At 34.2% G+C, this 48,284-nt stretch carries 39 protein-coding genes and 3 pseudogenes; 25 read left to right on the top strand and 17 right to left on the bottom strand.

Annotation, left to right across the window (positions count from 1 at the left end; genetic code table 11):
* A pseudogene (locus EAH81_RS26295) lies at positions 1-282 on the top strand (IS982 family transposase); the annotation flags it as partial.
* A 947-nt stretch (positions 283-1,229) separates the two neighbouring features.
* Here EAH81_RS26295 and EAH81_RS26290 read toward each other — a convergent pair.
* The 6 genes from EAH81_RS26290 to EAH81_RS26265 all read right to left on the bottom strand — a co-directional run bounded on the left by EAH81_RS26290 (position 1,230) and on the right by EAH81_RS26265 (position 9,443).
* The gene (locus EAH81_RS26290; protein ID WP_140511957.1) at positions 1,230-2,297 is read right to left on the bottom strand and encodes a glycosyltransferase family 9 protein; all 1,068 of its coding nucleotides are present in this window, start codon (positions 2,295-2,297) and stop codon (positions 1,230-1,232) included.
* 87 nt (positions 2,298-2,384) lie between these two features.
* Positions 2,385-3,140 (bottom strand): phosphatase PAP2 family protein, encoded by a 756-nt coding sequence (locus tag EAH81_RS26285; protein ID WP_140511956.1) that lies wholly within the window; start codon positions 3,138-3,140, stop codon positions 2,385-2,387.
* Positions 3,141-3,175: 35 nt separating this feature from the next.
* Positions 3,176-6,244 (bottom strand): efflux RND transporter permease subunit, encoded by a 3,069-nt coding sequence (locus tag EAH81_RS26280; RefSeq protein ID WP_140511955.1) that lies wholly within the window; start codon positions 6,242-6,244, stop codon positions 3,176-3,178.
* A gap of 6 nt (positions 6,245-6,250) precedes the next feature.
* Positions 6,251-7,201, bottom strand: a complete 951-nt coding sequence (locus EAH81_RS26275) for an efflux RND transporter periplasmic adaptor subunit (RefSeq protein WP_161595861.1) — start codon at positions 7,199-7,201, stop codon at positions 6,251-6,253.
* Entirely contained in the window at positions 7,170-8,405 is a 1,236-nt protein-coding gene (locus EAH81_RS26270; RefSeq protein ID WP_161595860.1) for a TolC family protein, read from the bottom strand. Before EAH81_RS26270 ends, EAH81_RS26275 begins: the two co-directional genes overlap by 32 nt.
* Positions 8,406-8,435: 30 nt before the next feature.
* A complete protein-coding gene (locus EAH81_RS26265) occupies positions 8,436-9,443 on the bottom strand; it encodes a YncE family protein (protein WP_140511952.1) in 1,008 nt (335 codons plus the stop codon).
* Positions 9,444-9,715: 272 nt separating this feature from the next.
* Between EAH81_RS26265 and EAH81_RS26260 the strand changes: the two genes are divergently transcribed.
* Complete coding sequence (locus tag EAH81_RS26260) at positions 9,716-10,132, top strand: EamA family transporter (protein ID WP_140511951.1); 417 nt, start codon at positions 9,716-9,718, stop codon at positions 10,130-10,132.
* A 261-nt stretch (positions 10,133-10,393) separates the two neighbouring features.
* Here EAH81_RS26260 and EAH81_RS26255 read toward each other — a convergent pair whose 3' ends face one another.
* Positions 10,394-11,464, bottom strand: coding sequence for an AI-2E family transporter (locus EAH81_RS26255; protein WP_140511950.1), 1,071 nt, complete (start codon positions 11,462-11,464; stop codon positions 10,394-10,396).
* Positions 11,465-11,982: 518 nt separating this feature from the next.
* Between EAH81_RS26255 and EAH81_RS26250 the strand changes: the two genes are divergently transcribed.
* The 20 genes and pseudogenes from EAH81_RS26250 to EAH81_RS26155 all read left to right on the top strand — a co-directional run bounded on the left by EAH81_RS26250 (position 11,983) and on the right by EAH81_RS26155 (position 27,712).
* Positions 11,983-12,255, top strand: a complete 273-nt coding sequence (locus tag EAH81_RS26250; protein ID WP_140511949.1) for a hypothetical protein — start codon at positions 11,983-11,985, stop codon at positions 12,253-12,255.
* Between the two features lie 308 nt (positions 12,256-12,563).
* On the top strand, positions 12,564-12,947 hold the full coding sequence (locus EAH81_RS26245; RefSeq protein WP_140511948.1) for a GreA/GreB family elongation factor: 384 nt from the start codon (positions 12,564-12,566) through the stop codon (positions 12,945-12,947).
* Positions 12,948-13,003: 56 nt separating this feature from the next.
* Positions 13,004-13,426 carry a hypothetical protein gene (locus EAH81_RS26240; protein WP_140511947.1) on the top strand — a complete coding sequence of 141 codons (423 nt, stop codon included), beginning with the start codon at positions 13,004-13,006 and terminating at the stop codon, positions 13,424-13,426.
* 12 nt (positions 13,427-13,438) lie between these two features.
* A complete protein-coding gene (locus tag EAH81_RS26235) occupies positions 13,439-13,984 on the top strand; it encodes a helix-turn-helix domain-containing protein (RefSeq protein WP_140511946.1) in 546 nt (181 codons plus the stop codon).
* A gap of 411 nt (positions 13,985-14,395) precedes the next feature.
* A pseudogene (locus EAH81_RS27720) lies at positions 14,396-15,517 on the top strand (NAD(P)/FAD-dependent oxidoreductase); the annotation flags it as partial.
* A 6-nt stretch (positions 15,518-15,523) separates the two neighbouring features.
* A complete protein-coding gene (locus EAH81_RS27715; protein ID WP_140511959.1) occupies positions 15,524-16,237 on the top strand; it encodes a methyltransferase domain-containing protein in 714 nt (237 codons plus the stop codon).
* Positions 16,234-17,286, top strand: coding sequence for a type III polyketide synthase (locus tag EAH81_RS26220; RefSeq protein WP_140511945.1), 1,053 nt, complete (start codon positions 16,234-16,236; stop codon positions 17,284-17,286). The genes EAH81_RS27715 and EAH81_RS26220 overlap by 4 nt, the downstream gene beginning before the upstream one ends.
* A 282-nt stretch (positions 17,287-17,568) precedes the next feature.
* The gene (locus EAH81_RS26215) at positions 17,569-18,006 is read left to right on the top strand and encodes a 3-hydroxyacyl-ACP dehydratase FabZ family protein (protein WP_140511944.1); all 438 of its coding nucleotides are present in this window, start codon (positions 17,569-17,571) and stop codon (positions 18,004-18,006) included.
* Entirely contained in the window at positions 18,003-19,277 is a 1,275-nt protein-coding gene (locus tag EAH81_RS26210; RefSeq protein ID WP_140511943.1) for a beta-ketoacyl-[acyl-carrier-protein] synthase family protein, read from the top strand. Before EAH81_RS26215 ends, EAH81_RS26210 begins: the two co-directional genes overlap by 4 nt.
* Before the next feature lie 4 nt (positions 19,278-19,281).
* On the top strand, positions 19,282-19,536 hold the full coding sequence (locus EAH81_RS26205; protein WP_140511942.1) for an acyl carrier protein: 255 nt from the start codon (positions 19,282-19,284) through the stop codon (positions 19,534-19,536).
* Complete coding sequence (locus EAH81_RS26200) at positions 19,533-20,039, top strand: 4'-phosphopantetheinyl transferase superfamily protein (RefSeq protein WP_140511941.1); 507 nt, start codon at positions 19,533-19,535, stop codon at positions 20,037-20,039. The genes EAH81_RS26205 and EAH81_RS26200 overlap by 4 nt, the downstream gene beginning before the upstream one ends.
* Positions 20,040-20,545: 506 nt before the next feature.
* On the top strand, positions 20,546-21,364 hold the full coding sequence (locus EAH81_RS26195) for an alpha/beta fold hydrolase (protein WP_140511940.1): 819 nt from the start codon (positions 20,546-20,548) through the stop codon (positions 21,362-21,364).
* 67 nt (positions 21,365-21,431) lie between these two features.
* Positions 21,432-21,749, top strand: coding sequence for a phosphoribosylpyrophosphate synthetase (locus EAH81_RS26190; RefSeq protein WP_140511939.1), 318 nt, complete (start codon positions 21,432-21,434; stop codon positions 21,747-21,749).
* Positions 21,750-21,759: 10 nt separating this feature from the next.
* Entirely contained in the window at positions 21,760-23,646 is a 1,887-nt protein-coding gene (locus EAH81_RS26185) for an amidohydrolase (RefSeq protein ID WP_140511938.1), read from the top strand.
* Positions 23,647-23,856: 210 nt separating this feature from the next.
* Complete coding sequence (locus tag EAH81_RS26180; RefSeq protein WP_140511937.1) at positions 23,857-24,285, top strand: DoxX family protein; 429 nt, start codon at positions 23,857-23,859, stop codon at positions 24,283-24,285.
* Positions 24,286-24,315: 30 nt separating this feature from the next.
* Positions 24,316-24,981 (top strand): YoaK family protein, encoded by a 666-nt coding sequence (locus tag EAH81_RS26175; RefSeq protein ID WP_140511936.1) that lies wholly within the window; start codon positions 24,316-24,318, stop codon positions 24,979-24,981.
* A gap of 99 nt (positions 24,982-25,080) precedes the next feature.
* Positions 25,081-25,371: a GNAT family N-acetyltransferase gene (locus EAH81_RS26170; protein WP_140511935.1), complete on the top strand. Its 291-nt coding sequence runs from the start codon at positions 25,081-25,083 to the stop codon at positions 25,369-25,371.
* A 320-nt stretch (positions 25,372-25,691) separates the two neighbouring features.
* A complete protein-coding gene (locus EAH81_RS26165) occupies positions 25,692-26,312 on the top strand; it encodes an alpha/beta hydrolase (protein WP_140511934.1) in 621 nt (206 codons plus the stop codon).
* On the top strand, positions 26,312-26,662 hold the full coding sequence (locus EAH81_RS26160) for a hypothetical protein (protein WP_140511933.1): 351 nt from the start codon (positions 26,312-26,314) through the stop codon (positions 26,660-26,662). Before EAH81_RS26165 ends, EAH81_RS26160 begins: the two co-directional genes overlap by 1 nt.
* Before the next feature lie 111 nt (positions 26,663-26,773).
* Positions 26,774-27,712, top strand: coding sequence for a ring-cleaving dioxygenase (locus EAH81_RS26155; RefSeq protein ID WP_140511932.1), 939 nt, complete (start codon positions 26,774-26,776; stop codon positions 27,710-27,712).
* Between the two features lie 110 nt (positions 27,713-27,822).
* On the opposite strand, the gene EAH81_RS26150 is transcribed toward EAH81_RS26155, so the two are convergent.
* From EAH81_RS26150 to EAH81_RS26105, 10 genes are all read right to left on the bottom strand, one after another.
* Positions 27,823-28,938 (bottom strand): FAD-dependent monooxygenase, encoded by a 1,116-nt coding sequence (locus EAH81_RS26150; RefSeq protein ID WP_140511931.1) that lies wholly within the window; start codon positions 28,936-28,938, stop codon positions 27,823-27,825.
* Positions 28,939-29,018: 80 nt separating this feature from the next.
* Positions 29,019-29,891 carry a helix-turn-helix domain-containing protein gene (locus EAH81_RS26145; RefSeq protein WP_206669116.1) on the bottom strand — a complete coding sequence of 291 codons (873 nt, stop codon included), beginning with the start codon at positions 29,889-29,891 and terminating at the stop codon, positions 29,019-29,021.
* Positions 29,892-30,003: 112 nt separating this feature from the next.
* Positions 30,004-30,987 (bottom strand): glycoside hydrolase family 43 protein, encoded by a 984-nt coding sequence (locus EAH81_RS26140; RefSeq protein WP_140511930.1) that lies wholly within the window; start codon positions 30,985-30,987, stop codon positions 30,004-30,006.
* 300 nt (positions 30,988-31,287) lie between these two features.
* Entirely contained in the window at positions 31,288-32,463 is a 1,176-nt protein-coding gene (locus EAH81_RS26135; RefSeq protein WP_140511929.1) for an aldose epimerase family protein, read from the bottom strand.
* A 76-nt stretch (positions 32,464-32,539) separates the two neighbouring features.
* A complete protein-coding gene (locus EAH81_RS26130) occupies positions 32,540-33,568 on the bottom strand; it encodes a family 43 glycosylhydrolase (protein WP_140511928.1) in 1,029 nt (342 codons plus the stop codon).
* A 240-nt stretch (positions 33,569-33,808) separates the two neighbouring features.
* Complete coding sequence (locus EAH81_RS26125; protein WP_140511927.1) at positions 33,809-35,629, bottom strand: glycoside hydrolase family 2 protein; 1,821 nt, start codon at positions 35,627-35,629, stop codon at positions 33,809-33,811.
* A gap of 187 nt (positions 35,630-35,816) precedes the next feature.
* A complete protein-coding gene (locus EAH81_RS26120; RefSeq protein ID WP_140511926.1) occupies positions 35,817-36,851 on the bottom strand; it encodes a glycoside hydrolase family 43 protein in 1,035 nt (344 codons plus the stop codon).
* Positions 36,852-36,997: 146 nt separating this feature from the next.
* A complete protein-coding gene (locus EAH81_RS26115; RefSeq protein WP_140511925.1) occupies positions 36,998-38,173 on the bottom strand; it encodes a cellulase family glycosylhydrolase in 1,176 nt (391 codons plus the stop codon).
* Between the two features lie 81 nt (positions 38,174-38,254).
* Positions 38,255-39,781, bottom strand: coding sequence for a RagB/SusD family nutrient uptake outer membrane protein (locus EAH81_RS26110; protein ID WP_140511924.1), 1,527 nt, complete (start codon positions 39,779-39,781; stop codon positions 38,255-38,257).
* Positions 39,782-39,799: 18 nt separating this feature from the next.
* Positions 39,800-42,808 carry a SusC/RagA family TonB-linked outer membrane protein gene (locus tag EAH81_RS26105; protein ID WP_140511923.1) on the bottom strand — a complete coding sequence of 1,003 codons (3,009 nt, stop codon included), beginning with the start codon at positions 42,806-42,808 and terminating at the stop codon, positions 39,800-39,802.
* A 388-nt stretch (positions 42,809-43,196) separates the two neighbouring features.
* Here EAH81_RS26105 and EAH81_RS26100 point away from each other — a divergent pair, with 388 nt between their 5' ends.
* From EAH81_RS26100 to EAH81_RS27780, 3 genes and pseudogenes are all read left to right on the top strand, one after another.
* Positions 43,197-47,147, top strand: a complete 3,951-nt coding sequence (locus EAH81_RS26100) for a two-component regulator propeller domain-containing protein (protein WP_140511922.1) — start codon at positions 43,197-43,199, stop codon at positions 47,145-47,147.
* Positions 47,148-47,238: 91 nt separating this feature from the next.
* Positions 47,239-48,081 (top strand): serine hydrolase domain-containing protein, encoded by an 843-nt coding sequence (locus EAH81_RS26095; protein WP_241676662.1) that lies wholly within the window; start codon positions 47,239-47,241, stop codon positions 48,079-48,081.
* Positions 48,053-48,284, top strand: a pseudogene (locus EAH81_RS27780) (DDE transposase); the annotation flags it as partial. The gene EAH81_RS26095 and the pseudogene EAH81_RS27780, both read left to right, overlap by 29 nt.

The following is a 48,284-nucleotide window of genomic DNA, read 5'->3' as shown; positions in this document are numbered from 1 at the left end:
TCGATTTATGGAGATAGTGCTTATACTGATTACGGTTTAGAAGATTTTGCCCTAATGAAAAAATGTGTTTTATTAAAAATTCAAAGAAAGTCAAATGCTAAACGAACAGATACAATAGAGCAAAAAAATGAAAAGTTAAAAATGAGAAAAAGAGTAGAAACAACAATAAGCGACATAAAAAAAATGTTTCCAAGAACTATACATGCAGTAACATTAGAAGGTTTTTTGATAAAACTGACATTGTTTGTATTTGGACTCCAGTTAAATAAAGCAATCAACTAGCAACTTGAATTAATTACTTTCTTTGTGTCCCGTCTCGAAGTTTCGAGATCGGGATTGTATTTCTATGCGTAAAGTTAAATCTTAGCGCGCTCCTTTGCGGTTAAAATTTTTATGCCATGGATTATAGAGATAGAAATGATTTTTTTTTGCCACAAATTTTTAAAAATTAATTCGTAGTGATTCGTGAATTGGTGGCTGATAAACTTTACGAACTCTTTGCGGTTAAAATTTTTATGCCATGGATTATAGAGATAGAAATGATTTTTTTTTGCCACAAATTTCACAAATTTTCACAAATTAATTCATAGTGATTCGTGAACTCGTGGCTGATAAACTTTGCGAATCTTTGCGGTTAAAATTTTTATGCCACAGATTAGAGAGATAAAAATGATTTTTTTTGCCACAAATTTCACAAATTTTCACAAATTAATTCCTAGTGATTCGTGAATTCCTGGCTGATAAACTTTGCGAATCTTTGCGGTTAAAAATTTTATGCCATAGATTATAGAGATAGAAATGATTTTTTTTGCCACAAATTTCACAAATTTTCACAAATTAATTCGTAGTGAGTCGTGAATTCCTGGCTGATAAACTTTGCGAATCTTTGCGGTTAAAAATTTTATGTCACGGATTATAGAGATAAAAATGATTTTTTTTCACCACAAATTTTCACAAATTAATTCGTAGTGATTCGTGAATTCGTGGCTGATAAACTTTGCGAACTCTCCTATGTTTGCCCACAGATTTAAACGGGTTAAACGGATCTATACAGATTTGAAATTAAGTATCAGTGTAAACCCGTTTAATCTGTGTCATCAGTGTTCCATTTTTTACAAAGCTTTGCAAGTGTTGCGAACTCTTTGCTGTAAAATTCATCCCTGATTTATAGCTCCACAGGTTTTGGCATTGATCCGTTATAAAATCTATCCTTCAAAACATATCCTATTTTAGAGATTTTTTTTATCTAATAAAATAGGGTCTATTTTTAATACATACTGATTTTTGTTAACAATACTGTTGGTATCAATACCTATACTATTATATCCGTAAGGCTCATATTTTTGAAGATTGGAAACAGAGAATAGACCAACCACAGGAGTATGTGCTGCGTTAGCCAGATGCATAATACCGCTATCAGCTCCAATAAACAGTGCTGTATTGGCTAATACTGCCCCAATTTCGCGTATATCTTTGCTATAAAAACTCGTTGCCCTAAAATGTATTTGAGAAACATTTTCAATTGGTAAAATTTCAAGAATGTTATAGTCTCGTTCGTATTTTACTTTTAAAAGCTCATAAAAATCCGTCCACCAAAATTCAGATAAACATTTGTCACCAGTAGCGTATGTGAAAATTGCAATTGTTTTCTTTTCATTGTCAAACTTATTGGAAAGGATATCTCTGCCGTGAACTAATTCTGCAGTACTTAATTTCAGGTCGGTTTCTAAGACAGGCCCATCGGCAGTATTTAATGAAATACTTTTCAAAAAATTTCTAAAATTATATACCGGATATTTGGCGATATGCAGATAATCATTTGCTTTGGCACCATTTTCATTTAAATCGTCACCATAAAATTTAAAAGCAGCATTAGAGAATTCAACTGCCAGTCTGCCCGAAGACGACTCTTTGTCGACGTTTATAGCCATATCATACTTTTTACCTTTTATTTTTAGCCAGACTTTTAAATAAGCCACAAGGCTGTTAAAAGGTTTTTTAGGAAGCACAATAATCTCTCCTGTCTGAGGATAATTTTTTAGAATAATGGGCATTAAACCACCTTTAACAAACAGATCGATTTGCGCGTTAGGAAAAGCTTTGCTTACTTCCTGAATTAAAGGCGTAATCAAAAGTAAATTGCCCAGCCTGGCATTTGGTCTGCAGATTAATACTTTTTTTATTTGCGATGGGTCTTCAATTACTTTTTTGGACGTATTTTTAGAAACACCAATATTTTTGGTAAAAAAGCGCATTGTGCTTCTTCGTGCATTGTTTATTTTTTTTGAAATTTTCATTTTTGTACTTTATAAGATATTAAAAGCTATGGCAATAGCTTTTGTGGTATTTAATACTTATTTAAAATCAGGTTAACTTATATAAGGCTAAAACTGCACTACCATGCCGCCGCCAAACTGTTTTCCATTATAAAAAGGCATAATCATGGAGGTTACTTTATTTTCTTTTGAAGGGAAAATTTTGTTTTTCACATAAGGGAAAAGCCAATAGGCAGCTTTGGTGCTCAGTATTCCTATTCCGGCTCCGGCAGCAACATCAGTAAGCCAGTGTCTGTTGTTGACCATCCTGAAAACACCAGTTCCTGTTGCCACAATATATCCGCTGATTCCGTACCAAATAGACTGATCTTTGTATTCCTGATACAGAAATTCGGCTCCGGCAAAAGCATTTGCAGTATGTCCGGAAGGAAATGAATTAAATGACGAACCATCAGGTCTTTCTACATGTGTAATATCTTTTAGGGCAAAAACCGTAACATTCATAATAAGAAAAGATGTAGCCAAAATAATTGATCGGTCTTTAAGATTGTTTTTTCCCTTAATACCAACAGCATTAAGCGCATAAACAGAAGCTGCAGGTGCAAATTGTGAAAAATCGTCAATAGTAATTTTACTATCAATATGTTCATTGACTTCTTCTTTTATCTCGGAATTAAATCCTTTGAGCCAATCACTTTCAAGACCAACAAGTCCATAACCAATCAAGACGCCGGGAATAATTAATTGTTTATAATTAAACTTTAAATTTTGAACGGTATCTTTTACAACAATACTATCTGATACTTTGCTTTGTGCATAAACAGTAGAAATTCCCAAAAGGAATAATAAAATAGCTTTTCGCATTTTAAAAAAATTAGGGATTAATGTTACCATGAGAATCAAACCTGAGTTGTTTTTTCTCCCAGTAAATAAGTATGATGATTTGAATTTTTATAAACAATTGCCAAAAGGCTGGGCAGCACAATTAACAATAAAGGCATAGCCACAATAAATCCTCCAATTACGGCTATAGCCAAAGGCTGATGCAACTCAGATCCTGTTCCGATCCCAATTGCTAAAGGCATTAATGCAATAATGGCTCCGATAGCAGTCATTAATTTGGGCCTTAAACGTGTTGAAATCGAATAAATTAAAGACTGATTGATATCTGAAGTAATTTTGAACGTTTCACGAAATTGCAGAAAAGTAAAAATGGCGTTTTCACTGATAATTCCAACAATCATAATAATTCCTGTATAACTGCCCACATTCAGTGGAATATTGGTTATAAAAAGCAATAAATAACTTCCTGAAATTCCTAACACCGAAATAAAAAGAATTACCAAAGCCGCTCTAAAATCCCTGAATAAAAACAAAATAACTCCAAAAACTAAAAGTGATGAAGCAATTAAAATCAGTAATAATTCTTTAAACGCTTGTTGTTGATCTTTATAAGCTCCTCCATATTCGATATAATAACCCTGAGGCAATTTGATGTTCTGGTCTATTTTTTGTTGAATTTCGCTCATCACACTTCCCAAACCGCTGTTGTCAAGTCTTGCTGTTACAACACTCATCATTTGCAGATTCTCCCTTTGTACCTCAGCACTTCCTATTTCCGGCGTAATCTTAACTAAATTTGAAAGTGGAATGGATTGTCCGCCTGGAAGAAATACTTGCAATTGCTTGATTTCATCCAGACTTCTTTTTTCTGAATTTTTATAGATCAGCCGAATCGCCGTAGCTTGCTCCTGTTCTAATAAAGTACCAATAACGTTTCCTTCAAGCTGCGTCTGCATCTGAAATTGCAAATCAGCGGGCGTGATACCATATTGGGCAAGCAAGGTATAATTAGGTTCAATGTGTATACTGGGACCGGCGAGAACAATACCATCAAAAACATCAGCTGTTCCTTTGGCTTTTTCAACCACTGCGCTCACACTTTGAGCTATTTTATTCAGTTTTTTTTGGTCATTTCCATAAATTTTTACTTCAATTGGAGAAACCGAACTCATCAGATCTCCCAGCATATCCCCTATCACTTGTCCAAAATCAATACGCAAAGCAGGCTGACTATTTTCTACCTTTGCTCTTATATCATCAATCACATCATTGGTAGTTCCGGATCGGTCCTTTTTTAATTGAATCAGATAATCTCCCGTATTGGGTTCTGTAATAAAAAATCCCATTTGAGTTCCGGTTCTTCGGCTATAAGCTTCTACATCTGGATTTTTAATGATTATTTTCTCTACTTCGCGCAACATTCGGTCCGTTTCTTCAAGAGAAGTTCCCGGTGGAGATTCATAGTCCAAAACAATACTTCCTTCATCCATTTCCGGTAAAAAACCCGTTTCAAGATTGGGAAGAATTAAGAAAATGGACACTATCAACAACAGGCAAAAACCAATACTCAAGACTGGTCTTTTAATAAAAAAAGAAACCCATTCCTGTTCTTTTACTTCGTGAATTTGGTGTTGTTTTTTCTCAGAAGGTTTTCTTTTTTTGGAAAGCATTAAATAAATAACAGGAAGCAATAACCACGTAACCAGAAAAGAACATATCAATGTAATAATCATAGTATCCGTGAGAACTTTAAAATACGATCCCGCTACTCCACTCATCAGCACAAACGGAATAAAAATTACAATGGTACTAATAGACGAACCTAACATCGCGGGAAATAGATAATTTATCGCTTTTTGCAATAAGGTTGCTACAGGTTCATCAGGATGTTCTTCGTGCGTGCGATGAATTTGCTCTACGACCACAATCGCATCATCTATTATTAACCCTAAAGCCGCTGCTATAGCTCCAAGAGTCATGATATTAAAAGTTTGTCCTGTAAAATACAATACGGTCAATGTTAATCCCAGAGTTACCGGAATAGTAATTAAAATAGTAGCACTTGCTTTTACTGATTTTAGAAAAAGAACCGCAATAATAATGGCCAAAAACAGTCCGATAAGGAGACTATCCGTAACACTTTTTACAGCATCATTTACAAAGTTTGCCTGTTCATAAAAGGGTTTTATGCTAATATCTTTTGGTAATATTGCCTTAAGATCCTGCATTTTTTTATTCATGGCATCAGACATCTCAATAAGGTTAGCATCAGGCTGTTTTATAACAGCGATCAGAATACTCTCTTTACCGTTTGCATTGACTTTAATGTATTCTTTTGCTTCTCTTATTTCGACCAGACAAATATCACTTAGCTTTACAATACCTCGACTGTTGTTTCGGATAACCAGATTCTCAAGCTCATCCTTTTTATCTAATTGTGCGTCGGTAACGGTTAAATACAAATGATGATAATCTGCCAGATAACCATTGGATTTTATAAAATTAGTTTCGTTCATTACCTGAGTTACCATTGCTGGCGTAATGCCGTATGCACTCATTTTTTGATAATCCAGCGAAAGCCAATATTCTTTTTCCTTTCCTCCTACAATTCTAATTTCGCTTGTTCCCTGAATCTGAGAAAGAAATGGTTTTATAGTATAAGTTGCAATCTTTTTCAAATCAACCGGAGATCGGTCTTTGCTTTCAATAGCATAGCCAATAACGGGAAGTATCGACGGATTCATTTTCTCAACCGTAACCTGAAGATCCGGTGGAAGATCATTTTTAATTTGATTGATTTGCGCTTCAATTCTGGTTTTACTCAAATCTATATCCGATTTCCAGTTCATGAAGGCCGAAATCTCACAGCTGCCTCTGCTTGTTGTGCTTCTGACTGTTTCTAATCCTTGTACTTTTTTAATGGCACTTTCCAGAGGTTTGGTCACCGTAATCATCATTTTGTCTACGGGTTGCTGACCTGCATCTGCAATGATTTTTATTTTAGGAAATGTAATCTCAGGAAACAATCCAGTCTGCATATTGGAATACGAAAAGATCCCTCCTAAAATAATCAGGAAGATAATGGTACTTAATCCGTTTTTATGTCGGGCAAAAAAAGGCAGCATAATAGCTTATTTATTTGTGATTTTTATTTTGATAGTATCTCCAACTCCGTAATTTCCGGTTAAGAGAATTTGATCTGATGGTTTCAGTTTTGGTGATAAAATTTCTACTTTATTCAAAGATTCGATTCCTTTTTTGATCGGAACTTTAACTGCTAAATCTTTTCCAACCACTTTCATAATCCAGAAATCCGTTTGTGTTTCATCACTCAAAACAGCTCCTTTAGGAAGACTAATGGTTCTAGTTGCAGCAGTTTTGTCGATTCTTACTTTCACAATTAAATTCTCAGGAATATTTGAATTTTGCAATGCTTTTAAAATAACATTCTGTGTTTGCGATGCCGGATCAACAGTTGGCATGTATTTTTGAACTTTTGTTTTGATAGTCGTTCCGTCAGGCAAATACACGTTTAATACGTCATTGACTTTTACATATCTTTTCAATTCATAAGGAAGGCTCAATACAATCGAAAAACTTGCTGCATCATTGATAACTGCCAATGCATCGCCTTCCTGAACATAATCTCCTTTTTGAACATTAACAGCCGTTACATAGCCATCGCAGGTTGCTCTTAAATTTATCGCACCGCCAAAACGAAGATTAGGATCGAGTTTATTAATAGTATTGCCCAGAACTTTTGCTTCACGGGTTTTAAGGGAAAAAAGAAGCTGATTTTTTTTAACAAAATCATTTGATACTGCATTAACAACCTCCAAATAGCCCGTTGTATTTGCTTTAATGGTATTTTTAATCAAATAGGATGTAGTTGCATTTAGATCAACAAAACTTTCAATTGCTGTGGTATCGATATTCGTCACTGTTACAGGGACGCTAACAACTGCGGGCACTTCGGTCGGAACTGCTTTGTTGCAGGAACCCAAAATAATGGCAATAGCCAACAAGGGTAGCACGAGGGTAGATATGTTTTTATTCATTGGATTTCCAGTAATTGATTTCATTAATGATCTGAAGTTTATTGACACTGTTTTGTGCAATGGCATCCTGAATAGAAATAATATTGCTAAGGGCAATAATATATTCGGTAATCTGAGCGTCTCCGGTAAGCAGCAGTTTTTTATTGGCTTCGATAAGTGCCTCTGCTACAAAAAACTGTGATTGCAGTACTTTATCTGTTTCAATGCTTTGATTGAACTTTTGATTGAGCAGCAACAACTGCTGATCATATTGTCTTTTAAAATTCTTATTGTAACTATCAATCGTAGAAAGCGCCATACTGTTTTTTTGATGCTGAAGATTTCTTTGATTTCCATCATAAATAGGAATACTCAATCCGACACCTGCACTGAATCCGAAATTTTTATATCCCTGATAAATAAAACTCGAATTATAGCCCGCATCTCCTAAAAGTGACAATGCCGGTTTATAATTATTATCAATGAGTTTATCTGCATTTTTTATTTTTAAACTGTCTACTTCAAACTGTTTAAAGAAAATAATCCTTTCCTGACTGTCTGCTTTAATACTCAAATCGGGATTTTTAAGTTTTACAAAAGTGGTATCCTTTTCACCCGTTAGATAATTCAACAATGCCAGATCATTTTGATATTGCTGTTTGAGCTGAAGTGCTGTTAATTCCTGCTGTTTGATAGTTGCATTAAAAATCAGATAATCGGTTTGTTTATAAATAGAACTTCTCGTAAGCTTTTTTAAAATGGTTTCTTCTTCTTTTAAAAGAGCCGTAATCTTATTGTTATATCCAATTTTTGTTTCGGTCCCAAAAGCAGCAATGTATTGTGAGATGATACTTTTATCCAGATCTTTGACCGCAATTTTTTTATTGACTATCAATGCATCTTTTATTAGCTTAAAAGATTCTGCCTGAGAATTGATTTGATTTTTTCCCAATATCCTTTGATTAAAACCTACAAGTGCTGACACAACCTGCCCATTACTTATAGCGGTATCATATCCATATCCGTTAATAACAGGAGCATAACTCGCATTAAAATTTCCCGCCACCTGAGTTTTATAAGTCGCTCTGTTGAGAAGACTGTCAAGTGTTGAAATCTTTATCTGGTTTTGATAATCTACTAATAAAGGAGAATTTGTCCTGGCCTTATGGATGAAATAAGTCAAATCTTTCTCCTGCGAGAACGATTTGATACTTACTAAAACAAGTATGAAAAAAAAATACCTTTTCATTTTTATGTTCATTTCAAAAATTAGATAAAATTACTTTACCACTAGAATCTTAAATGAACCCGGTATAATGGCAGCGCGCGGGTTAGGATTATCTGCTGATGCCGAAGGTGTTTTTCCAAAACTAGCAGTGGACAGATACAATGTACCTGTGGCTTTACTCATTGTAATTGTTCTGGCGCCTTTTATCGTAGGAACAGTTTCTAAAACGGTATAACTATCTTTGTTTTTTTGTTTCACTACAGTCAGAGTTCCTTCTCCGTTAGAGCTGAATATCAATTTGCGTTTCTCATCAAAAAAAACACCATCAGAACCTTCGCCTATAGGCAAAGTCGTTACCTGCTTGCCCGTAATAGCGTCTGTTACAATCATAAGTGAGTTTGCGCAAACACTAAAAAGCCTGTTATTTACCACATCCAAAGCCAATCCTGAAGGTTCTTCTCCCGGACCTATATCCCAGGTATTTACAACTTCTAATTTGACAGCATCAATAACTTTGATTTGATGGTTATCTTCAATGTTAACGTACACCAATCCTTTACCATTTGTTACAGAAAATTCAGGATTTCCTCCCAAAGGAATTGTTTTTACAACTTTATTGGTAACCGCATCCAAAACAGTAGCGTTATTACTCTTTGCATTATAAACAAAAACTTTTTCAGAAAACGGATCGTATAGAACAGCGTCTGGTTTTACACCTTCAATTGCTACTTTTTCAATAAGTTTAAAAGTTTTTAATTTTACAATAGTAACAGCGTTGTCTTTCCCGTCAGTGATAAAAGCTTTATTGAGTTTATTAGCTATAGCAATACCATGAACGCCTTTTGTATCAGGAATTGTTGCAATAAGTTTTTCAGATTTCAGATTAACAACATTTACAACACTACCATGAGAAACAAATAAATTCTGAGCTGCTTCATCAATTGACAGATAATCCCAGCCTTCATCTCCGGGCAATTCAATTGCATGTGATAGTTGTAAGTTTTGAGCCATCAGAAAATGAGATGACAATACTGCAGCAATTATATATAGATATTTCATTATTAATGATTTATAATTGACACAAAGTTCATTCTCAATTTTGAATTAATTCTGTATTTCGTCGTAAGATCAATTAATATTTAAATATTTTTCATCACTAAATTAAGGTTTGCTGCCAGTGATAATTTTGAATTGTATTTTCTTATTTTATGATAAATACATATTAAAAGCAGCCAGAAAATATTTAGAAAAGAGGTCTATAATTATAAAACAAAATCTTAAATTTAATATCCTTTTTAAGATTGGTCAATTAACTAAAAAAACAAAAGTTTATGTGGTGGATATTTGCTTTACTTTCTGCTTTCTTTGCGGCGTTAACTGCAATTTTTGCAAAAATAGGAATCAAAGGTGTTGATACGGATTTAGCGACTGCGATAAGAACTGTAATTATACTGATTCTAGCTTGGGGAATTGCTTTTTTTAGGGGTGGAACAGATTCAATTCATACCTTAACCAAGCATAATCTGATTTTTTTATGTCTATCCGGAATTGCTACAGGACTTTCCTGGATATTTTATTTCAAAGCTTTACAGATCGGAAAAGTATCTCAGGTCGCTCCGGTTGATAAGTTAAGTGTTGCCATTGCAATAATTCTATCTATATTATTTTTAAATGAAAAGATAAGCCCTCTGGGAATTATTGGCGTTATTTTGATTATTGGCGGCACAATATTAGTTATATATAGCTAACAATAAGCACTCTGTATGCGTGATACAACTTTACTTTTAAAAAATAGTTTCACCTCAGTTGAGGTGAAACTATAACATTAAAATTAGAAAACATCTCGTTTCCTGAGGCTTTAAATTATTGGTTTTGAAACTAAAACTTTAAAAGGTTGGATAAAAATATACGAATTACCTTTTGATAGTGGGAAAATGGATTAGTTATAAAATCATTCCCTTGAAATTAGGCAAAGGATATGCTAAAGGAATCTTTGCGCAAAAGTCCCATTATAAACTGGTTTCAAAGCTGTCAGACTCATCCAGCCAGGCTATAAATAATTTATAACCAATTGAAAATACTATTGGTCCGACAAACAATCCAATAAATCCCGACATGATAAATCCGCCAATTACCCCAAGGAAAATAACAAGCATAGGAACTAATGCTCCTTTGCCCAGCAAAAGTGGTTTTAGAACATTATCAGAAAGTCCACTTATAATAAAAAAGACAGTCCAAAAAATCGCATAACCGGAATCTCCCGTAGAGAAAAGATAAATAATAACCCCAATATTAATAATAAAAGGTCCGATTTGCAAAATGGACAATATCAGGCATAATAAAGTCAGTATTCCGGCATATGGAATATCTGCCATAAAGAGCCCAAAAGCCTGGATAGCACTCTGAATTACGGCTACTCCCAAAACCCCTTTTACCACTTGATGAATAGTGGAAACCGAAATTACCAGAATTTCATCTGCTGCATTTCCAGCGATTCTTTTAACAAACTTTATTGCTAAGTTCTTAGCCTTTGGCGATACCAATAAAATACCCGAAATGATAATAGAGAGGATAAACTGCACAAAAGCGATTCCTGAACTTAATAACCCTCCCATTACTACAGAAGAAATTTCTTTTATCTGAGTTTGATATTTAAAAAAGCTCTTTTCTAAATCTGTTGACAAGGAAAGTAAAAAATCATAAAGAGGCTTTCCAATTACCGGCCATTCTTTGATTGTTTCGGCTGGTGTTGTCACTTTAAGTGTTCCTGCCTCAAAACTGCTTTTCAATTCTAAAAAATTAGATGCCGCAGCGTTTAAAAAATATACAACGGGCAATAACATCAGCCCTATAATAGCAATCGTAATAAGAACGGCCGCTAAGGTTTTTCTACCCTTTAATATTCTTTGAAGAAAATTAAAAAAAGGATAAAAAGCAATAGCCAGTATAACCGCCCAAAGTGTCGGCAATAAAAACGGTAACAGTAGTTTAAAACAAAACCCAACAATCAGGATAATAAAAAACAACTGTAAAATAGTTTCAAAGAGTTCTTTGCGGTTATTCAAATTAGAATTTTTCATTTTTATTTTTTTAGAGAAATTTAAAACATGATTTATTAAAATTATTTGTTTTGAAAAAAATTAGCATCCGAAACCAATTGGCCTATCAAAATTACCGGAAACAAAAACACCTGTAATAGCTTCAACCTGAATCAGTGATCTGACTATTGAATGAAGTCGTACAATTTCCCCAAAAGATGATTCTATTAGGGGAACACCTTTATGGCTTGTTATTCTTGTTCCTATTTTTATTTTACAGCTAATATCCTTTATGATTTTTTTTGTAACAGAAAAGCAAAACTTTATTCTAGTGTTAATCAATTTTGTTTTAACTGCTTGCCATTTTACATCTTACTAAAATATTATTAAAGCAAAAGTAATTTTTTATTTCATTGAATTTGAAGCACTTTGATCTAGAGAAAAAAGATTTAGCTCTTGTCAGTACAACACTCTACATCAGGAAAAAAAACATTTCTATTCTAATATTGATTTTTTCCACTTCATAAAAACAAAAAACAAGTCCTAAAAAACCAAATAACATGGACGCAAACACACTAAATCAGACCGAAGCTTGGATAATTGCCCTGCTGTTTTTTATATTAATGCTTATTTCAAGCTTTGTTGGAAAACTCTTCAGAAATTATATTCGAACTACAAAGCACACAAAAGAAAAATCAACCGAAACTAGTAATAATGAGTATGATTCGCGAAGAAAAATTATTATTGAAGAAACAAATGATATCGGCACCGCAATAACATCTCTCGTCTTTTGGGGGAGAAAGAAAAAGTTTCTCAAAGGATCAACGTATTAATAAGGTGGAATTACTCCGCATGTGATACAAAATTCCTGTAGTAAGCAAACGTTTATGACGAAACCATTCCTCATACAATACTGATTTAAAGCAAATTACCTTTTATGTAAAAATACAGGCATATCCTTTGCCTAGTATGAGTCAAATTAATATCAGAATAGAGTATTTATCGCTTTATACTAATAAAAGATGATGCAATCTTAAAATTGGAAATAACAAATCAGCATTAAAATGTCTTTTAGATCAATCTATGAATCAATAACAAAATTTGTGTTGATGATTCTTTATGAAATTTAAATTCAAAATACATGAAAAATAAAGAAATAATTATAGAAGAAAGTGAATTTGATTTCATCAGAGAATTAATAAATACTTCTCCAATAAAAACAGATAAAACATATAATTCTACACTTAAAAGACTGGAAAAAGAACTAAAATCTGCCAAGGTCGTTAAGAATGAAGATATGCCAAATGATATTGTAAGATTGCATTCAAAAATTACGATAAAAATAAATCCTAACTTAATTAGAGATTTTAAAATCGTATTACCTGAAAAAAGTAATCTAAGCGAAAATAAATTATCAATACTTTCTCCTATGGGATTAGCCCTTTATGGATATGCTGTCGGCGACGAAATTTTATGGCAATTCCCTTCAGGAGTAACTAAAATCAAGGTCCTCAAGGTAGAATAACTTTAAGAACGAAGGCCTTAATTAATACAACATAATTTTATAAAAAGTAGTAAACTTTGAAAACAATTGAACATTCATACGGAGCCGATTTAGATTGGATAGCTCCTTTTGCAAAAAAACTGGGAGGAAAATTCAAAAATAATTTTATAATTGTGCCTACTGGAATTTTTACGGGAACAAGATATGTCCTTGATTGTGGAGACGATATTGTTGCCTACTATGTTGATGTGACCAATAATAGAGATGTTAACTTAATTCAAAAAAACAAAAACAATGATTTTATCGGAATCTATTATAATCTAACTGAAGGAGAAGTTACCTATTCCAGTGATAGTTTTTCTCAAAATGTAGGACGCTGGCAATATAACTTATTAGTTATGGACAGCGCGTTAGAAACCAATTATCAAATTAAGGCTGGAAGCAGGTCGTTTGTACTTTGCATTTTTATTAAAAAAAACAAGCTGGCTTCGTTGTTATAAAAAAATAATAGTATGCTTCAGGATATCGATAAAATAACAGATCCTAAAAAAAACACTATCATCCGATTTGACCGTATGAGTAATGAGAGCTATCATTTGATACAAGATTTACAAAAATTAAAAGTTGGAGGGTCCATATTTGATCTAAACCTAACAGGAACTGTTCATTTATTATTGTCAAATTTTTTCAAAAAAATGTCAAGCACCAGAATTATTATACAAACAGTAAATGAAGTTGACCTGGCTAATATCGTCAAATGTCAAATGTTTCTAATCAACCATATTACCGACCAATTTCCTTCCATACTTTTAATGGCACGTAAAGCAAATATGTCTGAATCTAAATTTAAAAATTTATTTAAAAAAATAACCGGTAAAACCCCGAATGCCTTTTTTATGGAAAACAAACTTCTAAAAGCAAAAGAACTTCTTGAAGAAAACAATTTGACAATATCACAAACTTCAGATCGTCTAAGTTTTAGTAGTAACTCCTATTTTGCCTCAAAATTTAAAGAGCATTTTGGATTATCACCTAAAATGTTTTTGAACCAATTATAGCTTGAATACTATCTTTTTATAATTAATTTCGGAGTTTTCCATAGTCAATCTTAAAATAAAACTATCGGTCAACTTAAACCAATTAAGTCTCGCGATTCCAATTTTGCTATTCTCATTGCGCCGACTACCCGAATTTCGGCAGCTATTGTAAAAACTTTTTTTTTATAATCTACTTTGATTTTTTGCTGCGAATTTGTAATTTGGTTGCTATCCTTTATCAAGGATCATAACCCTAAATTCTACGGTTACGAGAAAATTTGTGATTAGTAAAAAAGAATGTGGTAAATTTCAGATCTGCCTGAAATCGAAAACAGTACAGGTTTTACTTATCTCAGAAGGATTCAGAAGTAAAATCCCTTTTTTACTTAAGAAAACACTCGTTTAATATAATAGTATATCTAAATTAATTATATGGAAACAAAGCCGGATGTAGTGATTATTGGCGGAGGACTTGCTGGTTTAACAGCGGCTATACATCTTTCTAAAAAGGGATTAAAAGTAATCGTAATCGAAAAATCCGATTATCCCAGACATAAAGTTTGTGGCGAGTATATTTCTAATGAGATTCTGCCTTACCTCCTATGGCTTAACATCAATATTTCAGAACTGAATCCCACCAATATTTCTAAATTCGAATTTACCACAAATAATGGAAAAACAGCAACTGCAAAACTTCCATTAGGCGGCTTTGGCATTAGCCGATATGCGCTCGATAATTTTTTATATCAGAAAGCATTAACGAACAATTGTACTGTTATTAAAGAAACCGTAAATGCTGTTTCTTTTAGCAACGATCTTTTTACTATTACAACTCCAAATCACGTTTTATCTGCTAAAATAGTTTTAGGTGCATTTGGCAAACGGTCTAATATAGATCAGGTTTTAAACAGAGATTTTATTACTAAAAAATCACCGTGGCTGGCCGTTAAAGCACATTATTCAGGCGATTTAGATAATGATCTTGTAGCGTTGCACAACTTTAAAGGTGGCTATTGTGGCGTTTCAAAAGTCGAGGATAATATTATAAATATTTGTTATCTAGCAGATTATAACACCTTTAAACAATATAAAAACATAAACGATTATCAGCAAAATGTACTTTATAAAAACAAACATCTCAAATCTGTTTTTGAAAATAGTACACTCCTTTTTGATAAACCAATTACGATAAGCCAAATCTCTTTTGATAAAAAACAGCCTGTAGAAAACCACATTTTGATGATTGGCGATACAGCCGGATTGATTCATCCGCTTTGCGGTAACGGAATGGCGATGGCAATTCATAGCGCAAAAATAGCATCAGAACTCATTGTAGATTATTATTCTGATAAAACAATTTCGCGCCAATTATTAGAAAAAAATTATACAAAACAATGGAAAAAACATTTTGGTAAAAGATTGTTTATGGGCAGAATTCTGGCGCAAATTTTAATCCACAAAACCATTACAAATATGCTCGTTGTAATCGCAGTATCTTTTCCCGGCATACTTCCTCAAATCATCAAACAAACGCACGGCAAATCTATAACAATCAATTCAATGGCCATAAACACTAAACATAGAACACTCGAAACCGAAATAATGGACGATTTTTCTCTTCAAGGAGAAGAATTACAAGAGGCATTAGACAAAATTGCAAGTATTAATCAGTTATTAGGGGGTAACAAACTTACACTTCATGGTATAAAAACGTTATTACAAAAATCTGATAGTACCGAAACAATTGTAATTGCTGATATAGGTTGTGGCAATGGTGATATGTTACGCATGCTGGCAAAATTCGGTCAAAAAAATAAGCTGAATTTTAAACTTATAGGTATCGATGCAAATGCATTTACAATAAATTATGCAAAAAGTCGCTCCGTTGAATATCCAAATATCGAATATGTGTGTGTAGATATTTTTAGCGAAGATTTTATCACAATAAAGTATGATATCGTTTTATGCACCCTTACGCTGCACCATTTTACCAATGAGGAAATATTAAATATAATTACTATCTTTAATAACAATGCCGAAGTTGGTATTATTATTAACGATTTGCATCGCAGCAAAATAGCCTATCGGCTTTTTAAAATGATTGGTATTATTTTTAATCTAAACAGAATGTCACGCGAAGATGGACTTGTATCTATTTTGAGAGGATTTAAGAAAAATGAATTAGAAAACTTTTCAAATAAACTAAATTTTAAAAACTATACCATAAACTGGAAATGGGCTTTTCGTTATCAATGGATAATCGCTAAAATATGAGTGTAAAAATAATAACTGTTGCAAAGCAACTACCGCAATATTCCCGTAAGACGTCAGATATAATCCCAATGTTAGAAGGGTGGCTGCACGGACAAGACGATCGTTTTATAAGAAAAGTAAAAAAGATATTTGAAGGCGCGGCCGTAGACAAACGCTACTCTATCATGGATCCTGCAGAAGTTTTTACAGCAACTTCATTTGAAGACAAAAACGATATCTATAGTCGGGAAGTAATTATTCTTGGCGAACAAGTATTAGAGAAAGCTCTTACTAAAGCAAATTGGAATCCGCAAACGCTCGATTACATTATTACAGTAAGTTGTACAGGCATTATGATACCATCATTAGATGCATATCTAATCAATAAAATGAAATTAAGACAAGATATTGTACGGCTTCCCGTAACTGAAATGGGTTGTGCTGCAGGAATATCGGGTATTATTTATGCCAAGAACTTTCTTAAAGCTAATCCGGGCAAACGTGCTGCGGTAATAGCGGTTGAATCGCCTACAGCAACATTTCAGCTTGATGATTTATCGATGCCAAATATAGTGAGCGCTGCAATTTTTGGTGATGGAGCTGCCTGTTGTCTTTTATCCTCTTATGAAGAAGATTATGGTCCCGAAATACTCGATGAGCAAATGTATCATTTTTATGATGCCGAACATATGATGGGTTTTAAACTCACCAATACAGGTTTGCAAATGGTTCTGGACATTGAAGTTCCCGAAACTATTGCATCACATTTTGAAGATATAATTCATCCCTTTTTACAAAAAAATAATTTAGAGATTAACGACATCGATCATATGATTTTTCATCCCGGTGGAAAAAAAATAGTAACTACAGTTGAATCCCTCTTTTCAGGATTAGGAAAAAATATCGATGACACAAAAGAAGTCCTCAAACAATATGGCAATATGTCGAGCGCAACAGTCTTGTATGTTTTAGAACGTATTATGGATGGAAATCCAAAATTGGGAGAAAAAGGACTGATGCTTAGTTTTGGTCCGGGATTTTCTGCACAACGGGTTTTATTACAATGGTAATTATTAGATAAAACTATTGAATTTGATTATTTGCATATAAAATTAGACACAGATTTTGCCGATTCGCTATTGCGAAAACGCACATAAAAACAGATTTTAAATGATTTCAAACCATTGAAATTTTATTTTAATTAAGAAAAAAAATCCGTTTTTATCCGCGTCTTTACAAAGTAAATCCGTTTTATCTGCGTTCAATTAAAAGCGGATTGTATGTGAACTATTTTTTTAATTTATTATAACAACATATTTACCAATAAATAAAACGGTTAAATAAAACAAATTATGGAATTGACCAATATTATAGCAAAATTACCGTACACTAAGCCTTTTTTATTTGTAGACGAATTATTGCATGCAGACGAAAACGGTGTTAGCGGAACCTATACTTTTAATGAGGATCTGGATTTCTATAAAGGTCATTTTAAAGATAATCCCGTAACTCCGGGTGTAATTCTTACCGAAACCATGGCACAGATTGGTATGGTTTGTCTGGGAATTTATTTACTGGGAAATAATTTCAACAAAGAAACCGTAATTGCTTTTACCTCAGCCGATATGCAATTTTTAAAGCCCGTATATCCTAACGAAAAAGTAACGGTGACTTCTCAAAAATCATTTTTTAGATTTGGTAAATTAAAATGTGATGTAATTATGAAAAACGAAGCCGGTCAGGAAGTCTGCAAAGGTATTTTGGCAGGAATGATTACTACAAAGCTATGAGAAAAAGAGTTGTAATAACAGGTTTAGGCATAACAGCTCCAAACGGGGTTGGAATTCCGGCGTTTACACATTCAATAAAAAATGGAGTATCAGGAATTAGGCATGATGCACAATTAGAGGAATTACAGTTTTCTTGTCAAATTGCCGGTCAGCCAGACATATCAGACGAACTTAAATCAGAATATTTTACAGAACTGGAATTAAGAGGTTTTAATAGCACAGGAATTTTATACGGCGTTATTGCCGGCATAGAAGCCTGGAAAAATGCAGGATTATCCATAGAAAACAATGAAGATCCCGATTGGGACAGCGGAACTATTTTTGGATCCGGCACTTCCGGAATTGATAAATTCCGTGAAAGCATTTATAAAATAGACGAATTACAGGTTCGTAGACTTGGCAGCACCGTAGTGGCGCAAACAATGAACAGTGGTGTCAGCGCTTATCTTGGTGGTAAGCTAGGACTCGGAAATCAAGTTACTACAAACTCTTCAGCCTGTGCAACCGGGACAGAAGCCATTTTAATGGCTTATGATCGCATACAATCAGGACAAGCCAAACGTATATTAGCTGGAAGTACCGGCGATAGCGGACCTTATATTTGGGGAGGATTTGATGCTTTACGGGTTTGCAGTTCTAAATACAACGATAATCCGGAACAAGGATCTCGACCAATGAGTGCATCCGCGGCAGGATTTGTCCCCGGAAGTGGCGCAGGTGCCTTGGTTATCGAAGATTTAGAAAGCGCCATAGAGCGAGGTGCAACCATTTATGCAGAAATATTAGGCGGAAATGTAAACTCTGGCGGACAACGCGGAAACGGAAGTATGACTGCACCAAACAGTACCGCCGTACAGCAATGTATTACTAATGCGCTAATTAATTCCGAAATTTCTGCAAATGAAATTGACGCTATAAACGGTCATCTTACTGCGACGACAAAAGACAGTCTTGAAATTGAAAATTGGACTAAAGCTTTAGGAAGAAGTAGAAACGATTTTCCATACATCAACTCTTTAAAAAGTATGACCGGACATTGCCTTAGTGCTGCCGGAAGCATCGAAAGTATTGCAGCAATTTTACAGCTTCATGAAGGTTTTATATTCGGCAACATTAATTGTGATGATCTTCATCCGGAAATTACAGCACTTATTGATCCGTTAAAAGTTCCTCAAAAAACTATTTACATTCAACCCAATATAATAGCCAAAGCAAGTTTTGGTTTTGGTGATGTTAACGCCTGTATCATCTTTAAAAAATTTCAAAAATAATCATATGAAAAAAGAAGAACTCATAGCCCAATTAAAAGTAATTATAAAACCTTACACAACAAATACGGAAGCCTTTGACAATCTTACTGAAGATACAGATTTCATTAACGACCTCAGCATCAATTCAGCCAATCTGGTAGACATTGTACTTGATATCGAAGAAACTTTTAATATAATAATTGAAGATACCGATATGCAACGTATGCTGGATGTTAAAACTGCAGTAGAAATCATAGAAACCAAACTTTCTGAAAAATGATTGGAAATGATGTCATAGATATCATACAGTCACGCCACGAAAGCAATTGGCAACGTAAAGGTTTTATGCAAAAAATCTTTACGCCTAATGAGCAATTAATGATCTCAAAAGCACCAGATCCCGAAATCACGGTCTGGTTGTTTTGGAGCATGAAAGAAGCGGCTTATAAAATTTACAATAGGCAAACAAAACGAAGAGAATTTATTCCTAAAAAATTAGTCTGTTCTATAGTATCACAAGACGACAATTCTATTATTGGAAAAGTGAATTGTGACCAAAATGTCTATCATACCAAAACAATTCTACTACACGAAAGCATCCATACCTTAGCAGTCAATTCTTTAGACGATTTAAAAAATGTAATGGAGATAGAAAACAAAAACATCATTAAAGACAGCAATGGCATTCCATACTTATGTAATTTTCTATCTAATACATTACAGGATGTTTCTATTAGTCATCACGGCAGGTTTCAAAAAGTGGTAACATTAGATCTAAAATAATATAATCGAGATTGAGTTTAATCAGCGTTTTTTTAGCTTTAAGTTTAAACTTAGTTTCAAATTATAAAATGAAACTGTAATCATTGAAAATGCAATATAAATAAGCATTTCAGTAATATGATTCAAATCCTGTTCTCCTCACACAAAAGTCATACTAAAAATTAAGACTTTTTTTATCCGTAAAATTCAAAACCAAATCAAAAAGTCTCAATTTATTATTCTTATCCATTTCAAAATTGAGCAGTCAATTTTATAAAATATCTCTGGAAATGAATAATCCATTCATAAATTTACGAAATATCGCAATCTAAAACTGCAACTTAAAAACATAAGGTATTGATTTTATTGAACTTATAATTTAAGGTATCTTATTTGCTTATTTGTTTGACATCAATTAAATAAATAAAACAGGTGATTACGTTTTTTCTTAATCTAGATTAATCGACAAACTTTTGTATCCTCTGTAAGTTTGTAAAAGAAATTTAATAATCTAAAATCAAAAAAAAATGAGCACATTTACAGTAAAAGACGGAACAGAAATTTATTACAAAGATTGGGGAAATGGTCAGCCAATAGTTTTTCACCACGGATGGCCTTTATCAAGCGATGACTGGGATGCACAAATGATGTTTTTCCTAAAACAAGGATACAGAGTTATTGCACATGATCGCCGCGGACATGGACGCTCTGGTCAAAGTTCTGAGGGAAACAACATGGAAACTTATGCATCAGACATCGCAGAATTAACTGTGGCACTTGATCTAAAAGATGCCATTCACGTAGGTCACTCAACTGGCGGTGGAGAAGTTATACGTTACGCAGCAAAATACGGAAAATTACGTGTTGCAAAAGCAGTAATAATTAGTGCGGTAACACCAATTATGATTCAAAACGAAGCAAATCCTGAAGGTGTGCCATTATCTGTTTTTGATGAAATAAGACAAGGTACAGGATTTAACAGAGCACAATATTTTTATGATTTTCCAATACCTTTTTACGGATGGAACCGAGAAGGACAAACTGTTCAGGAAGGAATTAAACACAATTGGTGGCGTCAGGGAATGATGGGTTCCGTATTGGCACATTATGAAGGAATAAAAGCTTTCTCTGAATCAGATTTTACAGAAGATCTTAAAAGTTTAGATATTCCGGTTTTGGTTCTTCATGGAGAAGATGATCAGATTGTACCTTACAACCAAGCACCTAAAGCTGCCGCACTTTTGAAAAACGGAAAACTAATTTCATATCCTGGTTTTCCACATGGTATGCCAACTACAGAAGCAGAAACAATCAATAACGATATTTTGGCTTTTATTAAAGCATAAGCTGATATTTCTTAAAACTAATCAAACTGCCTGTAATTTGTTTACAGGCAGTTAATCACTCCAAACTATGAACTCAATTCAACAACCCGCTTTTGATACCGTTACCGAAGCCTTACAATGGCTTAATCAGCAAGGTTTTACAGAAAACTTTAATCTGGACGAAAACTGTATCCGTTACAACAATAACACACAAACCATGTCACCTGATGATTTCAAAATTGAATATTTATTTCGTTTTGAAGGAGATACAGATCCCGGTGATGAAGATATTGTTTACGGAATTATATCCGAGATTTATAATATAAAAGGTGTTTTAACCAGCGCTTTTGGCATCTATGCAGATTCAGTTTCTGCCGAAATGATCAAAAAACTTTCAACACACTAAAACTAATTTTATGAAAGCAGATCTAATTTTATTCAACGGTAAAATTCATAGTTTCAATCCTGAAACTCCAAATATTACAGCGGTAGCAATCAAAGACGGAAAATTTATTGCAGTTGGAAATGACAGTAATGTAATGGAATTTGCCTCTGAGGAAACGAAAATAATCGACCTTCAGAATAAAAGAGTCGTTCCGGGAATCAACGATTCACACATTCACCTTATACGTGGTGGTTTAAATTATAATCTGGAATTGCGCTGGGATGGCGTTCCTTCTTTGGCAGATGCACTTAGAATGCTGAAAGAGCAAGTCGATCGCACACCAAATCCGCAATGGGTTCGTGTTGTGGGCGGTTGGTCTGAGTTTCAATTTGCTGAACGCAGAATGCCTACTTTGGAAGAAATCAATGCGATTGCACCGGAAACTCCTGTTTTTATTCTGCATTTGTATGACAGAGCCATTATGAACAGAGCCGCACTAAAAGCAGTTGGTTATACCAAAAATACACCAGCACCTCCCGGAGGACAAATCGAAAGAGATTCTAAAGGAGAACCAACGGGGCTTATTATTGCGACTCCAAACGCTATGATTTTGTATTCGACTTTAGCAAAAGGACCAACACTTTCTTATGAGCATCAGATCAATTCGACGCGTCATTTTATGAAAGAACTGAATCGTTTTGGAATCACAAGTGTTATTGATGCCGGAGGTGGATTTCAGAATTTTCCGGATGATTATAAAGTCGTAAATGAATTAAATGAGAAAAAACAATTAACCGTTAGAATTGCTTATAATCTTTTCACTCAAAAACCAAAACACGAATTTGAAGATTTTGAAGATTGGATTGATACCGTAAAATTATATCAGGGAGACGATATGTACCGCCATAATGGCGCAGGTGAAATGTTAGTTTTTTCTGCTGCCGATTTTGAGGATTTCCTACAGCCAAGACCCGATCTTCCTGAAAACATGGAAGCAGAATTGGAAAAAGTAGTACGCCTTTTGGTAGAAAATCGCTGGCCGTTTAGACTTCACGCAACGTATAACGAAAGTATTACAAGATTCTTAAATGTATTTGAAAAGATCAATCAGGAAATTCCATTTAACGGATTACCATGGATATTTGATCACGCCGAAACCATTGACGAACGTAATATCGAACGTGTCAAAAATTTAGGTGGAGGAATCGCAGTGCAAAGCAGAATGGCGTATCAGGGCGAATATTTCACAGATCGATACGGAGCAAAAGCAGCCGAAAATACTCCGCCAATTAAAAAAATGCTTGAAATGGAAGTTCCTGTTGGTGGAGGTTCTGATGCAACAAGAGTAAGCAGTTACAATCCGTGGGTTTCTATGTATTGGATGACCGCCGGAAAAACGGTTGGAGGTTTACAGTTGTACAATGAAAGCAAATTAAGCCGAGAAACCGCATTAGAATTATACACCAGAGGAAGCGCCTGGTTCTCTCAGGAACAAGCTAAGAAAGGAGATATTAGAACCGGAATGTTCGCTGATTTAGTGGTTTTGGATAGTGATTATTTTACTATCGATGACGAAGACATTAAAAAAATTGAAGCTGATTTGACTATTGTCGATGGAAAAATTGTGTATGCAAATGGAGATTTCTCCTCTTTTTCTCCACCTCATATTCCGATTTTGCCAGACTGGTCTCCAACCAATATTTACAATGGTTACCCAAGTAAAAGTAACTTGCAGAGCGCCATTGAAAAGAACGCAAAAGCAGATGCAAAACCAAGTCTGACTTCGCAAATACACAGTTGTAGCGGCAGTTGTGATGTTCATGCTCATAGCCACGATATTGCCAGAATGAGCAACGTGCCGGTAAATAATTATAACGCATTTTGGGGAGCGCTTGGGTGTTCTTGCTTTGCCTTTTAAACATATCGCATTGCATGTAATTAATAAAAAGTTTTTCAACACATAGAAACATAGCTTTTATGTGTAAAAAAGAGTGCTGAAAAGAAACCTATTTCTTTCACATAGCTAACTCTGTGTGTTTTAAATAAGTGAAACGCCTTTTTTGAGAATGCAAAATCTATGTCTCTATGTGTTTAAAAAAATCCCCCAACGGGTTAAACTTAAAATAAAATGACTGAAATTATAAAACAAATCCTTTATTCCGATTTAGGAACATCCTTCAATAATGCTGCAATTTTACTATTTAGAATATTATTGGCAGTAGAACTTTTCAGAGTTCATGGAATGAAGAAATTCAGAGTTGAAAACGGACAAAAAGAACATGTTCCAAATCCGTTGTATTTACCTGAAAAATTAAACGGATTAGTAGCCACTTTTTCCGACACTGTAGTTCCGTTTTTAATTATTCTGGGCATCGGAACCCGACTTGCAGTTCTTCCAACAATTGGTGTGACAGCCGTAGGATATTTTGTGGTGCATAGAAAAGATTCGCTCGAAGTACGCGACGTTCCTTATATGTATACTTTGTCCTTATTATTAATTCTTGCGCTTGGAGCAGGAAAATATTCACTGGATTATTATTTATTCAACCAAATTTAAAATGCTTCGTATTCACCTCAACTAAAAATTATGGAAATTCAAAAAAACATTTGGTACGTTACCCTGCTTCTCACGATGATAGCCGGATATTGCGACACGGTAACTTTTGTCGCAGCAGATTCGATATTTTCGGCGCACGTTACAGGTAACTTTATTGTCTTTGCTTATCAAATTATCAAAGGTTCAGATTTGCATGCGTGGGTAAAACTCCTCACCTTTCCTGTTTTTATTTTAGCCGTAATTGTTGGAGGACGAATTGCATTAAAAGCAACAAATCGGTATTCTATTTTATTTTGGGAAGGTATTATATTGGTTTTAAGCGGTATTGCTTGTTACGTTTTTGGCTATTTAGGAATTGTTTCACAATGGACGATTTACACCATTGCAATGACAACCGTATTTGCAATGGGACTTCAGAATGCTTTTGGAAAATTGTATACCAAAGAAACACACGGCCCAACAACCATGATGACAGGAAATGTTACACAGGCTTCTCTTGATCTAGGAAATTTATTAAAAAACGGATTAAAAGATGTTGATGTACTTTTAAGTTTCAAAAAACAATTAGTGACCATAATTGGCTTTCTTGTAGGTTGTTTTTTAGGAGCCGTTGCCGGAAAATTTTTCGGATTAGGAACTTTGGTTTTTCCGGGAGTTGCAATGATTATTTGTTATTATTACCACCGCGAAAACTAACCAAACACACATTTAAAATTGCAGATTTCTTCTAATATAGTATCTTTAAGATATGAATATTGGTTCTTTTTTATCTGCTAAAACAATACTATAAAATATATGGAAACTATAAAACTGGAATTAAACGAAAAAAAACATGGCGCTTTTAATCTTTATGTCGATGATAAAAAATTAGGCGAAATGACCGTAAGTATCAAAGACGATTTATTAACCGTTTACCATACAGGAGTTGAACCGGAAGCCGAAGGAAAAGGTTACGCAAAAAAACTGCTGGACGAAATGACATCGTATGTACGTGCTCATAATTTGATGGTTTTACCGCTTTGTCCATACGTACACGCACAATTCAAAAAACATCCGGATGAGTATCAAGATATTTGGAAAAAGTAATTGATTCTTTTATCCCCAAAGTCTGTCATTTCGAGGAACGAGAAATCACACTAGAAATTCGACAATCAAAATCGTTAATCAAAATCGCCAATCTTTGTCGAATTTCTAGTGTGATTTCTCCCTCTGGTCGAAATGACAAACTGAACGAAAATACTCTTATGGAAATGATTGCCATAGCCCCGATAGAAGTGAAAATCCTTTTATGTCTGCCGCGGCGGACATAAAAGATTGGAACGGATAGCGGGATTAGCTCCTGAAAAGAATTAAAATCTGCGTGAAAAATTAGCATTACAAAAAATATTAATAAAAAAATAAAACTCATGAATACAGAAATTATAACTGACGGCGTGCCTTTAGATCAAGCTAAAAAGGCTTTGATTATGATTCACGGACGTGGTGCAGGCGCTCATGATATTCTTTCAGTTTCAAGACATCTTAAGGTCGATGATTTTGCATTGGTGGCACCTCAGGCAGAAAACAGAACGTGGTATCCGTATTCGTTTTTAGTACCAATTGAAGAGAATGAACCTTCGTTTTCAAAATCATTAGAGGCGATTCACCAAGTTATGGTGGCGATTCAGCAAAACGGAATCGAAAAAGAGAATATCTATTTTCTAGGGTTTTCACAGGGAGCTTGTCTTGCTTTGGAATTTACAGCCAGAAATGCTGCCAAATATGGAGGCGTTGTTGCCTTTACAGGTGGACTTATTGGCGATAAGGTTTATGAAGATCATTACGAAGGAAATTTTGAAAACACACCAATTTTTATCGGAACGAGCGATCCAGATTTTCATGTTCCTGTTGAAAGAGTAAATGAAACAGAAGCGCTTCTTAAAAAAATGGGCGCATCGGTTACAAAAAAAATCTACCCAAATATGGGACATACCATCAGTCAGAACGAAATTGATTTGGCTAACGAACTTGTTTTTAGAAAAAAATAATGATTCAGATAACACGTGTTTACAGTGATACAAACGGCGAAAGTCATTTTGAAGACTTCGAAGTTCCGTTGAAAAATAATGGTGATATTGGTTTTTTATCTGATGATGAACCAGTGAAATCAATTGTTTTTAGAGAAGTTCTTCCATCTTACGATTACGATTTTCATAATGCACCGGACCGTCAATATATTATTTTACTGGAAGGCGGCGTAGAAATCGAAACGTCACTAGGCGAAAAAAGAATATTCAATACCGGATCAATTCTATTGGTGGAAGACACCACAGGAAAAGGACACAAAACAAAAAATATTGAGCCAAAACTTCGAAAATCAATATTTATAAAATTGTAAGAACCTAAACTTAATGGCTTTTTATTTCTTAATCTAGGTTAATCGATGCAGAAGTATAACAGACGTAAATTTGTATAAGAAAATCAATAACAAATTTAATATATAAAAACCATGGAAAATAAAATTTTAGGCTTACACCATATTACTGCAATTGCAGGTGACGCAAAACGTAATTTCAACTTTTACTCTAACATATTAGGATTACGTTTCATTAAAAAAACGGTGAATTTTGATGATCCGGGAACCTATCATTTTTACTTTGGTGATGAAGTAGGAAGTGCCGGAACAATCTTAACTTTTTTCCCTTGGGGAGAAGGAATTCAACAAGGAAGAAAAGGTTCAGGAATGGCAACAGAAATTGGATATTCAGTTCCAAAAGGAAGCCTTGATTTCTGGCAGAAACGTTTTGAACAATACAATGTAATTTACAACAAACCGGCTGAAAAATTCGGTGAAAAATATCTTACTTTCTTAGATCCGGATGGTTTAAAATTAGAATTAATCGAATCTAAAACAGGCGATAACAGAAAACCTTGGGAAACAGACGAAGTAAAAGCTGATGTGGCTACAAGAGGTTTCCACAATATCACTTTAACATTAAACAGCATAAAAGCAACTGCTGCAATTTTAACCGAAATATTTGGTTATAAATTGATCGATCAAGATGTAAATCGTTACCGTTATGCAACTGATACTGTAGAAAATGCCGCAATTGTTGACTTGGTAGAATTGGCTGATGAAAAACGCGGTCATGTAGCAAACGGATCTGTTCACCACGTAGCTTTCCGTGTAGAAAATGACGAAATTTTAATGCACTTTCGTGAAAAAATCGAAGAATACGGATTGTCTATTACACCTCAGATTGATAGAAATTATTTCCACTCTCTTTATTTTAGAGAACCAGGAGGTGTTTTATTTGAAATCGCTACAGAAAACCCAGGTTTTACAGTAGATGAAAGTTTAGAAGAATTAGGAAAAAATTTAAAACTTCCTGAACAATACGAATCAGACAGAGCTGCTATTGAAGCGCATTTGGTTAAAATCAATTAATTCTTTATATAATAATTGACAAAGTCCAATATTTAAAAAAAGCTCCAAAATCACGTGATTTTGGAGCTTTTAATTTTTTGTTACCAGCGAAGATTCAGATAATATAATCGTTAAAAAGAAATGCCGTTTTCCCACATTTCTTTTACTTCTTCCTTCGTATTTGGTAATAGTTTATCTAAAGTCTGCACAGCATCTGCCTGTATTTCTTCAATAAAGGGTCGTAAATCCTTGTTGTAGGCATCAAACGCTAATTGATAATCATCTTTATATAATACAAATGCATCAGCCAACGCAGTTGCTCCAATAATAGCCAGTGAACCTCCCATTCCTGCTGCCGGAGAAGCACAATAAGCTGCATCACCAACCAATGCTACTCTGCCTTTCGTCCAGGATGGCATTTTTATCTGACAAAATTCATCAAAGTAAAATGAGCTTGAATTCAATAATTCCGTCTGAAGTTCATGAGCTCGCCAACCCATATCGTTCATTTGCTGTGATACAATCTCTTTTAATTGCTCTTGGTTGCGAAAATCGTAGTTGATTTCTTTTTCTGTCCTGAAAGTAAAAATAACATCCGTCTTATTATTATGGGCATAAAGCGCCGCACCTTTATTCGGTTCTGCATACATTTGATAAGTTCCGTTCTCGACCAACAGTTTGTCTACAACAGTTATAGAAAAATATTGTCCAAGAAAATGAGCATAATCCGTTTCAGGGCCAAACCAAATTTTCCTTACCGCCGAGTGTATCCCGTCACATCCAAATACATAAGCGTATTGATCTTTAGAGCCGTCTTTAAAAGATACTTCGATATTATGCTCCGTTTCATGCAATGTCGTGATGCTGTTATTGAACTCCAATTTCACATCATTTTTTACCTGATCATACATCATAGTTAGTAACGAATCCCTTTCGATTTCAAATTCATCATCCGGCAATTCTTCTCCGGGCTGTCTCAAAATAAAGCTGTGACCTGTTTCATCACTGGCATTTTTAAACTCCCATTTTTCAGGACCAACTCTTTGTTTTTTTATCTCTTCAAAAAGTCCCATTCGCTTCACAATCTCAATTGTATCACCTTTTATATCAACTGGTGTACCGCCTTTTTTAAGTTCGGTTGCAATTTCTACAATAGTAACTTTATAACCTATTTTATTCATCCAATACGCTGTTATCAGTCCGGCAAAACTTGCACCCACTATCAGCACTTTTTTATTTGATTCCATTTTCTACATTAATTTAAATACAGTGCAAAGTTCCTCGCTTTACAGCATAAAAAAAATGGCAAATCAAAGAAGGTATTGGACTAATCGAAGTTTTTTCTTCTGAATGTCATTGCAGAAATCCCAGTTACTTTGGAAAACAATCTTGTAAAATAAGGATAATCAGCATAGCCAAGTTCAAAAGCAATTTCTTTTACAGACTTATCGGTGTGATAAAGGAGTCGTTTGGCTTCTAAAATAATTCTTTCCTGAATAAGGTATGAAACGGAATTACCTGTACTGCCTTTTATACACTCGTTAAGATACGGAGTCGAAATATTCAGCAAATCAGCATATTGTCCCGGTCGTTTTAAAGTAATGTAATTCTTTTCGAGTAAATTCCTGAAAGCTTTGGCTACTGTATCAGATCGCGAAAAACTATCTTCCGGTTTAATTACATTTAAAAATTGTGACAGTAAAAAGCCAATAAAAGTATTGCAACTGTCGCGTAGTAAAGGATAATACAGCTTATTTTCTTTTTGTCTGTAAAAGTTCAGACAAAGTAAAAAGCTCTCAGCAACAATCGAATAAGCTTCTGTTTCTAAGGAAAGTGGCGTTACAGGATTAAGCTCTTCCAGTATTTTAAGATATCCTGTATTTAGATTTTCACTATTAATGGATAAGGAGCAAACAATAATATCATCAATATCCAGCATTCTATGCACCTGATCCGGATGTAGATATACTACTGCCGGCGCTGTGACATGATGAGTTTCAAAATCAATCTCAATTATAACCGTTCCTTTTTCAAGGATGTGAAAAGTAAATCCTTCATCACGATGTGATTGTGTAGCTTCTTCTTTTTGTTGTGTGGTTCTAAAATCAGTCTTACTAATACTATTTTTATCAATAGAAATACCCAGGCTAAAAGTATTATCCATCGTATTAACGGGTATTTTATTTTTATTTTTCCGCATGTAAAAGTATTAGACAAATCAAAGTATAAAAGTACGTCAAAAAAAATCGTTATAAAATAGATCTTTATTTTAGTGACGTACTTTTACCCCGTTTTTTGATTTATTAATAATACTATTGTGTACTTAAAAATCTAAAACTATTACTATCAACTTTTATCTTATTATCGCTAAAATCGATATCAATTATTCCGGTTTTTCTTGGAGAAACACCGCTTTCGCTAAAATGAGTATGGAGAACATAATGCATTTTATTGTTTTTATCCCAAAAAACATCACCGTGACCAATTCCATTTTGCTTCACATTATTTCTATTGATTATCGGACTATCAGCAGACTTTTCCCAAGGTCCAAAAGGACTCTTGCTGGTTGCATAACCTACCGCATAATCCGGATTTCTAAAATCATTTGCCGAATAAATTAAATAATATAATCCATTATGTTTTAATACAGTTGGACCTTCTGTAACCGGCCAAGCTACATTTTGCGTGTTTTCCCAAGGTAAAGTTCCCGAAATACATTCCGTCAAAGTTTCTGATTTTATACTTTGAAGATCATCATTTATTTCGGCTACAAAAATTCGATTCCCATTAGTTAATCGAACGTGATACAAGTATTTTTTTCCATCTTCATCTATAAAAAGAAACGGATCAATTTGCTTTCCTGTTTCAATAATAGGCTTTTTTGATTCATTTTTAAATGGCCCTAACGGACTTTCACTGCTGGCAATAGCAATGTTTTCATTTGCCGTATAAATCATATAATACTTATTTTTATACTTCAAAACCTGAGGTGCCCAAAATCCTGTATCGCCAAAAGCATCCCCTTTTTTTAAAGCCAATCCGTTCTGGGTTCCTGCAGGACCACTCCACTTTTTTAAATCGGATGAAGTATAAACCATAAATCCTTGTCCATTCAATGGCGTATCGCCACCAGTCGTTCCATATAAATAATACATTCCATTATCATAAAATATTGTCGGATCTGCTAAAAGAATATTTTTTGATACAGTTTCAGTCGTTGCTTTCGTTGGATTCTTATCCTGAGAACAAGCTATGAAAACGCATAAAGAAGTTATTACGGTTATTATTTTTTTCATTTTTAATGGTTTTGGAATTCAATACTTAATTAAACAATTTGATTTTTAACGAACTGTATGTCATTTTGATCAAGGAGACCTGAACGATAGCGAACAGCAGAAGCAGTAAATTACATACGAAATTCCGCATAGGTAATCGCCAATCTTTATAGAGTTACTTGCGAGGATTCCTCATTCTTCGGAATGACAAAATCACCCCTATCATTCTCACATTTCACAATTATCTCATTATCAAATTATCTCATTATCTCAATTATCTCATTATCTCAATTATCTCATTATCTCATTCTCACAAAAAAACTATTTCGTCGAAAACTGATAATACGAAACCGTATGATATTTTTGTCCCGGTTTCAAAACAATCGGCGCAAATTTTGGCTGATTTGGAGCATCCGGAAAGTGTTGTGTTTCTAAGGCAAAAGCAGTTCTAAAATCGTCTTTGGCTCCAGATTTAAAGCTATTTTTTGATTGCATGAAATTTCCGCTGTAAAACTGTAAACCTGGTTCTTCTGTATAAATATCCAGCGTAATTCCAGATTTATCTCCGGAAATTGTAGCAGCATGATTCAGACCGTTTTTCTTAGTTCCGTTCAGGACATAATTATGATCATAACCTTTCCCGAATTCCAACTGTTGATCTTTGGATTCAATTCTTTCGCCAATCGTATGTTTTGAAGTGAAATCAAAAACGGTATTTTTAACCGATTTTAGTTCCCCTGAAGGAATTAAACCTTCATCGACAGGCGTAAATTCATTCGCATAAATCTGAAGTTCGTGATTTAGAATTGAACCGCTTCCTTCTCCATTCAGATTAAAAAAAGCATGATTGGTTAAATTTACCAAAGTAGTTTTATCCGTCGTTGCTTCATATTCCATTTTAATAGTTTGATCCGGTTCAAGCGTATAGGTCACTTTTACAGTCAGATTTCCAGGAAAACCTTGTTCTCCATCTGGTGAAACATAACTGAAAATCAATGTGTTTCCATTCGTTTTATTGACATCCCAAACTACATCCTGAAAACCTTTTATACCGCCATGCAAAGCATTTTTTCCATTATTTAATGGTACCTGATATTTTTTTCCTTCTAAAGTAAATTGTCCTTTTGCAATACGATTTCCAACGCGTCCGATTGTTGCACCAAAATAAGGTTCGGTCGAAATTTTATAACCTTTTGCGCTGTTCATTCCAACCACTACATCAGTTTGTTTTCCGTTTTTATCAGCAACCCAAAGTCCAATTAATCGCCCTCCGTAATTGGTAAAAGCTGCTTTTATTCCTTTGTTTTCAATCCAATATAAGCCGACTTTTTTACCGTCAATTATATTATCGAAATTTTTAGTTTCTAATTCGGCTTTAACCGAATCCGTTTTTATTTCAGAAGTTGTTTCAGAAGATTGAATTTCTTTTTTATTGTCTTTACAATTAAATTGAAAAAGAGCCAGCAAAAGAACTGCTGCAATTTTAATATTTTTCATTTTTATGTCATTATGAGGAACGTTTTTTTCACCATAGCAAAAACAACCTATCCTATTATTAATATTTTTTCTACCTTTATTTTGACGGAAGTGCCAATTTAGTTTCTTCACTTACAGGTTGACCCAAAACCGGAAAACCGTTTGAATCCCAACTTATTTTTTGCATCCTTGGAGATCTTTTGTTTCCGCAACCTTCCCCAGGATTGGAATTGGCATGATATAAAATCCAGTCCTCTTTTCCGTCAGGAGATTTAAAAAACGAATTATGTCCCGGCGCATAAACTTTAGTTGCATCGGATTGTTTAAAAATTGGTTCCTCTGATTTTTTCCATGCATTCGCATCTAATAACTTATCGCTTCCGCTAAAAGTCAGCAAACCCAAAGCATAATAATCTGTCCAACAACCACTGGCAGAAAACACAATGAAAATTTTATCGCCATTTTGTAAAAATTGCGGGCCTTCGTTCACATTTACCTGAGCCGGATTTACATCATCATGCAAAGCTCCATGTATTTCCCAAGTGTGTGTTGGTGCAGAAATCATAACGCGATCGCCTTCAATTTCAAGCGGATTTTTCATTTTGGCAATGTAAATATTCTGCTGTCCGTTTGTATCGCCTTCCCAGCCAGCCCAAATCATGTACAACTGTTTTTTATATTCGAATACATTTCCATCAATCGCCCATTTATCAGTTTTTGCTGCAATTTTTCCTTTAAATTCCCATTTTCCTTTAAACGGATCTGAGGTTTTATTTTCTAAGACATACATGCGATGTGTATTGTTATCTCCGTTATCTGCAGCAAAATACGCGTACCATTTTCCGTTAATAATATGAAATTCCGGCGCCCATATTTCTGCCGAATAATCCGTTCCTTTTGGAGCTTCCCAAATGGTTTTACTTTCGGCATTCTTCAAATCAGATAAATCTTTGGTCTTCCATAAAACCAATCTGTTTCCTAACGTATTTGTATAGTAATAATAACCTTTATAGTAGGTACTGTAAGGGTCTGCGCCCGAAGGTAAAATAGGATTCGAAAATGTTTTTTGCTGCCCGTATCCCAAAGTAACAATCGCAAAAAGGAAGAGAATTAAGTATTTTTTCATTTTAAATTATTTATTGTTGTGCGTGTTTTTTAAACACATAGGAACATAGATCTTCTTTGTCTGTATAAAGGCGCTTCACTTGCTTAAACACACATAGCTTTTCGCAAATTTTTGCAACCTCAAAGTTGAAACTTTGGGCTATGTAGTAAAGCTATGTTTGGAAACTAGTTTCTTTTATATTCTTTTTTTCGATTCTAAAAGCTATGCTTCTATGTGTTAAACAACCGCAATCAAAGGCATTTATTTATTCTTCTGATTCAAGACATTAATAACCTCAGTATTGATTTTATTTACTTCTTTAAAATCCATTTTATCCACTTTTCTATCATAGGTCATAAAACCATTTACTTCACCTTCAACATCAGTCGTTTGTGTATAAACTGCTGCCGAAAATCCTGATTTTACAAAGCTTTTTAAAATTTTAGCATATTTGATATATTCTGCTGTAACTTCGTTTTCATTCTTAAACTTCACATATCCCCAATTGTCATTTGTTCTCCACAAATGCCCTTCAAGCGGTAAACCAATTCCTCCATATTCGCCTAAAACAGTTACTCTTCGGGCATCATACAGATACATTTCCGGTCCCGGATAATTGTGTAAATCTAAAATATCTCCCGCCTGAAAGTGATTTCCTCCACTTGAAGAATTCGTCAATCGGCTTGGATCATAATTTTTAGTCCAATTGGTAATTTCAACGGTTTTAAATTGTCCCCAAGCTTCGTTAAACGGAACCCAAACCACAATACTTGGATAGGAATACAAATGATCCATAATTTCCTTCCATTCTTTTTTGTAAATAGCTTCAGATTTAGCAGAACGCTGCAATTCAGTTCCTTCAAAATATTTTTTATTTTGCCAAACTGGCTGTTCATCTCCGCTTGGCATATCCTGCCAGACTAAAATTCCCAGTTGATCGCAATGTGTATACCAACGTTCCGGTTCTACTTTTACATGTTTCCGAATCATATTAAAACCTAATTCTTTCGTTTTAATGATGTCATATTTTAAAGCTTCGTCCGTTGGTGCCGTATATAAACCATCTGGCCACCAGCCTTGATCAAGCGGACCAAACTGAAAATAATCTTTGTTGTTCAGCTGCATTCTTACGATTCCGTTTTCGTCTCTTTTTGATGAAATTTTTCGCATTGCAAAATAGCTTTCTACCTGATCAACCACTTTATTCTTACTGATTAAACTGATTTTTGTCTGATATAAAAACGGAGTTTCAGGCGACCATAATTTTGGATTATTCAAAACGATATCTAAGCTTTCGCCTACAACCGCTTTTTCTTTTGCGATTTCAGTTCCACCATCAAAAACAGAAATTTCAATAATGTCTCCTGTTTCTGCTCCGGCAACATCTGCTTTTATACTAATGCTGTTTTGATCAATATCCGGAGTTGTTTTTAATGCAGTAATATTCTTGGCATTTACCGGTTCTATCCAAACCGTTTGCCAAATTCCGGTAACGGGAGTGTACCAGATTCCTTCAGGATTTTTAACTTGTTTTCCTCTTGGCTGTGGTCCATCGTTTGACGGATCCCAAACTTTTACAGTCAATTTCTGCTTTTTCCCGTTTTTGATAAAAGGTGTAATATCAAACGAAAATGGAGTATAACCGCCGGTATGCGAACCCACCTTTATATCGTTTATCCAAACTTCTGTTTTCCAGTCTACAGCGCCAAAATGCAGTAAAATATTTTGACCTTTCCAATTAGAATCAATGGAGAAATTGGTTTCGTACCAAAGTTCTTTTTCCGCTCCCACTTGTTTCATAACGCCGGATAAACTCGATTCAACCGCAAACGGAACCAGAATTTGCCCATCATATTTTGAAGGCGCTGTTTTTCCAAAATCCTGAATGGCATAATTCCATAAACCATTTAAATTTTTCCATCGGCTGCGCTCCATAATCGGACGGGGATATTCTGGTAATGTTTTAGTAGGATCGACTTGTTCTGCCCATTTTGTTTTGATTTTATCGCCTTGCGGTTTCCATTGTGCATGTGCCACAAATCCCAAAAAAAGGAATAGGAAAACTGTAATTTTATTCTTCATATTATATCTGTGTTTCGGCATTTTTTTTTCAAGTACTAATGAATTAGCAGGCTATATTCCCGTATAACCTGGTAATTACAAACTAACTTAACTAACCAATCTTTAAATTAATTGTGGATTATTAATTGTTAATTATAAATGCTATTGTTTGCATTTTAGAATTGACAACTCCACAATTAATCATTTATCATTTTTTCTCTGTTTTGGTCAAGCCAAATTTCTTCACCAAACTATCGTATTCATTTTTTGAAATTGTCACCATACATCCGTGGCGTACTTTTTCAGGAAAACTATATTTGTCCCAATCGGCAAAAAAAGTATATCCTGACGCCTGAAACCAAGGTCCGTTTAGATTATCCGCAATTGATAATCCGTATGAAACTCCAGGATATTGCTCGTAATACATGTACCAAATTTTATCATCTGGAGAAGGAATCAGCATTGGAGCTTCTCTAAAGTTTGGACTAATAGATTGCTGGGGCAAAGAATAGGGTCCTAAAAGGTTTTTTGATTTTGCAATTCGGATTGTTTTTCCGGTTGTCCAATACAAAGTTGGGTAGGTTTCATCTTTGATAACGGCATAGTAGGAATCGCCAACTTTACGAATAAAGACATCAATGGTTCCCATATCCCAATCGAATAATCGTTTTGGAGTTCCTTCGAAAGTTTTTAAATCTTTAGATAAAACATATAATGTTCTCTGGCTCGCCCAATAACGCTCCGGATCTTCTTTTGTTCCGTCAAGATGCGGTGTGTGCCAAGTCATAATGAACTTCCCCGAATCTTTATCGTAATACAATTTTGGAGCACCAATTCGTTGCAGAGCATTCGCATAATCCGGTGTACTTTTCAAATCGGGCGTATAATCGGAATGTTTTTTCCAGGTAATTAAATCATCTGAAACCCAAATATTGATTGTTTTTGCATCATCGCCTGTGTTTCCTGCGATGTAATATTTTCCGTCAGGTCCTTTGCAAATATCAGGATGACCTTTATAATCTTCAAAAACCCTTTTTCCATTATTTAAATTATCCCAATGCAAACCATCAAGACTTACGGAATAATACAATCTGCCGTAATCGTTATGCGTCATGTGCGCAAATAGATAGGCTTCGTTCTTCGGTTTTTCGCTGCCTTTAACTTGTCCCGGAGGATCTGGCTGTTGCGCTTTCGCGGAAAATCCAATCCACAGTATTCCCAGAAAAATAAGTTGTTTTATCATCAGTTTTAATTTTTTTAATGAGCCAATATTTGAATGTGTCAATGTACCAATTAGATAATTAGATAATTTTAAAACGGTATTAATTGGAAAATTATCTGATTATTTTCGAATTACAGAATTATCTAATTTTCTAATTGCCTAATTATCTAATTCTTCTTATTCACCTCAGATGTCATTTTTTTAATCAAATCTGTTTCTGCTTTTATGTATGGCGTTCCGTCATTGCGAAAAACCTCATGAAACCATAATTTTGGTTCGGCGTTGTATGTTTTTGTCCAACTGTCCCATGCATATTTGGTTTGTGTTTTTCCGTCTACTAATCCCCAATTGATCATTCCAATATTGTATTTACGGGCAACCGGCAAGAAACCTTCAAACGTACTTCCGTTTGGTCTTGCCATATATTCGGTACAAATCAGTGGTTTTCCGTAGCGTTGTAATTGTTTGATCACTTTTTCAAAATCTGCAGGAGTATTATAATTGTGAAAAGAAACAACATCAGATTGTTCTATTTGCATTTTATGCATTGGAAGCATTTTATTTGGATCGCTCCAATCGCCTACCCAAACTCCTGAAGTCAACGGTTGCGATGGTTTACTTTCTCTCGCCCAGATAAAAACATTCTTTAAAAGTGGCAAAATCAACGCTGCTTTGTTTTTAATTTCAACAGCTTCATAAGATGGTCCAGTCATATTATCCGGTTCGTTCCAGACATCCCAACCTAAAATACGATCATCAGCTGCAAATTCCGAAATAGTTTCTTTTACATATTTTTCTAAACGAGGATATTGAGTTGAATCCTGCAAAACCTTTTGTCCCGGACTTTGTACCCAGCCTGAATTGTGTGTAAAAGGTTTTGGTACTCTTTGTTTCCCTAATGCCGGAAACGGATCCCAGCAGGAATCAAACAAAACAAATAACACTTTAATGTGATGTTTTTCTGCAATTTGCAAGAATGTATCCATTCGTTTATAAAGCCCTTTTGCATCTTGTTTGTGTAGTAAATCGTGCAAATAAACACGCATTACATTCATACCAATACCTTCGGCCCAGCCTAATTCCTGATCGATTCTTTTTGGGTCAAAACTATCCGCCTGCCACATTTCTAACTGATTAATGGCTGTACTTGGGTAATAATTTGCGCCTACTAGCCATGGCTGTTTTCCGTACCATTCACTGGCTTGTTCTTTTGTCCAGATTTCTCTTTTTTCGACCGTAGCGGTTTCATCTTTATTTTTTTCAGAAGTGCTTTTTGTTTTGTTGCAACTAAGCAATAAAAGCCCAGCTAACGTAAGCGTCAGATACAGTTTTATCTTTCTCATTATAAAATTTCTTAAGTATGAACAATCGTTCTTTAGGATAAGGAAACCAGATTTTGGAATCTGATTCCCTTAAAAATGTTTTTAATATTCTGGGTGTTGTTTTAAATTTGGATTATTAGCAACTTCTACCTGCGGAATTGGTAATCTTTGATTTTTACCAACTTTAAAGTTTTTAAAATCAGGATCACGAAGCGAAATCTTATCTACAGAAGACTGAGAATCTAAATCTCCCCAACGTTTTAAATCTTCCCAACGAACACTTTCGCCAGCCAATTCAAGAACTCTTTCTGTTTTTAATCTTTCTAAAAATTTATCATGATCGTTGCCAATTTCAGGATGTGCAGCGGCTAAAGTATTCATGTTTACACGCGCTCTGACCTGATCTACATATTGATAAGCTCCGGCAGTATTTCCCGTTTCGTTCAAAACTTCAGCATAACGAAGTAAAATATCAGCGTAACGAATCAATCTGTAATTGACCTGATTGTAGTAATCTTCATTTGATCTGTAATAATCTCTGGCTCCTTTTCTAAACCATGCTTCATCAGCGCCCCATTGCCAGTCTTTTCCGTATACTTTATCACCAAAATCGGCCAATAAACCAGGATAAAATAACGTATGTTTTAGTCGGATATCGATTCCGTTATTTTTATCTTTTTCTTGTTTAAAAGCATTTACAAGCCAAAAACGAGCTTGTCCATCAGACCAGCCAATACTTCTTGGAGCAAAAAACTGAGCGCGGTTGCTTGAAACTGCAGCACTTTGGCTTTCGTCAGTTCCGCCTTTCCTTTGGTCTCCAAATTGAATTTCAAATACTGATTCGCTGTTGTTTTCGTTAACATCTGTAAAGTTGTCTTTGTAGTTAGAAACCAAACTGTATTTGGCGCCCGGACCAGAAATTAAATATTCTAAAGCTGTTTTTGCATCAGCCCATTTATGTTGCTGCATGTAAACTTTTGCCAAAAAAGCTTTTGCAGCACCTTTATCCGGTCTTCCGGTTTGGTCAGATGCCCATGTTGATGGTAAATCGGCGTAAGCCTCATTCAAATCTTTTTCTATTTGAGCCCAAACTTCGGTTACATTTTTTTGTTCCGGCAAATCATTTGGTAATGACGGCGTCAAAACAACCGGAATGTTCTCCCATAAAACCGCAGCATAATAGTAATGTAGAGCTCTTAAAAATTTAGCCTGAGCCAGGATTTGTTTTTTATTCTCTTCATTCTGAAAAGAAATATTCGGCACATTTGCCAATACCTGATTACATCTAAAAATAGCTTTGTAGGTATCTCTCCACGTTACAACGTTTCCTTCCCAAAAATTATAATTGATATAATTAAATCTCGTCCAATCAGCTAATTCTGTCCACGGGCTATTACTAAATCCTTCGTCAGAAGTTAGATCTAAACGGAAATAAATCCATCTTGCCCATAAACCATCTTTATAAAACATGGCATAAATGGAGTTCACACCTGCTTGTGCATCACTTTCTGTTTTCCAATACTGATCTGTTGTCAGGGCATTTGGATTGCTTAGTTCAAGCTGATCATCACATGAAGCTGTAAACATGAGACTAACAAAAACCACCGTTATTAATATTATTTTTTTCATTATGCTATTTTTTTAAAATTAAAAGCTAAACTCAACACCAAAAGAATACGTCTGTAAATTTGGAAAAGCGCCATTATCAACACCTCTTTCAAAAATATTACTGTTACTAAACTCAGGATCCAATCCTTTGTATTTAGAAATTGTAATCACGTTTTGTGCAGATAATGTTAATCTTGCTCTTGTAATACCAGATTTAGCCAAAACACTTTGTGGGATATTATATCCAAATCCAATGTATTTCAGACGGATAAAATCACCGTTTTCCAAAAATCTGTCACTGTCTCCTCTTGAGTTTAAAGTTGTTCCTTTTACAATTCTAGGAAAATCAGTATTGGGGTTTTCAGGCGTCCATGGGTGGATTCCGGTTCTGTAATTGCTATTATCATCAAAACGGTCCACTACACTTCTAAATCCGTCGTAAACAGTAGCGCCATGAGAAGCAATCCAGTTCATAGAAAAATCAAACCCTTTGTATTCTGCTCCGGCATTCAATCCCATTTCAAATTCCGGCCATGGACTCCCTACGATGTCTTTGTCCTCGTTTGTAATTTCACCATCGCCGTTAACATCTTTAAAACGGATATCTCCCGGCTGGGCGTTTGGCATAATTACTTTTCCATCGGCATTTTTGTAGTTCTGAACTTCTGCGGTACTTTGAAACAAACCGTCTGTTTGCAAAACATACCACATTCCTACTGCATTTCCAGCTCTTGTAATTGTATTTCCCTGAATACTTTCGTTTTGTCCGTTACCTAAGGAAACCAGTTTGTTATTTAATTTTGTAAAATTGACAGAAGCATTAAAAGAGAAACTATTGATTTTTTTGCTGTAAGCCAATTCCAATTCAAAACCTTTATTTTCGACAGTTGCAGCATTAGAAATAGGGTTTCCTCCGTCATTTCCTGTTGTATTTAAAATTGGGAAACCAAACAATACATCTTCTGTACGGGCAATAAAATAATCTCCCGTAAAACGTAAATCATTGTTTAATAAACCTAGATCAATTCCAAGGTTGGTTTGTTTCAGTTTTTCCCAACGCAATTGCGAATTCGCTAATCTTACTTGTGTTCCTGAAGGATACAATACTTGATCGTTTCCTAACACAATTGCTCCATTTTTATTTACAAAACCCTGATATTGGTATGGATCAATATTTCCAGAACCTAATTCTCCGTAACTCGCTCTGAATTTTAAATCTTTAATAGCATCAACTTTAAAGAAAGGTTCGTTGCTTAATCTCCATCCTGCCGAAACAGAAGGGAAATTTCCCCATTTGTTTTCATCGCTAAATTTTGAGGAACCGTCACGTCTGATAACAGCATTAAATAAATAACGATTATCATAATTGTATTCTAATCTTCCTAAATAGGATGTTAAAGCAGCTTCGTTTTTAAATCCTCCAACTTCCGGAAGATCTCCTAAATCCAGCACATCAAAATATTGTCCTGTACTTGGGTTTATTATCAGATTTCTCTTTGTTCCGTAAATCTGGTTGTAACTGTCTTTTTGGAAAGTTTGTCCCACTAAAACCGTAAGGTCATGCTTGCCAAATGCTTTTTTGAAAGTCAAAGTGTTTTCATAAAGAAGTGTTTCGGATCTTGCTTTATTTTGGTTGATGAAAGATTGTTCAGCGGGTTGATTTAAAGTCCAGTTTCCTAATTTTCTCATGAAATTATAGCTGTCAAAGCTTGTTTCATACCCTAAATTAAAACGGTATTTTAACCAAGGCGTAAATTTTAATTCCGTCCATACATTTCCTCTAATTCTGAAATTTTCATTTGTAGCATTAGAAAAATCAGCAAGTGCCAATGGGTTAGTACCAAAAGTATCTGCGACACCTTGCTTTCCATACCCATAACCTCCAGGATTAGAAGCGTCGTAAACCGGAATTGTTGGTGTTAATCTATAAACGTCAATAATTGGATTACCGGACATTTCATCTGTTTTAGAATTGCTGATGGCTAAATTTTCACCAATACTAAAAATTCCTTTTGATCCGCTTGAATTGACACGGAATGAGATTCTGTCGAAATCAGTTCCCACAACCGTTCCGTCATTTCCGAAATAATTTCCGGACATAAAAAATGAAGAGTTCTCTCCTCCTCCGGCAACACTTACGTTATAATCCTGAATCATTCCGTTTTCAAAAACTTCATCCTGCCAGTCTGTATTTACAGCCATATTCAGGTTTTGTCTCGGAATTCCGGCATTATCATATGCCTGATTGTTTAATTTTGCAAACTCATCAGTTCCCATTAAACTATATCGTGGCATAGAAGTAAAACTTGATTTTGCAGAAACTTCTACTACAAGAGGTCCTTTTTTACCTTTTTTAGTCGTAATGATAATTACACCATTTGCCGCTCGTGAACCATAAATTGCCGCTGCAGATGCATCTTTAAGAACCTGAATAGTTTCAATATCATTCGGATTAAAATCTCTGTTTGCCGATGTTATCAAACCGTCAATAACATATAATGGATTTGTATTTTGAAGATTTTTAAGACCCCGAATTTCGATATTAGCTTCCTGACCAGGTCTTCCGCCGCCACGAACTTTTACGCCCGTAACCAGACCTTGCAATCCGTCAGCAACAGTAGTAATTTGTCGTTTTTGAATTTCGCTTGCTTTAACTACAGATATTGCTCCCGTTAAATCCTTTTTGTTTTGAGATCCATATCCCACGACAACAACTTCATTTAACGAAAGTGCGTCGGGTGTTAGAGAAACATTTACTGAAGTTTGATTGTTTACGGAAACTTCCGTCGATTTGTAACCCTGTGAACTAAACACCAAAATATCTGTTGGTTTTGCAGGAATCGAATAGCTTCCGTCAAAATCTGTCACAGCTCCATTTGAAGTATTTTTGATTCCTACATTGGCAAACGGAATCGCTTCTCCAGTTGTTGAGGATACACGACCCTTAACGGTAATTTGCTGTTGTGCATAAGTTTGTTGTAATAATAAACTAAAGAAAAACAAGAGGTAATATCTCTGCTTTAAAATTTGAGTGAACTTTGCTTTCATTGATTTTTCATTTTAGATAATTTCTTTTTTTGGTTGGTTTTGTACTTGTGCTATAAAAATTTAATCATCTCTGATACGAGCGAAAAAATAGTTAATATTGTTCTTTAGTAATAATGTGTTCATTTAATTTCAAAATTACTAAAGGTGTATTTTTTCAAACTTAATTTTATTGATACTATATTTTTTAGCCTTAAAAATTATCAATATCATTTATTTAAAAATCCAAAGTAGACGATTTTTATTCAAAATAAAATGCTTGATTTGTGTCAATTTCTATTTCAAATGATTCAAATTGTATAAAAATTGATAACAAATTACTTTTTTGCAACATTTTGTAGAAGATTGACACGATTTGCAGATGCCTATTTTTATCATAAAAAACATAACGATGCGTAAATTCTTTCTTTTTTTATTTTTCTTTCTTTTTTCGATAAATTTTATTCATTCACAGGAATATTATTTTAAACATTTTCAGGTCGAAGAAGGACTTTCAAACAATACCGTAATTACATCAATTCAGGATGAAGATGGATTTATGTGGTTTGGTACAAAAGATGGTTTAAACCGTTATGACGGTTATCGCTTTAAAACTTACAGAAGCCAAAACGACCCGATACATAGCTTGGGAAGTAATTATATACAATCGTTGCACGCCTATCAAGGCATAATTTGGGTAGGAACCGACAAAGGTTTATATCAATATGATAAAAAAACAGATCATTTTACAGTTCTAAACGAAGCAATCAATGACAGAATTAATGATATCAATCATGATAAAAAAGGAAACATCTGGTTTATTTCAGGAAATATACTTTATAAATACGCGATCAGTAAAAAAGAAACCAAAACTTTTAACCCAAATAAATACTTCATTGCAACCTCAATAACCAGAGATGCAAAAGGTGAAATCTGGGCTTCTTCACTCAATAAATTATACCATTATTCTGAAGAAAGCCTATCGTTCGAAACTATTGCCCTAAATCCTCCAGGTAATAAAGCAAATTTCAGAATTACGATTATTTATGCTTTAGACAATGACCATATTTTAATAGGTACACAAGATCATGGCGTTCTGGTTTATACAAAAAGTACTAAAACTACATCGTCGCTTCAATTTGCGGGAAAAGAACCTGTTTTTGTACGTCAGTTTAAAAAGAAAGGAAATTACGAACTCTGGATTGCAAGTGAATCTGGCGTTTATGTTTATGATCTTAAAACTAAAAACTGCGTAAATCTTAGAAAAAACTATAACGATCCGTATGCAATTGCTGATAATGCAGCTTATTCTATAACTATTGACAAGGAAAATGGGGTTTGGATTGGGACTTATTTTGGAGGAATTAATTATCATCAGAAGCAATACACCCAATTCAAGAAATATTTCCCTCAGAAAAATCAAAATTCAATTAGCGGAAGCGCCGTTAGGGAAATTCATAAAGACGATTATGGCGATTTTTGGATTGGTACTGAAGATGCCGGTTTGAACCGATTTAATCCTAAAACAGGAAAATTTACTTCGTATTTACCAAACGGAAGTAAAAGCAGCGTTTCTTATTATAATATTCATGCCTTATTACCTCGAAAAAATAAAATTTGGGTAGGAACCTTTGAACACGGTTTGGATGTTTTAGATCAAAAATCTGGAGCCGTTATTAAACATTATAGCGCAAATGATCCTTCGACAGGTTTGCGAAGTAATTTTATCTTTTCTTTTTCCGAAACAAAAAAGAAGGATTTAATTGTAGTAACCACAATGGGAATTTATCAGTACAATGAAAAAAATGACAATTTCGAAATCCTGAAAATATTCCCTGAAACCACACATTATACTAATTTTAAAGAAGACAGCGATGGAAATTACTGGGCTGGAAGTTATAGAGATGGATTATTTTTTTACAATCCGAAAATCAATAAAAAAGAAGTTTTTATCTACGATTATAAAAATCCAAAAGGAATCAGCAACAACTCGATCAACTCTATTTTTGAAGACAGTTACAAAAACTTGTGGTTTGCTACCGAAAATGGCCTGAATTTATTCGATAAAAAAAATAGAACTTTTACCAAATTCACGACCAAAAACGGACTTCCTAGCAATGTCGTATATTCTATTTTAGAAGACGATACTAAAAACTTGTGGTTAACGACATCTAAAGGTCTGGTAAAATTTAATCCGAATCATAAAAAAACAAAGATTTACACTACGGCAAATGGTTTATTGAGCGATCAGTTTAATTATAGTTCTGCTTTCAAAGACAGTAATGGAGATATGTACTTTGGAAATCTAAACGGAATGATCAGTTTCAACCCAAAGAATTTCACCAAAAACAAATACACACCTTCTATTTTTATTACCAATCTTCAGATTAATAATAAGGATATCGATGCAAACGAAAATGATTCTCCTATAAAACAATCTATTTCGCATCTTGACGAACTCGAACTTAACAATGATCAATCGTCATTTAATCTTGAATTTGCTTCCTTAAATTATACAGCGCCGGAACTCACAGAATATTGGTATAAATTAGAAAATGTAAATAATGAGTGGGTGTATCTCGAAAGAAACAATAAAGTTTTCTTTACTGAACTGGCGCCTGGAGATTATGTTTTTAAAGTAAAATCGTTAAATAGTTTTGGTATTTGGAGTAAAGAAGTAGAACTTAAAATCAGGATTTTGCCTCCGTTTTGGGCAAGTTCCTATGCTTATTTTTTCTATTTTCTATTGATTTGCGGCTCGTTTTATTATATCATCCGATATTCTCAAAATCTTACACAAATTAAAAACAACCGCAAAATAAAACATCTGAATGACGAAAAAGAAAAAGAAATCTATCAGGCAAAAATTGACTTTTTTACCAATGTAGCGCATGAAATCAGAACGCCATTAACGCTTATAAAAGGGCCTTTGGAAAAACTTTTAGTTATGGAGCATCAATCGCCTGAAGTTCCACAGAATCTTTCTATAATGAAGAAAAACACTTCACGATTATTGAAACTCGTAAATGAATTATTAGACTTTAGAAAATCCGAAATTGGTGGTTTGAAACTCACTTTTGTGGAAGCAAATATTTCATCCATCGTCAGGAATTTACATTTGAGATTCAGTCAATTGATAGAAGAAAGAGGAATTGAGTTTGAACTCGAATTGGGCGAAAAAGACATTTTTGCTTTTGTAGACAAAGAAGCATTTAAAAAAATATTGAGCAATTTAATCAGTAATGCCATTAAATATTCTAAAGACAAGGTTTTTATATCCTTATTTAGAGATGATAAAAAACTGACCTTAATTGTTAAAAATGATGGGGAATTGATTCCATTTCAACTAAAAGATAAGATTTTCGAGCCATTTTTCAGAGTTGATAATATGGATTCGACTTCCGGAACGGGAATAGGACTTTCGTTGGCGCATTCGTTAACGCAATTGCACAATGGAAATCTACAGTTGATTCCGGATTTAGAACTCAACGTTTTTGAGCTAATTGTTCCTTTGCATCAGGAAGAAGAATTTATGTTTTATACTGATTCTGAAAAAGAACAGATTCAGACTAAAATTGAAAAAATTGAAACCGAAACAAAAAATGAAAAAGCACAGATTTTAGTTGTAGAAGATAATGAAGATTTATTGAATTTCATTACTGCCGAATTAGCTTCCACATACACAATTTCAAAGGCTGACAACGGAGAAAATGCCCTTAAAATTATTCACAATGAGAACATTCAGTTGGTTATCAGCGATGTTTCAATGCCGGTTATGGATGGAATTGAGATGTGTAGAGAAATTAAAACAAATCTGGAAACCAGTCATATTCCAGTAATTTTACTAACCGCCAAAAACTCGCTAAAATCACAAATCGACGGCTTGGAAGTTGGTGCCGACGCCTACATAGCAAAACCATTCTCAATGGATTATTTAAAGGTTCAGGTTAACAATCTTATTGAAAACAGAAAACAGATCATGAACTATTATGCAAGTTCTCCCCTATCGCATATCAAGAGTATTGCACATAACAAAACCGATGAAAAATTCCTAAAAAAACTCGACGACGAAATCCTAAAAAATATTACCGACCCCGATTTAAGCGTCGAATCTCTAGCCGAAATAATGAATATGAGCCGCTCGACCTTATACCGAAAAATCAAAGATATTTCGAATTTAAGTCCAAATGAATTAATTAATATTGTCCGTTTAAAAAGAGCTGCAGAATTACTGTTGAATGAAAATTATAAAATGTATGAAATTGCCGAGATGGTTGGTTATAAATCTCAAACAAGCTTTGGCAGGAACTTTCAAAAACACTTTTCTATGTCGCCTTCTGAATACATTGCTAAAAACACATAGGATTCTAGCTTTCAAACTATACTATATAATCTATCTCAATTGAATATGAATATTACAAACTAATATGTTTAACTTTGAGAAAACTACCATTATGAAAATAAAAAAATCTATTTTATGGATCGTAATTTTTTATGGTAATTTTCTTTTCTCTCAAAATAAAAAGACTGAAATCATTAACTATCTCAAAAAAGAGATGATTGAAAAGAAAATTCCTGGCTGTCAGCTTGTAATAATTAGAGATAATAAGATTCTATTATCCGAAGCAATTGGAATTGCTAATGTATCATTTTCGACACCTGTAAAAAAGAATACCATCTTTTCAATTAATTCTATCTCCAAAGTTTTCACATCAGTTGCCGTAATACAATTACAAGAACAAAATAAGCTAAACATCAATGATCCAATTTCTCAATATATAGACTCTATACCGGAAAATTGGAAAAAAATAACAATTAAACAATTGATGAGCCATACATCTGGACTTCCTGACATTGAGAATGAGAAAGGACTGATTGGAGATAAAGGACAAGATTCAGCGTGGTTGATGGTTAAAAAATTACCATTACAATCTGAAATTGGAGAGAAGTTTAATTATAATGCTACCAATTATTATATTTTACAGCATATAATTAAAAAATGCAGCACTGAAACATTTGAAAATTTTGTCCGCAAAAATCAATTTGACATATTAAGAATAAAGGATGTATACTATGGAAATTCTTATGATGTACTTAAAAATAAATGCCCAACGTATAGCTATTATACTCAGGACAAAATAACAAATGAATATATTAAAGGCAATAAATTAAAAGAAACATATGAAGAATTCCCGTCAAAAAGGGTCAAAACATATTGTTGTGGAGAAATATTAAAATATAGATATTTGTATTTTAAAATTACCCCCAATGCAAGATTCTTTTATCGACCTTCTTAAGTTATTATTACCTGAAATAATAGTAGACTACTTTGAACTCACGTCTTATAAAAAAGAAGGTGAAACACTTCATCTTTATCTAAAAGAGATTAATTCAATACCTAAAGAATACAGAGAATCTAAATTAAGTTCAAAAGGATTCTTTGAGGAGATAACGGTTCAGGATTTTCCTATTCGTGGACATCAAGTTTATTTGCATATCA

It is taken from the genome of Flavobacterium pectinovorum (genome assembly GCF_006438875.1).
Taxonomy (GTDB): Bacteria; Bacteroidota; Bacteroidia; order Flavobacteriales; family Flavobacteriaceae; genus Flavobacterium; species Flavobacterium pectinovorum_A.
Note: the sequence above shows the minus strand (reverse complement) of the source record. Positions and strands in the feature narration are given on the sequence as shown.

Bases quoted from the DNA above. Each gene is read 5' to 3' on its own strand.
- EAH81_RS26290 (WP_140511957.1), bottom strand. From the start codon at position 2,297: ATGAAAATTTCAAAAAAAATAAACAATGCACGAAGAAGCACAATGCGC.
- EAH81_RS26285 (WP_140511956.1), bottom strand. From the start codon at position 3,140: ATGCGAAAAGCTATTTTATTATTCCTTTTGGGAATTTCTACTGTTTAT.
- EAH81_RS26280 (WP_140511955.1), bottom strand. From the start codon at position 6,244: ATGCTGCCTTTTTTTGCCCGACATAAAAACGGATTAAGTACCATTATC.
- EAH81_RS26275 (WP_161595861.1), bottom strand. From the start codon at position 7,201: ATGAAATCAATTACTGGAAATCCAATGAATAAAAACATATCTACCCTC.
- EAH81_RS26270 (WP_161595860.1), bottom strand. From the start codon at position 8,405: ATGAAAAGGTATTTTTTTTTCATACTTGTTTTAGTAAGTATCAAATCG.
- EAH81_RS26265 (WP_140511952.1), bottom strand. From the start codon at position 9,443: ATGAAATATCTATATATAATTGCTGCAGTATTGTCATCTCATTTTCTG.
- EAH81_RS26260 (WP_140511951.1), top strand. From the start codon at position 9,716: ATGTGGTGGATATTTGCTTTACTTTCTGCTTTCTTTGCGGCGTTAACT.
- EAH81_RS26255 (WP_140511950.1), bottom strand. From the start codon at position 11,464: ATGAAAAATTCTAATTTGAATAACCGCAAAGAACTCTTTGAAACTATT.
- EAH81_RS26250 (WP_140511949.1), top strand. From the start codon at position 11,983: ATGGACGCAAACACACTAAATCAGACCGAAGCTTGGATAATTGCCCTG.
- EAH81_RS26245 (WP_140511948.1), top strand. From the start codon at position 12,564: ATGAAAAATAAAGAAATAATTATAGAAGAAAGTGAATTTGATTTCATC.
- EAH81_RS26235 (WP_140511946.1), top strand. From the start codon at position 13,439: ATGCTTCAGGATATCGATAAAATAACAGATCCTAAAAAAAACACTATC.
- EAH81_RS27715 (WP_140511959.1), top strand. From the start codon at position 15,524: ATGGCCATAAACACTAAACATAGAACACTCGAAACCGAAATAATGGAC.
- EAH81_RS26220 (WP_140511945.1), top strand. From the start codon at position 16,234: ATGAGTGTAAAAATAATAACTGTTGCAAAGCAACTACCGCAATATTCC.
- EAH81_RS26215 (WP_140511944.1), top strand. From the start codon at position 17,569: ATGGAATTGACCAATATTATAGCAAAATTACCGTACACTAAGCCTTTT.
- EAH81_RS26210 (WP_140511943.1), top strand. From the start codon at position 18,003: ATGAGAAAAAGAGTTGTAATAACAGGTTTAGGCATAACAGCTCCAAAC.
- EAH81_RS26205 (WP_140511942.1), top strand. From the start codon at position 19,282: ATGAAAAAAGAAGAACTCATAGCCCAATTAAAAGTAATTATAAAACCT.
- EAH81_RS26200 (WP_140511941.1), top strand. From the start codon at position 19,533: ATGATTGGAAATGATGTCATAGATATCATACAGTCACGCCACGAAAGC.
- EAH81_RS26195 (WP_140511940.1), top strand. From the start codon at position 20,546: ATGAGCACATTTACAGTAAAAGACGGAACAGAAATTTATTACAAAGAT.
- EAH81_RS26190 (WP_140511939.1), top strand. From the start codon at position 21,432: ATGAACTCAATTCAACAACCCGCTTTTGATACCGTTACCGAAGCCTTA.
- EAH81_RS26185 (WP_140511938.1), top strand. From the start codon at position 21,760: ATGAAAGCAGATCTAATTTTATTCAACGGTAAAATTCATAGTTTCAAT.
- EAH81_RS26180 (WP_140511937.1), top strand. From the start codon at position 23,857: ATGACTGAAATTATAAAACAAATCCTTTATTCCGATTTAGGAACATCC.
- EAH81_RS26175 (WP_140511936.1), top strand. From the start codon at position 24,316: ATGGAAATTCAAAAAAACATTTGGTACGTTACCCTGCTTCTCACGATG.
- EAH81_RS26170 (WP_140511935.1), top strand. From the start codon at position 25,081: ATGGAAACTATAAAACTGGAATTAAACGAAAAAAAACATGGCGCTTTT.
- EAH81_RS26165 (WP_140511934.1), top strand. From the start codon at position 25,692: ATGAATACAGAAATTATAACTGACGGCGTGCCTTTAGATCAAGCTAAA.
- EAH81_RS26160 (WP_140511933.1), top strand. From the start codon at position 26,312: ATGATTCAGATAACACGTGTTTACAGTGATACAAACGGCGAAAGTCAT.
- EAH81_RS26155 (WP_140511932.1), top strand. From the start codon at position 26,774: ATGGAAAATAAAATTTTAGGCTTACACCATATTACTGCAATTGCAGGT.
- EAH81_RS26150 (WP_140511931.1), bottom strand. From the start codon at position 28,938: ATGGAATCAAATAAAAAAGTGCTGATAGTGGGTGCAAGTTTTGCCGGA.
- EAH81_RS26145 (WP_206669116.1), bottom strand. From the start codon at position 29,891: ATGCGGAAAAATAAAAATAAAATACCCGTTAATACGATGGATAATACT.
- EAH81_RS26140 (WP_140511930.1), bottom strand. From the start codon at position 30,987: ATGAAAAAAATAATAACCGTAATAACTTCTTTATGCGTTTTCATAGCT.
- EAH81_RS26135 (WP_140511929.1), bottom strand. From the start codon at position 32,463: ATGAAAAATATTAAAATTGCAGCAGTTCTTTTGCTGGCTCTTTTTCAA.
- EAH81_RS26130 (WP_140511928.1), bottom strand. From the start codon at position 33,568: ATGAAAAAATACTTAATTCTCTTCCTTTTTGCGATTGTTACTTTGGGA.
- EAH81_RS26125 (WP_140511927.1), bottom strand. From the start codon at position 35,629: ATGAAGAATAAAATTACAGTTTTCCTATTCCTTTTTTTGGGATTTGTG.
- EAH81_RS26120 (WP_140511926.1), bottom strand. From the start codon at position 36,851: ATGATAAAACAACTTATTTTTCTGGGAATACTGTGGATTGGATTTTCC.
- EAH81_RS26115 (WP_140511925.1), bottom strand. From the start codon at position 38,173: ATGAGAAAGATAAAACTGTATCTGACGCTTACGTTAGCTGGGCTTTTA.
- EAH81_RS26110 (WP_140511924.1), bottom strand. From the start codon at position 39,781: ATGAAAAAAATAATATTAATAACGGTGGTTTTTGTTAGTCTCATGTTT.
- EAH81_RS26105 (WP_140511923.1), bottom strand. From the start codon at position 42,808: ATGAAAGCAAAGTTCACTCAAATTTTAAAGCAGAGATATTACCTCTTG.
- EAH81_RS26100 (WP_140511922.1), top strand. From the start codon at position 43,197: ATGCGTAAATTCTTTCTTTTTTTATTTTTCTTTCTTTTTTCGATAAAT.
- EAH81_RS26095 (WP_241676662.1), top strand. From the start codon at position 47,239: ATGAAAATAAAAAAATCTATTTTATGGATCGTAATTTTTTATGGTAAT.